Source organism: Candidatus Planktophila sp. (genome assembly GCF_044348745.1).
Taxonomy (GTDB): domain Bacteria; phylum Actinomycetota; class Actinomycetes; order Nanopelagicales; family Nanopelagicaceae; genus Planktophila.
The window spans coordinates 1-57671 of the sequence record NZ_JBIKSG010000005.1; the positions used below are offsets into that span (position 1 = coordinate 1).

Below are 57671 nucleotides of genomic sequence, written 5' to 3' on the forward strand. Positions count from 1 at the left end.
AAATAGTTTACGAGCGTATAGAGAAAGACCGATCGTCACTAGGACTGCAAGAAATAGCAAAAGAATCACAAAAAAGTTTGTTCCCCAACTACTGCTAGCCGGTGTTTGTGATTGAGTTGGTTCAGGGGTTGGGTTTGCTGTTGAAATTACACTTGGTGCTTGATACTTAAATGTGAAACTGCCCTCAAGCGGAACTTCTCCTTCAGAGAGCAGAAAATATGTAACTGTGTACATGCCGGTTTCTACAAGTGGTCGGATACCGACCGTTGCACTCACATCTGAGATCATGATTGTGCCATCGTCAACGCGAACACCATTTGGATCCGTTACCGTGATTGAGTTGGCATCAGGAGCATCTGCGATCAAGGTTACATTTCCAGTAACTGTCACATTTGTAGGAGAAATAGAAAGCGTTGAGCCACTAATCGGACTAGTGCTGACTAATGTATTTGCAGAGGCACCTGATACCCCTAGAAACATCAGTAGCAGTATCGCTGTGATGCGAAAGCGGCGCACGGTTGTCCTTCCATGAGGGCTTGGGAAGTCCCTCAATTCGCGCCTATCGTCTCACTTCTTTACACTTACTGCCTAGCCTATTTTCGGAGTGGAGAGTGTGATGCCTACATATCAATATGCATGCACCGCATGTGACCATGAATTTGAGGCCATCCAATCCTTTTCAGATGACTCCCTGACCGAATGCCCGGAATGCAAGGGTGAGATCCGCAAGGTCTACACCGCAGTGGGAGTTGTATTTAAAGGGTCAGGATTTTATAAAACAGATTCTGCCAAAAAATCTACTGTCGCTGACCCACCAAAAGCTGCGCCAGCACCAAGTACTGATTAGTCCTCGTGATGTGGTGGTTTGTCTGACTTAATTTCTGCTTCACGTCGAGCTTGCTCGATTGCGGCTTCAGGATCGATCTCGTCTGAAGTCACATTAGGAAAGAGGTCGCTCATGGAATTGATTCTACATCGTTAAAGGAAAAGGAAAAACATGTTTGAAAAACTCGGCCACTTCTTAGTTAAGCACCGTAAAGGAGCAGTCGTACTTTTTGTGGTGGGAATTCTCGTGGCAGGTGGATTCGGATCTTTGGCATTTAGCCGCCTAGATTCAGCTGGGTATTCAGATCCCAACAGCGATTCTTACAAGGTTTACCAGTACCTCAACGATGAATTGAAATTATCTGATCCTTCGGTAGTCGTCGTTGTTGATGCGGGTTCAACTGATGTCACCGACCCAACAATTGTCCAAAAAGGTTTAGCGCTCGAAAAAAAGATTGCTCAGGAAGCGGGAGTATCAAAGACGCTTTCTTATTGGACCAGCGGCGGTGAAGCAACTTTAAAGTCAAGCGACGGTAAAGCTGCATACATCCTTGTTTATGGGGACAACGATCCATTCTCAGCAGAGGGTCAAAAGCTTGGCAAGCTATTCCAGAAAAATTACGATGGTTCATATGACGGCCTCACTTTATATGCCGGTGGTGCTGCAGTGGTTGGCCATGCAATAACAGAAAAGATCTCTGACGATCTTAAGATTGCAGAACTAATCTCCATTCCTCTTACATTTATCTTGTTAACAATTGTTTTTGGAGCTTTAGCAGCATCAGCGATGCCATTAATTGTTGGCGTTGCCGCAATCTTGGGAGCTTTCTTTGTTCTCTATCTATTTACACTATTTACCGATGTCAGTATTTACGCCCTCAACCTGACTACAGGCATGGGCCTTGGGCTTGGAATTGATTACGCATTGCTGATGGTGAATAGATTCCGCGAAGAACTACATCGAGGAAAAAGTGTTGAAGATTCAATAGTTTCAACGATGGGCAGTGCCGGAAAGACAGTCTTTTACTCCGGCATGACTGTGCTTGTAACTTTATTGTCACTTACGTTCTTCCCGCTACCTTTCTTGAAATCATTTGGATATGCAGGTGTTTCAGTTGTCGCATTGGCTGTAGTTGGCGCAATTGTTGGTTTGCCGGCAATTCTCGCTCTGATGGGATCAAAAATAGATAAGGGCGTAATTCGTCGCTCTGCAATTACTCCAAAGGAAGATGGCCGTTGGGCACAAACAGCGCGCTTGGTAATGAAGCGCCCTGTGAGCGCAGTTGTTCTCTCTTTAGTAATTCTTGGAGTCATGGCAGCACCAATTACGAGCATTAAGTTTTCACAAGGTGATTCACGAATGTTGCCTGCAGATAACAAGGCCGCTATTGCAACAGCCCTGCAAGCAGAGCGCTTCCCTGGTCAAACAGGAAATCCAATTGAAATCGTCATCAGGGATGGTTCTGACAAGCTTGAAGAAATAAATGCATATGCAGCCAAGGTCGCTAAGGTTTCCGGGATTGTTGCAGTTCTGCCACCAGAAACTATCGGCAGCGATGTCCGAGTAATTGCTTACCAAGCGATGTTGCCACGAACACCTGATTCGCAGGCATTAATTCATAGCGTCCGAGATGTTCAAGCTCCAGTTGGAACATTGATTGGCGGAGTTGCTGCTGATTACACCGATTCGCAAGACGGTATTGCAAGGACTTTGCCGTGGGCGTTAGGTTGGATCATTCTTTCTGTTCTTGTATTAATTTTTATTTTCACTGGTTCGATTATTTTGCCAATCAAGGCAGTTCTACTTAACTTCCTCTCTCTCGGAGCAACTATGGGTGCTCTGACATGGGTCTTCATTGATGGCAATCTTCAATGGCTTGTCGGTTCATTCACGGTCACTGGCACACTCGACACATCAATTGTCATATTGATTGCTGTTGTGGTCTTTGGATTATCCATGGATTATGAGTTGTTCTTACTTTCTCGAATACGTGAAGAGCACCTATCAGGTAAATCAAATGTTGAATCTGTGGCAGTTGGTTTGCAAAGATCAGCTCGAATAATCACCGCTGCTGCGCTGTTACTTGCCGTGGTTTTTGCCTCATTTATTACAAGTGGTGTTACATCAATTAAAACTATGGGATTTGGAGTGGCACTTGCTGTAATCCTGGATGCAACCATTGTCCGAGGGCTATTAGTTCCAGCGCTCATGCGGTTATTTGGAGAGAACAATTGGTGGGCTCCAAAGTGGATGCAGCGATTTACGCTCCATCACTAATCTCGCGTACCCTACCGACATGGATCTAATCGCTTCCCTGCAATGTGCCGATCAGCCTGGCATCGTTCACGCGATGACCTCTGCTGTACTGGCCTGTGGTGGGAACATAATTGAAAATCAGCAGTTCACAGATCCCAGTACAAATGCTTTCGTTATGCGCACTCGTTTTGAAACATCACAGGGACTTGAAGGGGCAGAGAAAAGCCTGAATGAGGGCTTGTCTAAATTCAATCCTTCATTGAATATTCGTCCAACGGCAAAAAAGCCTCGCGCACTTGTCATGGTTACCACAGAGAGCCATTGCCTGCGCGATCTTTTGTATTTGGAAGAACTTGGCGAACTCAATATCGAAATCCCGCTTGTAATCTCTAACCGGGAAGACTTGCGCACGCTGGTTGAATCTCACGGAATTAAGTTTCTTTACCTACCTGTTACTGCCGAGAATAAGGTCGCTCAAGAAGCAGAGACTTTGAAGCAGATTGCAGAACTAAAGATTGATTTTGTAGTCCTTGCTCGATACATGCAGATTTTGACACCGGAATTCTGTAGCAAGCTGCCAGGAAAGATAATTAACATTCACCATTCATTTTTGCCAGGATTTAAAGGTGCAAAGCCATATCACCAGGCTCATGAACGTGGCGTTAAAATCATTGGTGCTTCAGCACACTTTGTGACCAGCGATCTTGATGAAGGACCAATCATTGAGCAAGATGTTGCACATGTCACACATATCGCCACACCTGAAGAATTAATTGCGATTGGACGCGATATCGAACGTAGAGTTTTAGCAAAGGCCGTGAAATTTTATGCAGATGACAAAGTGTTTATTGTTGGAAAGCGCACTGTAGTTTTCTCTTAACATTTATTCAGTGTCCCCGGCGGGAGTTGAACCTGCGACCTACCGCTTAGGAGGCGGTTGCTCTATCCACTGAGCTACGGGGACTTAGCACCTACGGTGCTTGGCAAAGGTTAGCGGTACGGATAGCCTTCCCTAGAATCCACAGTGGGTTCGAAAACGACCCGAAAGGCCAACCATGAGAGCGCTCGTTATCGGCGCAGGCGGAGTTGGCAGTGCAATCGCAAATATCGCATCCCGTAAGTCATTTATCACTGAGTTAGTTATCGCTGATTACGATGCTTCAAAAGCGCACGCTGTCACCCAGAAAATCCAAGACCCACGATTTACTTCAGTGGAGGTGGATGCCGGCGATCTGGTTGCGCTCGAAGGATTGATTCGAAAGGTCAATCCTGACGTTGTTGTTAACGCTGTAGATCCACGTTTTGTGATGCAGATCTTTACAGCTGCACAAAACACCGGCGTCAACTACATGGATATGGCAATGTCGCTTTCTAAGGCACATCCAACTGAACCTTTCACAAAAACTGGTGTCATGTTAGGTGATGAGCAATTTGCTCAGGCTCAAGCTTGGGAAAAGAATGGAAAATATGCACTGATTGGTATCGGAATCGAACCAGGAATGAGCGATATTTTTGCTCGCTATGCACAAGATTATTTGTTTAGTGAAATTGATTCAATAACAATCTTAGATGGCTCCAACTTAACTGTTGATGGATATGAGTTTGCTCCATCATTTTCAATCTGGACAACTATTGAAGAGTGTTTAAATGCACCTTTGCTTTGGGACAACGGCAAGTGGCATACATCTGAGCCGTTTTCTGGCGGGGTAGTTTTTGACTTTCCTGAAGGTATTGGTCCTGTTGAATGTGTAGATGTTGAACATGAAGAGGTTGTACTTATTCCAAAAAAGGTTAAGGCTAATCATGTTTCTTTCAAATACGGGCTTGGGGCAGATTTCATAAATACCTTAAAGACTATTCATATTCTCGGTTTATCTAAAAAGGAAAAGGTGAACTATCGAGGTATGGAAATTGCGCCTCGAGATTTCTTAGCATCACTGTTGCCTGACCCTGCAAAAATTGGCCCCCTTATGCACGGTAAAACTTGTGCCGGTGCACATGTGAAAGGTTTAGACAAAGAAGGAAAGCCTTATGCCTGCTACATCTACAACGTCGTCGACAATAAATGGTCTATGGACAATTACGGTGATCAGGCAGTTGTATGGCAGACCGCTATAAATCCAGTTATAGCAATGGAACTGATTGCTAATGGAACATGGAATCCTGTTGGCGTTGTTGGACCTGAATGGCTTGAACCAAAACCATTCTTGGATTTGATCGCCTCATATGGCAGTAGTTGGCATATTAGGGATGAGGATCCAGCAGGAATCGGGGCATAAATGGCATCGTGGGCATTGGTCACCGGAGCAACTGCTGGAATTGGTGAGAGCTTCACAAGATTACTGGCAGAAAACAATTACAACGTTGTGCTGGTTGCGCGTGATTTGCCTCGCTTGCAAGAGCGAGCCCAAGGACTAGAAACAAAGTACCAAGTTCAAACACATTGCATTCAAGCAGACCTCTCCACTGATGCGGGTTGCTCTGAGGTGGAGAGATATATCGCCAATAACCAAATTGATGTCTTAATCAATAATGCTGGGTTTGGTATCAATAAGGCATTTACAGTCTCTGAACTTGAAGAGGAACAGAAACTGTTAGATGTTTTGGTTCGCACCCCAATGCGCCTTATGCACGTGGCACTGCCTCTTATGAAGCAACGAGATAGAGGTGTAGTGATCAATGTTTCATCCGTTGCTGGTTTTATCGCTGGTGGCACGTACAGCGCATCAAAGTCTTATCTGACGGTGCTCACTGAATCAATGCACACTGAACTTGCCGGAACGAATGTAAAAATAAGTGCGCTTTGTCCAGGATTTACTCGAACTGAGTTTCACCAACGTGGTCGAATGTCCATGAAGGGTCTTCCCAGTTTTATGTGGCTTGATTCAGATGAATTAGTCGCTCAAGCCTGGAGAGATGCATTGAAAGGTGAGGCGATTTCGATTCCCGGATGGCAGTACCGATTACTGGTCTTTGTCATCCAAAGATTGCCTCGATCTATTGTTAGAAAAGTTGGCATGAGCATGCGGAGAAAACAGCGCAAATAAGGTTTATAACTGTGAACTCTCGGCGGTTTATCAGAGTTCTTTCAGCACTTGTTGGCTAGAATAGGGAACATCACAACGAAAGGTTCTTACATGTTTCGTAAAATCGCATCCTTCTCAGTCGCACTAGTTGTCGCAGGTGGCGTGATGGTGGCTCTTCCAGCAGAAGCAGCAACCAAGATCTCCAATGGTGTTGCATGTAAAAAATCTGGGCAAACGACTAAAACTAGCCTTGGAACATACCGGTGTGCAAAGAACCCTCTCGTATCAAGCACTAAGTTAACCTGGCTGTCGATTGACTGCATAAACAGTGCAAATGCTGCTGTAAAGGCACAAAAGGACGCTCTCGTAACAGCTGCAAAATTCAAGGCGCAGCTTCCGATAATTGAACTTGGAATTACGACAGAGATAGCAAACCGTGCGGAGATTCAAGTTAAATTAGATGATTCAAAGGCTCGCCTGCTCGCAGCTCAAGGAAAACTTGCTGCTGCGACCGCAGCTGCAGACAAGAAAGTTCTGACAACAGCCGTTGCTTCTTGGACCTCTGCAATACGTGCTTATGAAAGCAAGATTCGTAGTATTGACCTAACAATCAAGAAGCTTGAAGCGGCAAAGCTTGTCGCAGTCAACAAGCCTGCAGAACTAGCAAGCAATGTGGCAGGTACCCGTGAAAGCGCAAAGCTTATTTGCACTAAGGGTTTGTAAGACTCTAGATCTAAGTTAAAAACCCGCTGCCATCGAGGCAGCGGGTTTTTTCTTACCTATGGATCCCCCTATTTCATACTTGCTTTAATGTTCTTATCCTCAAAACATGCGAGTAGCCAGATTCTCAGGAGTATGCGCCTTGGCTATTTACCTTGTTCTTCATCTTCTCTATCCGACGATCATCTCTGAGATATTTCTTTATAACCTCATTCCTATTGCATCAATAATTGGAATATCTGTTGCACCACACATCAGTGACCGATTTGCAAAACCAGGCGTGGCAAGTGCGGTCGTATTTTGGGCAGTTGCCTCAACTGTTGGCAGTATCGCGATTTTCTATTCAACATCGACTACTTCAAGCTTTGTTTCAAATCTCTTTTATTTGCTCTTTTATCCTCTTGCAATCATAGGATTACCGCGGCTACTCGCTATCAACCGTAAAATCTCGGTAATTGAGCTTGTGGACTCTTCAATTTTTGGCTTAGGGCTCAGCACATTGGGCTCTGCGCTCATTGCTAAACCATTAGTGCCACATTTTGATGGGAATATCGGAAAAACTTTTTTTGCTGTTACGTTTCCTATCGCCGATTTAATTCTCGTGTGCGTAGTCATTGCTACTGTTTCCATGCAAGGCTTTTCAAGACGTGGCGCAGCCATGTCTATTGGTGTAATTGTCTTTGCTCTGACAGATTTTCTCTATTTATGGCAGAACGTCAATGGCGTCTACTTTATGGGTTCGGTGCTAGATGTTGGCTGGGTTATAGGCATTTTGTTTATTGCTGAAAGTTTTTGGCAACCCGGCATAGATAGTAAAGCTCGAGAAGGTATTAGCCCCATTCTGATTTCAATTTCGGTTTCCTTAAGTGCGACTCTATTGGCATTGATCGCGATGCGGCCAGAATATTTTCCACGTTTTGTTTTGATTCCGGCAATTGCAACTTTAATGCTTGCTTTTGCGAGAATGGCACTCGCACTTTCTCAGGCGAGAAATATTGGACAAGAACGTTTGTTGGCTAGAACAGATGAACTAACTGGATTACCCAACCGGCGACGGCTGGTTACTGAGATAGATGCTTTTGAACTAAAAGAGGGCGCTTTATTGCTCCTAGATCTGGATGGCTTCAAGCCTATTAATGATGCGTATGGGCATGAAACCGGAGACAGAGTTTTACAACAAGTGGCACTCCGCTTTGAAAGAGCCTTGCCTCATGGAACATTGTTGGCACGTCTTGGTGGTGACGAGTTTGGAGTTCTATACGAAGGTGGTCATGAGAGCGCAGTTGAACTTGCATTGGCCTTGCGCGCGACTTTGTCTTATCCATTTCACATTAACAATCAAGAGATAAAACTTGGTGTCAGCATTGGGGTAGCTAAAAATACTGGTGAAAAGGATCTGTTGGTGCGAGCAGATAATGCGATGTATAAAGCTAAGCGCGAGGGTCTAGGGGTTTATCGGCTTTAATCTCTTGTAATCGAGCAAGAGATTCAAGTCGTTCTGTTGCATGATCCACCACGCGCTCTGGATAGCCCTTGCTATAGCCATCTAAGAACAACCAAGGTTCATGTATTTCAGATGCAGAAAGATGTGCAAGTTCTGGCACATATCTTCGAATGTAATCCCCATTTTCATCAAAACGCTTGCCTTGTTCAATGGGATTAAAAATTCTGTAATAAGGGGATGCATCTGTGCCACATCCAGCTGTCCATTGCCAGCCATGTGCATTAGAGGCAACATCGTAATCCACTAAATGTTGTGCAAAGAAGCGCTCACCTATCTGCCACTCTAGATGCAGATCCTTCACTAAAAATGAAGCCACAACCATTCTCGTGCGGTTATGCATCCATCCCTCACTAATTAACTGCCGCATGGCCGCATCTACAAATGGGTACCCAGTTTTACCCTCACACCAAGCTTTAAACTGTTTGCCAGGCTTGTCATATCGCATCTCTGCAAACTTAGCTGCGTAGTAATCCACATCTGTCATGGGATTGTTGAATAGAACATCTGCATAAAACTCACGCCACGCTATCTCTTTGCGGAATGTGTCATGCGCCTTACTTTCTCCGAGATTCTCAAGCAAAGTACGGGGATGAATTTCTCCAAACTTTAAATATGTACTCATCTTTGAGGTGCCATCAATCGAGGCAAGGTTACGATTTTCATCGTAAGTATCTAATCCGTTTTTGGTAAAAGATTTAAACCGTGAAAGGGCTGCTTTTTCACCAGCTTCAATAATTTGCACACCTGCTGGAGTTGGAAAATCTGGAAAGTTGCGATACTTATCTGTTGGTTGAACGACATTAAATTTCTTAGGAGTAACAGCAGGGGCTCTGTAACCATGTGTGCGCCAGCCGCGGTAAAAAGGGGTATAGACCTTATAAGGAGTTGCATCGCTGGGTTTGAGTACTCGACCAGGTGTAACTGCATATGGGCTACCTGTACGAACTAATTTAATGCCCGCTGCTTCAACTCGACTATCACGTTCAGCACCGTAACGCTCATACTCAGCAGAAATATGTACCTCTTCAACCCCATGCAAGGCAATTAGTTCTTTAAGAATTTCGACCTGATCGCCTTCAATGATATGTAATCGATTACCAAGTGATTCATCAAGGGCTCTGAGAGATTGGCCCATATATGCCAAAAGTTTGTCGCCGGCTTCTGTAATTTGTTTCTTATCCAGAATAAACAGTGGAATCACTTGATCTGCCGACTCGATAGCCGCTAATAGAGCTGGATGATCATTGATTCGTAGATCGCGACGAAACCAGATGATTGATGTTTTCGTCATAGGCATGGGAGAATTCAATCATGATGCAAGAGATAAAGCGTTTCCAAGTTCGAGGAGTTCCAGGAGAGGTTGTGCGCCTGAAGTTTGGGGCTCGCACTGTTGATTACTGGAAGCCCCAAAAGGGATCAAATACGTTGTTAATTGCGCATGATGGGCAGAATGTATTTGACGGTAAGACTTCAACCCATCGAGGCCAAACATGGGAAATGGCTCAGTCCGCCATCCGAGTTAGTCGAGAGCTAGGTATCGCAACTCCATCGATAATTGGTGTTTGGCATAGCTCAACAAAGGAAAATCCTTGGGGGCGTGGAAAAGATCTTGTCCCAGAAAAGTACTTTCGCGAAGGACTTGAAGTGCACAATGATTTTGCCAAAGTTCTAGAGGATAAGTCTGTTTTGCAAAGCGATAGCTACTTCAAGGAAATCTTTGAAACAATTCTTCCTGCCCTAGAGCCGGACATTAACCCTGTAAATACCGCCATGATCGGTTCTTCAATGGGTGGATTGGCGACTTTGTATGCGATGGCTCAAATGCCTGAAAGGTTTTCGACCGCTTTAGCACTTTCGCCTCATTGGCCATTTGGAGGCAATGGCTTAGTAGAAGTATCAATAAATTCTTTACCACTTCCTGGCACACACAAAGTCTGGATGAGTCACGGAACAAAAGGTTTAGATTCGCAGTATGCACCATTTCAAGTGTATGCGGATAAATTGATGCACGAACGTGGGTACCGCACCCACGACTTCATCTCTCGTGTATATCCGCGCACCGGCCACAACGAAAGATCATGGGCTAAATACTTAGATCAACCACTTAACTTCTGGCTTGATTCTAAAACCCACACAGCCTGAGAAGGATTGCTCGTATTTATTGAAATTAATGATCCTTGAGCTTCAATTCCATACAAACTTTCTTTAACAACATAACCAAGTGTGCTTAAATCAATCTTTGTTTTTACTGCTTTTCTAGAGACAAAAGTTAGAATCGTCTCTTTCTTTGATTCACGCAAAAATGCTAGGCAGTCATCTTCGACTAATACCCAGCGTAATCCGCCATTTATTAAGGCATCATGTTTCTTTCGAATTGAAATCAACTTCTTGACCTCGCCAAGAAAATCTAGATCCCAACTACTTTGGTCTTCCCAATTAAATGTTCTGCGTGAATCCTCACCTGAAGAGCCCTCTAAGCCAATTTCATCCCCAGCAAAAATTGAAGGCACACCTGGGTATGTAAGAAGCAAGGTCATCGCTGTTAAATGGAGTTTCTTGTCACCAAGGACGACGGTTCGCATTCTGGCTGTGTCATGAGAGTCCAACAAAACCATGCTTGCAACAAGAGATCTCCAGGGTATTGAGCCATTAAAAGAGCTCATGCTTGCAACTAATTGTTCACCGTTTATCTTTGGCATTGAGAATGGGAGGCCCTGAAAACCTCCGCCTATTGTTGTATTTAAATTTACCCAGTTCCAGACTGGTCTCATGAACCCTTGATAATTCATTGCCCCATGCCAACCGAATCCATTTAAATCGCTCGCAACAAAATCTCCGTTTTCGGCCACAAGCCATGCATCTGGCTTTACTTCATCCATAGCCTTTCGTATTCCATGCATAACTTCATCATGTATGTCATCGGCTCCCAAGCGGCCTGTCATATTGCCAACATCAATTCGCCAACCGGCCATTCCATACTTTGGTGATAACCATTGCTTTACGATTGATTTCTTGCCTTCGTACATCTCTTTACGTAAAGCTTTCGAATGAAAATTTAACTTTGGTAGTGATGCCAAACCCCACCAACCAACATAACCGTGCTTTACCGATTTATCCCAATAAAAATAGCCTCGCTCTTTAGATTTCTTATCTTTCTGAGCCTTAGCAAGCCATGGATGTCCCGCTCCGCAGTGATTTGATGTGAGGTCTCCTAGCAAGCGAATCTTTCTCTTGTTAGCTGCAGCAACTAACTTGAACATGGCTTTATTTCCGCCTAAAACGGGATCAACCTCAGTGAAACTGCTTGCGTCGTAACGATGATTAGATCGAGCCGGGAAAAACGGGGTGAAGTAAATTCCATTTACACCAAGGTCAGTTACATAATCTAAATGCTCCGCAACTCCCTCTAGATCACCACCATATAACTCTGTTCCTGTTGCCTTACTTCCAATTGTTGGCAATTCACTCCACTCACGCGGTATCGCCCATTCTGGAGTTGGGCGCTTAGAAGCTGATTTAGCGAATCTGTCCGGAAATATCTGATAAAAAACTGAAGATCTAATCCAAGCAGGATAGGCAGGAATGGCAACGATTTGGAAGTCGTTATTGGAGTGCACATCATGATCATAGAATCCAGCTGCATTGAGCCATTCATACTTATCTATATCAACAAAAACAAATCTGTACTGGGTGGAGAGATTTTCAATTTTGACTTTTACCGACCACCAGCTCTCAGCGTCGCTACTTTTTTCTAGAGATAACTCAAAGCTACGTGGTTCTCCATCGTGATACAGACGAACAAAAGACTTTGCGAAGGTGTAACTCTTTGGCACACGTACTCGCAGCACAACTTTATCTCCAACTTTTGGAGCCATATCACTTACATAAAGTTCGCTACCGTCATGATGTGGAAATAGTAAGTTTGGTGATTGGTAAGACAAAGCTCTCTCCCTTCGAATTGCGTGCAACTGCCCTTAATTCAATCTTCTTCTTTGGGAAATCTAGTGGATCAAGATAAATCGAATACGGAGAACCCGTGTCCACTCCTTGTGAGATCCACTTAGAAGTTCCTGCATTTCTTGCAAAAAACTCTACTGATAAGAAGTCCTTTGACGTTAGTCCTGCTTTAACCTTGTAAAAGCCAGTGAGGTCATCAAAGGAGGTGCTCAATTTAGTAACTTTTGTGGCAAATTGGTCTATAGGGCTATTTGCCTTTAAGACTATTGTTGAGAGGGCAGGAACGGTAAAACTGACCTTGTTTTGATTGGTTGTCACAACAGTTTTGCCAAGGATCTGACTCCATCCACCAGTTGCCGTAGCGGTAGTCACTTCAACCACCTCATCGGTATCAGAGTTGTTAAAGGCAACCAAATACTCTTTGTTTTCCGCAACATCTTTCTTAGAAATTACATACAGAGCGTATTTTGAGTATCTCTCAAGCATTGGGCCATTTGCTAGCGCTGGATTATTCTTGCGGATCTCTGCTAATTCAACCAAATACTTCGCAATCGGGTTTTGTTTAGTTGCAGTAAAGGCATCACCATTTCCGATAGGTGATCCACCTATTCGGGTTTCTGTCTTCCAAATTTCGACCTCGGTTGGGAACATATCTTGACGAGCAAACTGATCCTTACCGGAATTAGTTCCAGTCATACCTACTTCATCTCCATAATAGACAGTAGGAATTCCTCGCGAAAAGTACATCAGAGCATTTGCTAAATTAGTTCTAGGTACCAGTTGGTCTGCCGGCTGGATGCGCTTGCTAGCAATAATGAAGCCAGCTCGCCCAACATCATGATTACCCAAAAATGTAACTAAATTACTAGCAGAAGACTGGGCGCTGGTGTAGTAATCATCGTTTTCAAAGAGAGCGGTCAATGTGGGGGCGTTGGAATATCCCGAGGCATACTCTGTTGCCTTAGCTTGAAATGGAAAATCTAAAACCGTTTGTATCTTATTTTGTCTCACATAGGTCATTAAGTTGAAAACACTGTAGTCAAATACTTCACCAAAGATTGTAAAGTCATTGATGTTTGATTTCTTGGCCGATGCTTGGATTAATGGTGACCAATTCTTAAAGAATTTATCATCAACGTGACGCGCGGTATCAACTCGAAAACCCGAGATTCCATAATTGGAAATCCAATTTCCATAAACTTCAGCCCAACCTTTGTAAACCACCGGTTTTTCAGTGGCTAGATCATCAAGCCCATAGAAATCACCCAGTTTGGTGCAATTTCCTACTCCCCAACAACTCCCCATGTCACCAACGTTGTGATAATTATTGATGTCATTGAGCCAGGCAGGGTTCTTTAACTTTTTTGATTCAGCAGGAATATATGGTTCATTTCCACGATACTTAATCACATCACCCGTGTGGTTTGTTACAACATCCAAAATTATTTTCAAGCCCAGCTTCTTGGCACACTTAGAAAACTCGAGCATGTCAGCGTTAGTCCCCAAATGTGGATCAACATTGAGAAAATCAACTCCCCAGTATCCGTGATAACCGGATCCGGCTCCAATGGCTTCTTGTTGGGTGACAACCGGCGTTAACCAAACTGCTGTGAAGCCCAAAGATTTAATTCGCGCTAATCCGTCATCGCCGGCTTCACATGTTCCAGTTAAACCCTTTAAATCTCCGCCATGATAAAACGCCGTTAGTGATGTATTGAAACCACCATTATCGTTGTTCTTCTTATCTCCATCTTTATATCTATCTGGCATCACAAAATAGATCAGATCTTGAGAAAGTCCGACCTTTGGTGAGATTACATTTGCGCCAAATGAAATCGTTGATAGTGATAGAAAGACAAATACAAGTAGAGCAAGTGTGATCTTGCGCTTCACCTTTATCCCTTTACAGATCCGGCAGTAAGACCATTCACAATATATTTTTGTAGAGACAAGAAAATGATGACGATTGGAATCGAAGCAAGGATTGAACCGGCAGCAAATGCACCCCAGTTACTTGCGTACTGTCCACCAATAAACTGTTGCAGACCAACAGCAACTGTTCGACCACTCATTTCCACCAAGAATAATCTTGCAACAATGAACTCATTGAATGTGCCAATAAAGCTCAGTAAACAGACAACTGCAAGCACTGGAGTTGCCAGAGGAATGAAAATCAACCAATAAGTCTGCATTGGGCTTGCCCCATCGATCTTTGCCGCCTCATCTAGCTCGGCAGGGATTGAATCCACGAAACCCTTGAGCAGCCAGATATTGACGCCCATGGATCCACCCAAATACACAAGAATCAAGCCTGCTTGGGTGCCTAGACCAATCTCAGGGGCAAATGAGTAAACACGCTCCATGATTACGTAGACCGCTGAAAGTGCCAAGATAGAAGGAAACATCTGAACAAGAAGCAGTAATTGAATACCGAATTTCTTGCCCTTGAACTTCAAGCGGCTAAATGCAAAGGCTGAAGCAGCGCCAATGACTACCGAGCTAACTGCAACAACAGATGAAATGATTAATGAGTTCTTCACCCATGACAAAAATGGAATTTTCGGTGAAGAAAAGAGCATCTTGTAGTTTTCAAAAGATATCTCACGTGGCACGAATGAAGTTAGGTTAAGGCTTCCAGTTGGGTTGAATGAAGAAAGCACAACTAGATAAAGTGGAAACAGAGCGAAAACACACATGATTATTGCGAATGTGTGACGCCATAAATTCTCTCTCAGCCATTTTGTCAATTGAAGCTCTCCATTACTTTTGATTTACGTAAGCCATAGAAGGAAATTGAAGCCACGATAAAGAAGATCAAGACCGAAATTGCACTAGCAAGACCAAAGTCAAGAATATTTCGACCGAAGGCAATTTGATATGTATAGCTGATCAAAATATCTGTCGCTCCTGCAATTTCACCATCTAAGGTGTTTCGCGGACCACCGCCTGTTAAGAGATAAATCAGGTTGAAGTTATTGAAATTAAATGCAAATGATGCGATGAGAAGTGGGGAGAGAATCTGCAAAAGCAATGGCAGAGTGATACTTCTAAAGACTTGTCGTGGGTTTGCGCCGTCAATTGCGGCAGCCTCTTGGAGCTCTGACGGAATCGCTTGCAAAGAACCAGAGCAGATCAAATAGAAATATGGGAAACCTAACCAAAGATTTACCAGCAGTACCGCAGCTCGGGAGAAGTTAGCGTCAGAAAACCATGCAATATCTGTATTAAACAGATTATTGATTGCACCGAATTCTGTGTTAAACATTCCTCCCCAAATCAAAATACTCATGATGCTTGGCATCGCATAGGGCAAAATCAAGACAGAGCGATAGATGCGCCGTCCGCGCATCTTTTTATTAAGCGCCAATGCCAGCAAAAGGCCGAAAGCAAAGGTGCTTAAAACTGTCAATGAAGCAAAGACAACGGTCCAAATAAAGACTTTAATGAGCGGGGTTCGAACGCGAGAGTCAGTTACCAACTTTGTATAGTTTTCAAACCAAACAGGAGCTCGCCATCCTGGCGTCAACATCTCTTCGGGTGAACCTTCTAGAACGTAATTACCTCTGTTGTTATCTATATAAATCTCACCGGTTTGAAGATTCTTCATGGTGTCAGATTTTTCATCATAGGCCAGTGCTTGTCTAAAGACAGCGCCTACTCCCTGACCTTCGATGACAATGTAGTAGTCATCTTGGTATTTGTATCTAACCTTGGTGTAGGCATCACTCTTTGCCAATTCATCCGCCGAGAGTTCAGTAAATCCTGGCGCTGTGACTGCAACTCCATACTCATTAATTGTTAGTTGGCCAGCATCCAAGAAAGTTATTTCGTCTTGGGTTGAGAGAAAGAACTTTTGATTTGCAATATCTGATACCAAGACAGCATCAGATCCGTTGCTTGCTTTTCCTGAGACAAGATCGAAAGTAGTTTGATTGGCATCAGGTTCCACGCCGCGAATTAAAACCTGTTCGATCGCAGCCTCTTTGGATATGTAGTTACCAGTTTGATAATTATAGGTAGACATTAAAATTGTAAAGAGAATTGGTCCGATAACAAAGGCAATGAATAAGAGAATTCCTGGTACAAAAAATTTAAGCGGGATTGATATCTTCGTGAAGTATGTAAAGTTAATAGCAAAGATAGAGATAATCAGGAAAATGCCGATGGCAATTTCTCCCGAAGCGACCGCGCTTTGAGCTAATAGGCTTAATATTGCTGTTACACCTGCAAGGACAATTATCTTGAGGATCAATGCAAACTTGCCTCGAAAAATACTGCTCACTTTGTTACCACTTTCTTAAAATTCATTTCTGCAGATTATGAAAGTACTAGCGTGGGCGGGATTTGATCCCGCCCACGCTATTGAACTTTTAGACTGTGAAAGTTCTAACTTCTAACTCTCACTCCCTAAGAGAAATCTCTTAGAGATCAGCCTTTCCTGCTGCGACGTTAGCCTTCCAAATTGCAGCAAGCTTCTTAGCTTCTACAAGTGGATCTTTTCCGTCAACCAAGACTGCAGTCCAGTAAGCTGGTGCTGAATCCCAGTAGTTCGCTCCGCCAGCATTAGTGTTCAAGAACGCACCAATCTGTGGGATTGAAGACTTGCCTGCTGCAGCTCCCATTGCCTTCTGTCCGCCAAGTACGAGCTGGCTCTTCTGAGCGCCCTTCTCGGCTGGTGGACGGCCTTCTTCTGCTTGGTAAGCAACTTGACCCTTTGTTGAAGCAAAGAAGTTAGTTAGAAGTGACTTAGCTGGAACAGCTACTCCGTGTGCTTCTGCATATGAAGTAAGGAATGCACCGCTAACAGATCCGAACATCTTTCCGTAAGTTCCTGCTTTTACGCCTGGAACAGGTTGAATGTTCATATCAAAGCCAGCTTCTGCAAATGTACGCCAGTGCCAGTTACCAATGATTGCAAATGGAACCTTGCCAGCTAGGTAGTTATCCTGGCAACCAGTGTCAGTTGCTGGGTAGAAACCGTTGCTCTTGCCATTCTTATCTAGCAAGTATGTCTTCACGTTCTTAGCAAATGCTGTTGCATCAAAGCTCTTTGTGTAGTTAACAGTTCCGTCAGCGTTCATCTGGTAAGGCTCTGCACCAAGTGCTGAGAATCCTGATAGACCGCCCCATGACATTCCGCCACCAGCAACGCAAAGTCCAGCCTTTAGGCCAAGCTTTGTCTTGTTAGCAAGGTAGAACTTAACCATGTCGCCGTAAGACTTTGGTGCTGTCTTTACTAGCTTTGTGTTGTAAACCATTCCAACGTTGTTCACATCAACTGGAACGCCGTAAAGCTTTCCACCGTATGAAAGGTCAAAGAATTGACCTGGGCTGAACTGTGCTCTTTGTGCTGCAGTTAGAACTACAGGAGCAAGCTTTCCGCTCTTAGCTAATGCTGGAACCCAGTCATTACCTGCAACGAAAATATCTGGACCTGTTGTGCCAGATGCCTTATCTAGTGCATCTTTCAATGCATCGTAGCTTGAGAAAGAAACAACCTTGATTGTGCTTCCTGGAACCCAGTCACTCTTCTTTGCAAATACTTTTGTTAGGTTTGGTCCGCGTGTTTCGTCAGCCCAAATAACAATTTCACTTGCAGCTTGTGCAGGAACAATTGTCACGCCAGCGGCAAATGACAATGTTGCAGCAAGAGCAAGACCCTTAAGTAGTCTGTTCTTCACTAATTGTTCTCCTTTAAGATCCGGAAGCCTCTTCTTGGGGGTGCAGGCTTCCTAGTGAGCCCATCCCACTCCTTTCACGCCTTAAATGCAACAAACTGCAACAAAATAGCGGAGTTTTAGAGGCGTTTTTATTGAATTGTTATAAAGAGGCAGGTTTGCATAGCCATTTACAGTTAGGCGGTTTTGAGGTGCATCGGAGGCCTTTCTGGGGTTCGATAGGGCAATGGCCGATGAGATTGTTACCAAAGAAGAGGTCCGGGCCATGCGTCGTTCCTATGGCGAGGCTGGATTAGAAACCCTGCCCGACAATCCATTTGAAGCTTTTGCTATCTGGTTAAAGCAAGCACATGAAAACACAATTATTGTTGAAGCAAATGCAATGGTTCTTTCAACACTAACTAATGATTCGCAGATTGAAACTCGAACTGTTTTACTCAAAGATATTTCTGAAGATGGATTCACATTCTTCACAAATTATGATTCTCGTAAAGCACATGCAATTAATTTAAATCCAAGTGTTTCTTTATTATTTCCTTGGTATGCCATGGAACGTCAGATTTCAATCAGCGGAATAGCTGAGAAAATTTCAGAAACAGAATCAGATGAATACTTTTCAACACGTCCATGGGGATCTCAGATCGGTGCATGGGCAAGTCAACAATCATCACCATTAGCAACTCGTGCCGAATTAGAACAACGATTTGAAGGCGCATCAAAGAAGTGGCCTGAAGGCACCGTGGTCCCACGGCCCCCACATTGGGGTGGATTTCGTGTAACACCATTACAAATTGAGTTCTGGCAAGGCCGATACTCACGTTTGCATGACAGGCTGCGCTATGAGCGGGCTAACACCACCGCCGATTGGGAACTCAATAGGTACTACCCGTAGTCTTACCCCATGAGCACAGAGATAAATATTCCTTTAGCAATCAAGCCAGTTGATGGTCGTTTTGGTTGCGGGCCCTCAAAGATTCGACCAGAGGCGCTTGCTGCATTGTCAGCTAGCGGCAATTCAATTCTAGGAACGTCACATCGACAAAAGCCTGTGAAGAATGTTGTAAAGCGTGTTCGTGAAGGCCTTACATCTTTGTTTAATCTTCCAGAAGGTTATGAAGTAGTTCTTGGTAACGGTGGCTCAACTGCGTTTTGGGATATCGCAACATTTGGTTTGATAGAAGAGCGCTCACAGCACTTGGTTTTTGGTGAGTTTTCATCCAAGTTTGCCTCAGCTGCAAAGGAAGCGCCATTTCTTGGAGAGCCAACTGTCATAAAGACTGAACCTGGATCACATCCTGTTTCTGTACTAGAGGCTGGCATCGATGTTTACGCAATGACTCACAACGAGACAAGCACCGGCGTTGCAATGCCCATCATCCGTCCAGCAGGCACCGATGGAGCTCTAGTTCTAGTTGATGCAACATCTGCCGCAGGCGGCTTATTAGTTGATGCTAAAGAGTTTGATACTTATTACTTTGCACCTCAGAAATCTTTCGCATCTGATGGCGGATTGTGGATTGCGATTATGTCTCCTGCCGCTATCGCACGGGCGGAAAAGATCAAGGCTAGCGGTCGTTGGGTTCCAGCATTCTTTGATCTCGGAATCGCGATTGAAAACTCACGCCTAGATCAGACATACAACACACCTGCCTTGGTCACTTTAATGTTGCTTGCAGAACAAATTGAGTGGATGAACTCAAATGGTGGCTTGTCATTTGCAGCAGGCCGAAGCGCCGCTTCATCTGAGATCTTGTATTCATGGGCTGAAAAGACTAGCTACACAACACCGTTTGTTACAGACCCTGCAATGCGTTCAAAGGTCGTTGGAACAATCAACCTTGATGATGCAATTGATGCAACAAAGATTTCTACAGCACTTCGCGCCAATGGGATTGTTGACACAGAGCCATATCGCAAGCTTGGCAAGAACCAGCTTCGTATCGGCATGTTCCCTGCTGTTGATCCAAGTGATGTTGAAGCACTCACAAAGTGCATCGATCACGTTGTAGCAGTCCTTTAATGCCCAAGAGTTTTCAACGCGACCGGTTCTTCTGGGTCGTAGCAGTTCAGACTGCAATAGTTAACTTCTATCTGGGTGGCTTTGGCCCTGCACAATCATTATTACGCGCAGATCAAGGCACTTCTCTGACTATCGCTGGCCTGCACGGAACTGCAATGGGTGTTGCATCAATTGCTGCGGGTTGGGCTAACCCTCGTATTGCTCATCGCTTTGGTCGCTCCAAAGCTAGTTGGATAGGCCTTGCAATATTCATTGCGGGTTTGACGCTATTCGTAGTTTCTCCCCCGGTGTATATAACAATTCCGGCAACTTTCATCACAGGCTTTGGTGTTTCTGTTGTAATCAATACGATGCTGACAAAGATGTCCTCACATTATGGAAAATCTGCAGAAGTTGCGATTCCACAAGCAAATGGAATTGCCTCGGTTGGATTTGTCACAGGCACCGCTTTGATTGGAACAATTGCAATTGCATATCCTCAGTTATGGAGATTAGGTCTTCTGCTAGCGCTGCCCGTTGCCTTAATTCTATTTTTCCTCGGACGCGAAAAAGATGAAGATGATCATGTTCCAGATGAAGAGGGACCGCAGGGCGGAAAACTCTCACGCAATTTTTGGATTGCATGGTTCGGTTTTGTTGCCTGTATTTCAAGTGAGTTTGCGACTTCGTTCTGGGCTGCTGCATTGCTTAAAGAGCGTGTTGGATCAACAGCAGCGATCTCGACTGTGGCAATTGTGGCACTCGGTACCGGTATGGGAATAGGCCGTTGGTATGGTGGCTTACTTCTGAAGAATTTTAAGTTGGATACTCAACTTCTCACAGTAATTGCAATGCAGTTCCTAGGCTTCCTGGGATTCTGGCTTTCCCACAACATGCTCATCTCCCTTGCCTGCTTATTAGTTGTTGGCCTAGGTATCTCAATGCAGTTCGCCTTGTCCTCTATTCGTTTGATTGGCTTAAGCGATGGCAGGCCTGATTTAGCTATTGGTCGAGCCTCATTGGCAGCTGGAACAGCCATCGCTGGAGCACCATTCTTGCTAGGTATTTTGGGCGACCAATACGGCATTTCACGTGCTTACATCATGGTTTTTGTATTAATCGCTATAGCTTTTGTGATTGTTAAAGCTATTCCTTCAAAGGTGCATGAGGCTGCGTAATGAGTTACAAAGTTCGACGATTAATCACACTAATTGCACTTATCGGCATACTGATAGTAATTGCAATTAGCGGTCTTTAAGAACTGCAGCAACTGAAATATCTGCTGGTAATGCGACTCGGTTCTTGTATTTGAACCAAATATATAAAGAAGCTGCCAATGAAATTCCGCCGCATGCAGCGATTGTTGGACGTATGCCAATGAGTTCGGTTGCAGAGCCAATCAACGGTGAGCCAAATGGTGTGCCACCCATAAAGATTAAAAGATAAAGACCCATTACCCGTCCACGAATTGCAGGATCTGTACTTGTTTGAACAATTGAATTGGCTGATACCAAAGTAGTTAATGCCGTCACGCCACATATCGGCAACCAAACAACATAAGAAATGTAGTTAGGCAAAACCGAAAGCACGATTATTGATGTGGAGAAGACGATACCGCCACGGATTACAAATTTTGTATTTCTAAATCGCTCAAGTCGAGCAGAGCCAATAGCGCCAGTAAGTGAACCAATTGCAATAAATGTTCCCATTAATCCAAAACTTGCTGGCCCTAAATCAAACTCCTGGGTGGCCATCAATGCATTAAAGATTTGGAAGTTAAGACCAAAAGTTGCCAAGAAGAAAACCATCAACATCACAACATAAATATCTGGGCGGGCCTTTGCATAAGCAAGTCCCTCACGGATATTGCCATCTGACTTTGCTCGATCTTGATGGAAAAAAGCTTTTTCATTCAGGTTTAAGAGCGCTCCGATTACGAAAAAGTAAGAAAGTCCATTCACAATAAAGGAAGGACCAGTTCCAAAAGCTGCAATTAAGCCTCCAGATATGGCTGGGCCAATTAGCCGCCCGGCGTTGAAATTTGCTGAGTTGAGGGAAACTGCGTTCGGAAGATCGGTTTGACCTACAACTTCTGCTGTAAAGGACTGTCGTACTGGGACATCAATTGCTGTTGATATTCCCAGAATGGCGGCGAGCACAAAGACGTGCCACAACTGAATCTGTTCAGTGATTACAAGTGCACCTAAGCCAAGGGAGGCAGCACCACCAGCAATGTTGGTCATGATTAAAACTTTACGTTTATTAAATCTGTCCGCTAGTTTTCCGCCGTGAAGAGAGAAGAACAAAACTGGGGCGAATTGAACTGCGGTTACTAAACCTAGATATGTTCCATTGTTATTTGTTAACTCTAGTACGAGCCAATCCTGAGCAATCCGTTGCGCCCAGCTGCCGATATTTGAAACTGCGTTGGCAGGAAAAAGAATTCGGTAATTACGGTGGCGAAATGAACGCCAATTACCATCCTCTTTTACTGCAAATCCCATTACTCTTCTCCCATGACTACTCGACTACGCAATGCCTTAACTCTAGTGGCAATTGGTACTACCTGCTGGGTAGTTGCTGGTGTAATTGCACTTGCTGTTAACGCAGAAGCCAAAGTGATCTGGACATGCGTGAGCGGTGCAGCACTTGGCTTAATTGGTGTTCGATACACAATTCGTCGCGAACGACGAAGTGGGATATAGATAAAGCTCTAAGCACCTAGTGCTGTTGCGATACCGCGCAGCACTCTTCCAAGACGATCAGCTTCTTGTGCATTTGGATGACGTCCATGGCGCAAACCATTTCCGACCTTATCCAGCATCTTGATTGTGTCTTCAATCATTGCTGCAAGATCATCACTATTAACACGTGAATTTTCAACTAATGATGGTGGTGCATCAATGATGTGCACTGATAGTGCTTGTGGGCCTTTGCGGCTGTCAGCAATAGAAAACTCCAGCTTTGTTCCAGGCTTTACTGTTGCAACACCTTCTGGGAGAGAAGTGGCAGCTAGATAAACATCTTCGCCTTCATCATTTGCAATGAAGCCAAAACCTTTTTCTAGTGAGAACCATTTAACGCGTCCTGTAGGCATGGGGGGCTCCTTGCTAGTTTTCTTTACTGGTATTAATCGTTATCGCGGGTGCGATAGCAGGGTCTTAGTTTAACACTGGCTCCGTGAAGGTCGCTTCCGAATGTGCTCCGCAGCCATGGTCCACGCTCACTACGCGTGCATCGTCAGGTGAAATCGCGTTAGCGCACACGCCAAATGTTGATCGTAATGAACCTGCGATAGGAATAAAGAATCCGCAGCTGTGGCACGGTTTTGGAGCTGACTGAGCAATAGGAGCGTTCGGCCCACGCTCTCCGTCATACCAGCGCTTTGCTGCTTGATCGCGACCTTCAATAGACATCACGCGCGCGCGACCTAAACCAAGTTCAATTGCCATTGCAGTATCTAAATCTTCATCTTGCGGTAACGCTTGTGCACCTGCCACTAAACGAGTGTCATCAAGTGAGCTTGGAACAATGTCACCGACTCCAACATCGCCAGGCAGAATTCTGTCGCGATATGGAATCCAATCTGGTGCACGTAGTGCATCAGGTCCAGGAATTACTACAACATCGCAAATTGTTGGCTCTGCATCGCTATCAACCTTTGCAATGGTGATGCACCAGCGCCAACCTTTATATCCTGCAAGTTTTGCTTCAAACAAATATGTCGCAACACGATTGTCATCATCAAAATCAACAGAAACAAATCCGCCAACCTGATCGCGTTGTTCTGCAACTTCAAGTGCCGCGTTTCGGGCAAGATCTTTCGCATCAAAAGCAACAGTTGTGCTTGTTGACGTCTTCTCCTGTGAAGGAGCTTTCTCCTTTTTGGAGATGAGAGATTTCTTTGCCATGGTCTAAGGGTAAAGCAGAACGCCGCCCTCGCGTTAATCGAGGACGGCATTACGCGTAATTACTGGTGCTTAGAAGTCCATATCTCCGCCGCCTTGTGGGGCAGCAGCAGCCTTTTCTGGCTTATCTGCAATAACTGCTTCTGTTGTAATAAATAGGGCAGCAATTGATGCAGCATTTTGAAGTGCAGAGCGTGTCACTTTCGCCGGATCAATAATTCCAGATTTGATCATGTCTACATATTCACCAGTTGCAGCGTTTAGACCTTGTCCTGCTGGAAGATGGCGAACCTTCTCAACAACTACTCCGCCTTCAAGCCCAGCATTAATTGCAATCTGCTTAATTGGAGCTTCGATTGCATATTCAACAATCTTTGCACCAGTTGCTTCATCGCCAGTTAAATCTGTTAGACGCTTGAACACTGCAGCGCCTGCTTGTAGAAGTGCAACGCCACCACCGGCAACGATTCCTTCTTCTACTGCAGCCTTTGCATTGCGAACTGCATCTTCAATGCGGTGCTTGCGCTCCTTGAGTTCAACCTCAGTTGCAGCACCTGCCTTGATAACAGCAACGCCGCCAGCAAGCTTTGCAAGACGCTCTTGCAACTTCTCGCGGTCATAATCTGAATCTGATGCCTCAATCTCATTGCGAATCTGCTGAACGCGGCCCTTAATCTGAGCGTCATCTCCAGCACCTTCAACAATTGTTGTCTCTTCCTTGCTGATAACAACCTTGCGAGCCTTACCTAAAAGTTCAAGCTCTGCTGCATCAAGACGAAGTCCAACTTCTTCAGAAATTACAGTTGCACCTGTCAGGATTGCAATATCTTGCAACATCGCCTTGCGGCGATCTCCAAAGCCTGGTGCCTTAACAGCTGCTGAACGGAAAGTTCCGCGGATCTTGTTCACAACTAGTGTTGCGAGCGCTTCGCCTTCAACATCTTCAGCGATGATCAATAGTGGCTTACCTGATTGCATAACCTTTTCAAGTACTGGCACTAGATCTTTGATGTTTGTAATCTTTGAGTTTGCAATCAAAACGTATGCGTCCTCTAGGACAACTTCCATGCGATCTTGATCAGTTACAAAGTATGGAGAGATGTAACCCTTATCAAAGCGCATACCTTCTGTGAGCTCTAGCTCCAAACCAAAAGTATTTGACTCTTCAACAGTGATGACGCCTTCTTTTCCAACCTTGTCCATGGCTTCAGCAATCATTTCGCCGATAGTTGCATCTGCTGCAGAGATAGATGCGGTCGCTGCGATTTGCTCCTTAGAGTCAACAGCCTTTGCCATTGAGAGAAGTTCAGCAACAATTTCAGCAACAGCCTTTTCGATTCCGCGCTTTAGCGCCATTGGATTTGATCCGGCAGCAACGTTACGCAGACCTTCGCGTACTAGTGCTTGAGCCAAAACAGTTGCAGTTGTTGTTCCGTCACCGGCAACATCATCAGTCTTCTTGGCAACTTCCTTAACTAGCTCTGCGCCAATCTTTTCCCATGGATCATCAAGTTCAATTTCCTTTGCAATGGAAACGCCATCATTAGTAATTGTTGGGGCGCCCCACTTCTTCTCGAGAACGACGTTACGTCCACGAGGTCCAAGGGTTACCTTGACCGCATCAGCCAAGATATTCATGCCGCGCTCTAAACCGCGACGTGCTTCTTCATTAAAGGCAATCTGCTTTGCCATGAGTTGTGCTCCTTGTGTTAGTACTTCGTTAGGCGGGGCGCTTTATCACTCGCACCCCGAGAGTGCTAACGCCAAATCTAGAGCCTTTATTTGGTAGGTGCAAAACGAGAGGTAAAAAGGGTTCTAGCGGGCCACGCGAGTAGCCATGCGGGCCTCGCGTAGGCGGCGCAGGCGCTTAACTAGCATGGGTGAAGCAGCTAGAGCGTCGTCGCGGTCAATCAGATCATTCAATAATTGGTAATAACGAGGAGCGCTCAGGTCGAAAAGATCCTTGATGGCTGCCTCTTTAGCCCCCGCATAGCGCCACCAGTTGCCCTCAAAATCAAGGATGCGAACTTCGAGGTCACTGAGCCCAGTGTTGATTGCAGACTCTTCTTGCGCAGACATGGGTGAAATCTTAGGTCAGGGGGCGCTAAAAGTGTGGGATTTACAGCCGTTCCAGAATGATTGAAATATCCGAAATCTTGGTCCAGGGATTGACGATTGCAAATCGCAAAATGGGTTGCCCGCGGTGTGATGACGGTGGAATAAACCCGACCTGATCTTCCAATAGTTGATCGCTCCACTTTTGATAGTCAGCTGCCACCCAACCTTTTCGAGTAAAGGCAACAATAGAAAGTTCTGGCTCGCATAACAGTTCAAGGTTTGGATGGTTACGAACTAAATCCGCTGCTTGTTGCGCAACTCTCAGTGTTTGTTCCATGGCTTCTGCATAAGCATCGGTTCCGTGCGCTGCGAGTGAAAACCAAAAAGGCAAGCCACGTGTGCGCCTAGTTAAATGAATTGCATAATCAGAAGGAGACCAGTTCTCATCTTTTAATGTATCTAAATATGAAGCGTGCTGTGAATGTGCTTGCTTTGCTAATTCAGGATTGCGATACACAAGTGCACAAGCATCATATGGAGCAAAAAGCCATTTGTGGGGATCGACAATAAATGAATCTGCCGCTTCGACACCATCGAACATCTGACGCACAGACGGTGCACATAATGCTGCTAACCCATACGCACCATCAACATGGAACCAAATGCCACGATCATGTGCGGCTTTCCCAACTCCTTTTAGGTCATCGATGATGCCAAGGTTTGTAGTGCCAGAAGTAGCAACAACTGCAAATACTCGCGCTTTTGTAGTCGCATGGAGGTGATCAATAGCCTCAGCAACTGCCGAACCTTGCAAACGTCCGTTCTTATCTACTGCAACCTTAAGTACATCCACGTCCATAACATTTGCCGCAGAAACAATTGATGAATGTGCCTCTTCGCTGCAGGCAATAACCCAACGCTCTGGATTACCCTGCTTCTTACGTGCTTCTGCGCGCGCAACCACAAGTGCCGAGAGATTTCCGATGGTCCCACCTTGCACAAAAACGCCGCCAGCAGATGCAGGTAATCCCGCTAAATCAATCAACCATTGAATAGCTTGATTTTCAGCAAAGACTGCTCCGGCACCTTCTTGCCATGATCCGCCATAGAGCGCACTTGCACCAACTACTAAATCAAAAAGGTTTGCATATTCAGTGGGAGCAGATGGGATAAATGCAAGGTTGCGTGGATGGTCGGTAGAAATACAAGCCTTAGCTAATACATTGGTAAATACTTCCAAAGCTTCATGTCCGCCTAGGCCTTTTGCGGTGATTGTGTTTCCTACTTCGTTAAACAAATCTTCAGCAGAGCGCGGACCATCTAAAGGTGGATCATCTTTCAATCGCTCAAGGCTGTACTTTAAAACTTCTGCAGCAAGTGCTTCAACTTCTGAGGTGAACTCATGCATTGATTTTGGCCTTTTTCACAATGTTTCTAATCATGGTTGGAAAAACAAACAAGTGAAAAGGTGAAACCAAATACCAATACAACTGCCCGCCTAATCCTCTCGGATTAAATGTCGCCTCTTGCACAATCTTGGTTTTTCCATTTTCACGTGTAACTGTAAATTCAAGCCAAGCCTTACCTGGCAAAACCATTTCTGCATATAACTTTAATCTGCGTCCAGGTTCCAACTCTTCTACTCGCCAAAAATCTAAACTTTCACCAACTCTTAGGAAATCTGGATCGCGACGACCGCGACGCAAACCGACACCACCGACTAGGAATCGATCTAAAACACCGCGAGCCCACCACAATAAGTCAGAACCAAACCAGCCATTCTCTCCGCCAATACGTTCAACTTGTCGCCAGACATCTTCTGCAGGAACATCAGTGATTTTTTCCCGACGATCACGCAACACCATTTCACCGGCCCAATCTGGATCTCCCTGGGCTTTTTGCCATGGCGCAGTCGGCATAGTTGCATCAGACCAGCGTGTTTCAACGTTATGGGTCGTAATTTTTGAAAGTGCTAAAGCAATAGCATTCTCAACATCTATAAGTCCTTCTGTCGGTTTTGGAATGAGTGCATCAATACTCTTTGCTGGATCTGCAACCACTTCGCTGATCAGTGAACCTACAAGTGGTCTTGCAAGTGCTGTTGGCACTGGAGTCACTAATCCAATCCACAAACTAGATAATCCCGGAGTTAATACTGGAACCCGAATAATCCAGCGCTTTTTTAGTCCTGATAACTTTGCGAACTTTTGCATCATGTCTGCATAGGACAGTACTTCGGGGCCACCAATATCAAATACTTTGTTAACTGGCTTATCTAATCGTGCAGCTGCCTTGAGGTAATACAAGACATCACGGATAGCAATTGGGTGGGTCTTATTCATGACCCATTTAGGTGTAGTCATAATCGGTAGTCGATGCGTTAAGTGACGCAGCATTTCAAAACTTGCAGAGCCAGAGCCAATAATGATTCCTGCGCGAAGTTCAAGAACTGCAACAGAAGTTGTCGCCAAAGACTTTCCTGTCATTTCCCGAGATGCAAGGTGCTTACTAATGTTTTCATCATTTGCAATTCCACCCAAGTAAATGATTTGTGAAACCCCGGATTCCTCTGCTGCCTTGGCAAAGTTGCGAGCCATCTCACTTTCAATTTCATCAAAATGGGGACCGAGATTAATTGAATGTAAAAGATAGAAAGCTGTATGAACGCCTTCCAGTGCACGCTTTAGGTCAGTGAAGTTTTCTGCACTTCCTTCACAAATCTCCACTTGAGTTGCCCATGGCTGACCCATAATCTTATTTTTGTCACGCACCAATATTCGGACATCTTCTTTTTCATCTATAAGTGAGCGAGCTAATCGACCACCGACATATCCAGATGCCCCTGTGACGAGGAACTTACGGTCCCCAATGTGCGAGTTCATGCTGGCAAGCCTAGACTTAACCCATGCAAAAGACACTCCAAAAACCTCGAGTAGTGATTTTGGGTGCCGGTTTCGGGGGCCTAACTGCAGCCCGCAAGATGGCTAAGTTTGCCGATGTCACAGTCGTTGATCGCCATAATTTCCAAACTTTTCTACCGCTTTTGTATCAGGTGTCCACAGCTGGCTTAGCCGCTGACCATGTTGCCCACCCTGTTCGCGGTGCGCTGCGCAAAACTGGAGTTCAATTTCGAATGGGAACTCCAATATCTGTAGACCACAAAAACAACAGTGTGAAATTAGATAGCAGTGAAGTTTTAGATTTTGACTATTTAATTGTCGCACTGGGATCTGCAACAGCTGATTTTGGAGTTCCGGGAGTAACTGAGCATGCCCTAGGTATGAAAAGTGTGCATGAAGCCTTAACTATTCGTGCCGAAGTTTTGAGACGTTTTGAAGATTTGTGCCGTTTTGAAGATGAAACTATTTTCTCTATTTCAGTTGTTGGTGGTGGCCCAACTGGAGTTGAAATGGCTGGTGCATTTGCAGAGCTCGTACGTGGTCCTTTAAAGAATGACCAACAGCATGCGGCGGCACATATCAAGATTAATTTGATCGAAGCGGGCTCAAGAATCTTGCCCATGTTTTCGGAAAAACTCTCAGAGCACGGCAAAAAAGATCTGGAAAAACTTGGCGTCACAGTCCACCTAAATACAGCTGTAAAAGAAATAAAGCCACGCATTATTGAAACCAGCACTGGAATTAAAATCCCATCAGAAGTAACCATCTGGGCTGCAGGCGTTAAAGGGGAACCCACGGCTGCTAAATTAAATCTGCCATTGATAAATACTCGTATCGATGTTGAAAACACCTTGCAGGTAAAGCACTACCCACACATCTTTGCCATTGGTGACATCGCAGGTTTTGTGGGAGAAAACGGGCGTATGTTGCCGATGGTTGCACCCGTTGCGTTGCAGCAAGGCCGACATGTTGCGCAGCAAATCAAGAGAATCGCAAGTGGGCAGGACCTAAAGCCATTTAAGTATCTTGATAAAGGTTCGATGGCAACTATTGGTCGTCACAAAGCAATTGTTGAAGTGAAAAACCTTCGAATGACTGGAATTCCAGCTTGGTATGCATGGTTGTGGCTGCACCTATTCTATTTGTTAGGTGGTCGCAATAAAATTGGAACCATGGCTGACTGGACCTACAACTATTTAACTTTTGATCGTGGCAACCGACATATTATGGATTCACAGTAATGCCAGAGTATTTAAATGTTGATGGACATGATCTCTACTGCTATGAATGGGAAAATGATGGCGAAGCTGTCGTTTTGCTTCATGGCGGGTTAAGCAAGACATCTAGTTGGGATTACTTACTCGTACCAGCATTAGAAGATGACTTTCATGTTTTTGCATATGACAGAACAGCACATGGTTTTACAGGTGATCGAGCCGGAAGTCTTCATTTTGAGTTTCAAGCCAAAGAAGCGATTGCTTACTTAGAGACAGTAGTTAAAGAACCTGCTCACTTAATTGGATATAGCGATGGGGGAATTATTGCCCTCATGGTTGCGATACAACGTCCAGAGTTAGTTAAATCCATTGTCGCAATTGGTGCGAATTATCATTACAGCGCACCTATGAGTGATTTCGAGGAAGTTTCAATTAGTGAGGATGATCAGGCAGAACACAATTTGATTAGCCCGGATGCACCACATACATTGTTGGAAAAGACTCTTCGCATGAATCAGATATGGAAAACTGAACCGGATATAAGTATTTCGGACATTGCTTCTATCCAATGTCCTGTATTGGTCATGGCAGGCGATGATGATGTGATTGCCCATGATCACACTATTTCCTTATATGAAGCTTTGCCTTTAGGGCAACTAGCGATCATTCCTGGAACTTCACATGGCTTAGTAAAGGAAAAGCCTGCGCTGATGCTGGCAAATATCATGCAATTCTTAGAAGACCTTACTTACCCAGTAACTCGACAAGCGATTAGACGACTTAACAATCGACCGGAGTGATTTTTCCTGTCGCAACGTCATAAATTGCTCCACCAACAACAACATCCTTATTCAGGAATGGGTACGCCCGAATACGATTTACGTCGATAGCTAATGCTGCCTCTTGGTCTGAAACTGTTCTAAATTCTAAGCTTCGTGTATCAACACCGTACTCCTTTTCGATGTATTCATGAATGTCTGCTTCTTCTGCCGAAGCCATTCGACAATTTGTGTGAGGCATAACCAGAATCTTTTTAACTCCTAGCAAGTAGGTAGCCAGCACCAAAGTACGCAATACGTCTTCAGTGACGCGTGCACCTGCATTACGCAAGATCTTGGCATCACCTGATTTCATTCCCATTACAGAAAGTGGATTGATTCGTGAATCCATGCAGGTGACAATTGCTAAACCCTTTTGAGCAACACCCGTTAACCCTGAGTACTTAAAGGTTTTGATGTATTCATCATTGGCAGCGATTTCTTCAGAGAAAAATTCATGCGGAAAGGAGTTTTCTGACATTTCAACTCCTCTCCGGAATATCCGGAGCCCCCCGTCAGGATTGAACTGACGACCTGCGCATTACAAGTGCGCTGCTCTACCACTGAGCTAGAGAGGCCTGCTCTTCAAGTTGCCTCGAATACAGCAGGGGCAATTATGGCAGCCGAAGGGCAAAACTTGAAATCGGGCTCTTGTTGCGCGCTCAGGGTAGGTTGTCCTTATGAGACTAGGCGTCCTTGATGTGGGATCAAACACCATCCACCTTCAAGTCATGGATGCCCATCCAGGAGCCCGCCCAACACCTGCAACTAATTACAAGGTTGAACTGCGCCTTACTGAATATCTAGATGTTTCCGGTGCGATCTCAGCTAGCGGAGTACAACTTCTTAATGACGCCATCCAAGAAGCGGTAGCACATGCGCGGCAAAATGAAACAGATGAAATTTTAGCTTTCGCAACTTCGGCAGTGCGCGATGCGAGCAACGGTGCCCAAATAATTGCCGATATCAATAAGAAGCATGAGATTGACCTGCAAGTTTTAAACGGTGATGACGAAGCTTCAATGACTTTCCTGGCAGTTCGTCGATGGCTCGGCTGGTCTGCCGGCAAATTATTAGTTTTAGATATTGGCGGCGGATCATTAGAAATTGCTAGCGGAGTAGATGAAAATCCAGATGCAACGATTTCTATGCCACTTGGAGCAGCTCGCTTAACGAGAGAATTCTTAAGTGGTGACCCGTATGGTTCTAAAGGAATCAAGAATTTAGAAAAGCATGCCGAAGAATTGATTAGAGATTCGATGCCAAATTCTTTAAAGTCACATGATGCGGATCATTTCGTCGCTACAAGCAAGACCTTTAGAACCTTGGCTCGTATTTGTGCGCAATGGTATGGAGATAATCCAAAGTTCATTGAGCGATCTTCGCTTAAATCTGCATTGCCACGACTTATAGAGATGACAAACAAGTCACGTGCAGAATTGCCTGGTGTTTCAGCTAGCCGTGCTCAACAGATTGTTGCTGGTGGCATTGTGGCACTTGCAGTAATGGACAGATTAGATGTTGATGAAGCTGAAATATGCCCATGGGCACTTCGTGAAGGCATTGTTTTACGCCGCCTAGACTGGTTAAGCGACTAAGCCTCCGGGGCTGACATCCAGTCAATAGCAATAATTTCACCTTCGCGGTGGTGCAAAATCCAAGCTTCTCCTGGCATTAATCCATGATCTAATTCTTTGAAGTTCTTTTTACCAATAAATTTCGCAACAATTCCAGGAATCACTGGGTTATGTCCACACACAATTGCATGAGCTTCGCTTTCAATAATGTCATTGACTACATTTATCGCAGCCTTCTTGTCCTTTTCATATGCATACTCGCTGAGTTCACTCCAATAAATCATGTCTAGTGATAATGAGCGAGCAATAGGAGCAACAGTCTCATAACAGCGCACTGCATCGGAAGTGTGGATTTCTGTTATTCCAAAAGGCAAGTACTTAGAAAGCATTCGCATTGATTGAATCTGGCCAAGCTGCGCCAAGGGACGATCTCCATCATCGCCCTCCCACTCTTCTCTAGCAATTGCTTTTCCATGGCGCAAAAGAACTAAGGGAACAGTATCTGTACCGAACTTTTCAAAATTCTTCAAAACTTCTTTGTCGCCTTCACGTGTAAGTTTATTTATTGCATCAGATGTAGTCACCCAAATTAACTGATCTACCTCTTCAGGATCCATGACACCTTTGGCATCACCAATAGCTTGGGCTGACCAATATCTAACAGTCTTGGTTGTTTCACCAACAGGATATTGAATTTTGCAAAGCTCAGGACCAAAGACAGTTTCGTATCCAGTTTCTTCAAACACCTCACGGAAAGCGCAACTTATTTCAGATTCTCCGGCTTCGACCTTCCCTTTTGGAAAAGACCAATCGTCGTAACGAGGACGGTGAATCAGGGCAACTTGAACTAAATCATCGCTTAATCGGCGCCACAGAACCGCCCCTGCTGCCTGAATTACTTGGCTTTCCACTTACCTATCCTTTGAATAGTGATCAATGAGTTCTGCATGAGCATCAATTAATCCCTTTTTGTTGGAGCGCTTCCAAGTAGTTTCATTGAGTTGCCAAGAAGAGGTCTCCTCTGAAAGTCCAAGATCTAGCAAGGCTTGGAGGCGAACCAAGTGCTCTTTTCTTTGGACCATAACAAGACTTTCAACACGTCGATCAAGGTTTCTACCCATTAGATCCGCGCTTCCAATCCAGTACTCGTCATCTCCACCATTAACAAAGTGATAGATACGTGAGTGCTCCAGGAATCGTCCCAAAATTGATTTAACAACAATGTTTTCAGAAACGCCTTTAATGCCAGGTTGCACGGCGCAAATTCCACGGATCAATAATTCAATCTTGACCCCAGCTTGTGATGCTTCATATAGCTTTGCAACAAACCCTTCATCTAAAATTGAATTAAGTTTGAATTGAATACCCGCTGGCTGCCCATTTTTGGCATGCTCAATTTCACGATCGATACGTTCAATTAAACCAGAGCGCAAGGTGCGAGGTGCTACTAATAAACGAGAGTAAGTTGACTGTGGTGCAAATCCCGACAGTTGGTTAAACAGTCGAGTGAGATCCTCGGTTAATTCAATGTCAGCGCTGAGCATTCCTAGATCTTCATACATGCGTGCAGTTTTTGGATTGTAGTTACCAGTTCCAATATGACAGTAACGACGAATGCCTTGTGGTTCATCTCGCACTACTAGTGACAATTTTGCATGCGTCTTTAAACCCATCAATCCATACACAACGTGGACACCCGCAGCTTCTAACTTGCGTGCCCAGCGCACATTGTTTTGTTCATCAAATCGGGCTCTGATTTCAATCACCGCAACAACCTGTTTGCCTGCTTCTGCAGCTTCAATTAATGCTTCAATGATTGGCGAGTCACCTGATGTGCGATACAAAGTCTGTTTAATCGCCAACACATGTGGATCTTTTGCAGCATTTTCTAAGAAGTGGACGACTGATGAAGTAAAGGATTCATAAGGGTGGTGCAGCAGAATTTCACCTTGTCGAATGGCCGAGAAAAATAGATCGCTATCTTCAGAATCCACCTCAGACAAGGCTTTGGCTGTACGGGACCTAAAAGGTGCAAACTTCAAATTTGAGAAATCAAGATCGGCAATCTTATGAAGTGAGGTCAGATTAAGCGGTGCACTCACATGGAAAATATTTTCAGCACCAATACCAAGTTCTGAGCCAAGTTTAGAAACGAGAGCTTCATCAACTCCTGCCTCAACCTCTAAACGTACTGGAGGTCCAAATCGACGACGCAATAGTTCTTGTTCAAGGGACAGCAGCAAATCCTCTGCTTCATCTTCATCTAGTTCAATATCCTGGTTACGTGTTACTCGAAATGTGTAGTGGTCTTCAATTGACATGCCAGGGAAAAGCTCTTGTAAGTGAATCGAAATCAAATCTTCAAGTGGCAGGTAGCGGGTTGAACCAAACTTTGCTGTTGCAATAAAGCGTGGCAAAATTTCTGGAACTTTAACGCGCGCAAAGAACTCTTCATGAGTTGCTGGATTCTTAACCATTACCGCAAGGTTGAGAGATAACCCGGAGATATACGGGAATGGATGCGTTGGATCGACAGCCAGTGGGGTTAGAACTGGAAAAATACGGTCCTGAAACAATTTCGCAACGTAGGCGCTTTCCGTTTCATCAAGTTGATCCCACTTAACGAATTCAATTCCGTGCTTCTTTAACTCCGGTAAAATTTCATCATGCAAGGTTTGTGATTGACGAGCAACCAACTCATTCACCTTTGTGCTAATTAATGCTAGTAACTCTTTTGGTTTATGTCCTGCAACATTTGCAGCAGTTACATCATTCTCGATCTTGCTCATCAAAGTCGCTACTCGCACCATAAAGAACTCGTCCAAGTTTGACGATGAGATTGCCAAAAAGCGCAGTCTTTCAAGAAGGGGAACAGATGAATCTTCAGCCAGTTCCAGCACCCTCTGGTCGAAAGAGAGCCAGCTGATCTCCCGATCGGTCAGATGGTCGATTTTCATGAGCAAATTCTCTCGCGATTGGGTGAACAACAGGTAATCGGTGGGCATCCCCCAGATAAACCAACCTCTCTTTTCACGCTTAGCGAAGGTGTGCTTCCCCTCTTTTCCTGAGAGACTTCCTTCCGTGATGAACAACTATTGGATGAGCCCAGAGACCACCTCGGTAAACCGTTTGCCGATGCTCAATATCGAGCACTTTGAGCAAATTTCATTGGACGGCACCTGGCGCTTTCAGTTGTTACATAGCCCGACAGAAAAGTTGGGCAAGAAATGGGCATCAATACCAGTTCCTGGCTTATGGACCATGCAAGAGCCATCTGAAGTTTTCTTTGACAAGCCAATTTATACAAACACGCAAATGCCTTTTGAAGAACTACCTCCATTTGTGCCTGCAGAAAACCCAACTGGTGTCTATGAGCGCGATTTTGAAATTCCTAAGAGTTGGAATGGCAAGCGAATAGTTTTGCACGTTGGTGGTTATGAATCTGTGGCACTTGTATACATCAATGGTGAAGAAGTTGGTCTTACCAAAGATTCACGCCTTGCCGCAGAGTTTGATGTAACACAATTTGTGCACAGCGGAAATAACGTAGTACGTATCGATGTAACTAAGTGGTCAGATGCAACATTTATTGAGGATCAAGATCAGTGGTGGCATGGTGGGATTACTCGTTCCATAAAATTGCATGCAACCAACAAAGTATTCATTGAAAGATTCAAAACAGTTGCAGGTTTAGAAAAAGATGGTTCAACTGGAACTTTGAGTATTGAAGCTGACTTAGGTTCGCTAGATAATCTCTCAACTGATGGATACACGCTACGTGCCTCAATCGCTGAATTACCTAAGGTCAAAAACGCCAATCTTTCGAAAACAATTAGAAACTTCACTCCACCAAAGTGGACTGAACGTGATGCTGACCTAAAAAAACGCAGCGATGATTATTTCCATGGAAAGTATTGGGATGGAAAACTGCCAGCAGATGCCAAAGCAGCAATCATGGAGAATGAGCCTTGGCCACATGGCAAGGTAGTGCTTCAAACCCGTATTCCAAAGGTAAATCCTTGGTCGGCAGAACTGCCAAATCTCTACACATTACACTTAGAACTCATCGATCCTGATGGTGCCGTAATCGAAGTTTCTCAGCAGCGAATTGGTTTTAGATCAATTCTTGTTAGTGGGCAAGATTTCCTAGTTAATGGTCAGCCAGTAATTTTCTATGGAATCAATCGACATGATTTCAACCGTTTCACAGGCCGTGCCTTAACTCGTGATGACATGAGACAAGATCTCCTTGAACTCAAGCGTTGGAACTTTAACGCTGTGCGCACATCCCACTATCCCAATGATGCAGCTTTCCTCGATTTGTGTGATGAACTAGGTTTCTATGTAGTTGGTGAAGCCAATATTGAATCACACGCTTTTATTTCTTCAATCTGTAATGACACCCGATACCTAACAGCCTTTGTGGATCGTGTTGGTCGGATGGTTCAGCGCGATGTTCATCATCCATCTGTTGTTATGTGGTCACTTGGCAATGAATCTGGCGCAGGCACCAATCATGAAGCTGCTGCTGCATATGCACGGAGCTTTGACCCATCACGTCCTTTGCATTACGAAGGTGGGATTCGTGGAAACTGGATGGGAAGTCATTCCTTAACAGATGTAATTGTTCCAATGTATCCAACAATTAATGCCATTAAAGAATATGCAAAGTCGCCTAAGGCTGATCGCCCATTAATTATGTGCGAGTACTCGCATGCAATGGGTAATAGCAATGGAACATTGGCAGAGTATTGGGAAGTCATTGAATCTACCCGTGGCTTGCAAGGGGGATTTATTTGGGAGATGTGGGATCACGGTCCCGTTCAAACAATGCCAGATGGCTCTAAGCGAAACGCATATGGTGGGGATTACGGCGAAACAAAACATGATGGCAATTTCTGCTGCGATGGAATGGTCTTTCCTGACCGCACAGCTAAGCCTGCAATGCATGAATTTAAGGCACTGGCCGCTCCTTTTGTTGTTAGTGCTGTTAATTCGGCAACAGGTCAGTTTAAAATCTTCAACAAGAATTTCTTTAAAGATTTAAGTGAGTACCAACTTCAATGGTCAATCACGTGTGATGGTGTTATCCAAGATGGTGGAACCGTAAAGCTACCTAAGGTAGGTCCACGAAAATCAGCTAACTTCAAGATCTCTTCTAAGAAGTTTGCAAAGGGTACTTCTCGTGGTGAGCGCTTCATTACATTCTCACTTGTTTGTGTTGCCAGCACTCCATGGGCGCTACCAATGTCAGAAATTGGTTGGAGCCAAATTGCATTGCCTTCCTCAGCCTTGGCCCCTGCTAAAAAGACACAAGAACTTGGCGATGTCGTTGATGAACATGGACAAATCATTTTGCCATACGGAATTGTTGCGCCCTCTGTTTCTTTATGGCGTGCACCAACCGATAACGACCGCATAGGACATATCGCAACTAAGTGGGAACAATATGGTGTCCGTGAGATCTCCAGAACAGATTGTGTTGTAAAGCAGTCTTCAACCTCTATCAAGATTTCAAATACTTGGGAAACAAGTACAGGTGTTTCTTTCAAGCACACACAATTGATTACTCCTGTTATCGGTGGTTTTAATGTTAAAGAATCGGTCACGATTCCAAAAGCATTCAATGACCTTGCGCGCGTAGGAACATTGTTTGAGTTGGATGGAATGTTGAGTGATCTTGTGTACTTCGGTACTGGCGCACATGAGTCATACCCTGATCGTAAGATTGGTCGTATCGCGCGTTATGTTTCAACAGTTGCTGCGCAATACATTCCATATGTTCGCCCACAAGAAAATGGCGGCCATGCCGCTGTGCGATGGTTTGAACTCACGAATTTAGCCGGAAATGGACTTCGATTCGCCATGGCCAAGCCAGCCCAAGTCTCTGTAACGCCTAACAGGGATGGAGATTTGGCTGATGCCACCCATGATGTTGAGGTCAAAGCCTGCGGTAATACCGTTGTTCATATTGATGCGGCACATCGCGGTGTTGGAACAGCTTCTTGTGGCCCAGATACTTTAGACAAGTACCTTGTTAAGACCGGTGTCCACACATGGGAATGGACTGTTACACAGATCTAATTAGCTTGGTTCTTAATCTAAATGAGATAGCGGCCAATTAATTGCAATTGGATATTTGCAGGTTCTTCCATCGCCAGATGATTTACCGCGCGCACGTCTCCACATCCATGGCAGTGCAAAGGTTGCAAACCAAGCAATAGTCACAGCTCCTTTTACAAACTGTGGAGTTGGCTCTTGTGGCGCTAAAGGTCTGCGCCATGATGGATCAAATGGAAGATCAATTGTTTCTAAGACTGCTTGTGCTACGCGATCATGTCCCATTGGGTTTAGATGCAAACGATCAAATGCTAAGAAGCGCGGATCTTTAAATGCTTCTTCTTCATTAGCATCACAAAGAATTGCCCCGACTTCTTCTGCCATTGCTCGCACATTGTCATTAAAGACTCTAAAACGTGCTTGCCAAGACTCAGCAAGGCGGCCACTGCTTCCACTATCTTCAAGAACTGTAAACAACATCACGGTTGCACCAGATGCTGCAACTTTGCGCACAGCCTCTGCATACATAGGCAAAGTTGCATTTGGGTTGAACTTAGGCCGAATAACGTCATTTGCACCAGCATGAAAGGAAACCAGTGTTGTTTTATCAATCACCTGGGCAATGGCTGGCTCTAGTTGCTCATCAATAACTTGCTTTAACAGCTTGCCCCGGATTGCCAGGTTTGCATATTGAAATCCAATTTGATTAGCAGCCATCACATCAGCTACACGATCAGCCCATCCACGATACTGACCATATTTTTTCTCATCACACATGCCTTCTGTAAATGAGTCTCCGATAGCAATAAAACGATTGTATTTCATGGCTTTTGCCTACTTTTCGCGGCGCTGCTGATCTACGTGGAACAGCGCGATTGAGGTTGCAACGCTTGCATTGAGTGATTCAGTTGAAGCGCTAATTGGAATCGAGACAACAAGGTCGCACTTTTCTTTTGTAAGACGTGCAAGACCTTTTCCTTCAGAGCCAACAATGATCATCAAGGGCTCTGTTGCAACCTTCATATTGCTAATGGTGTCATCTGATTCCCCATCAAGACCAACAACAAACATCCCAGCTTTCTTAGCTGCATCGATGGTTCGGGCAAGATTAGTAATTTGTGCAATTGGTAATCTGGCAGCCGCTCCTGCAGAAGATTTCCAAGCAGAGGCCGTCATGGTTGCTGCACGACGTTCAGTCATAATTACACCTGCAGCACCAAATGCAGCAGCAGAACGAATAATTGCACCAAGGTTACGTGGATCGGTTACGCCATCTAAGGCAACGATTAGCGATGGATACTTTGCTCGTTCCATAATCTCTTCAAAACTTGAGTATTGGAAAGGTTTAATGGCAAGGATGATTCCTTGGCTATTTGGAGAAATACCTTCTACTTCAGCACGATGTGCTTCACGAATCGGCAATCCGTAATGGAGTGCAAGTTTTAAACTTTCTGCAACACGATCATCGACATCAATACTTCGTGCGACTAACAATTCAGTTGATGGAACGTTCTCACGTAGGGCTTCGAGTACCGCGTTACGTCCTGCAACGATTTCACCGCGTGGGCGATCACCCTTTGGAACGCGAGGTGAGCGAGTCTCCTTCTTTTCAGCCGCCTTCTTGCGCTTTGCAGCTGCGTGATAAGGACGGTCTTCAGCCTTTGGAGTTGGACCTTTTCCTTCAAGACGTCGCTTGTTGTTTCCACCAGTGCCGGCAGATGGTCCCTTTTTTGATTGGCGAATAGCGCCTTTGCGGGATGAATTGCCAGCCATTGTTATTCTCGTTTCGTTTATGTTATTTGTTAAGAAATAGACCAGCGTGGCCCTTGAGCAGTATCCTCAATTGTAATTCCTAAAGCAGCAAGCCCATCACGGATTGCATCAGAGGCAGCAAAATCCTTGCGTTCACGGGCTGATGCACGCTCTGCGAGAGCTAGTTTGATGACACCATCTAGCGCTCCTGTGAGATCCGAACCACTAGATGAGGCAAAAGCAGGATCAAATGGATCACAACCCAGAACTTCAAGAGCTCCACGAATTTCATCAGCATTTTTAGAAATGGCGGCAGTGTCATTATCTGTAATTGCTTGATTTCCTAATCGCAGATTTTCACTAATTGTTGCAAGGGCAGCAGGCACAGCCAAGTCATCGTTCATCGCAGCAGTAAATTCTGCATTAATGCGCGGAGTTGGCTGAGCTCCAATGAGTTCAGTTGCACGATTTAAGAAGTTTTCGATCCGGCGGAAATTAGTTGCCGCCTCTTTCAGAGCCTCTGGTGAATACTCCAGCATTGAGCGGTAGTGCGCACCACCTAGATACCATCGTAATTCAATGCCGCGAACATCTTTCAAAATTTCATGAACCTGCAAAGTGTTTCCCAAAGATTTTGACATCTTCTCGCCAGATTGTGTAACCCAAGCATTGTGTAACCAGCGTTGTGCAAATCCATATCCTGCAGCTTCTGATTGTGCGATTTCATTTTCATGATGAGGGAAAACTAGATCTAATCCCCCGCCATGAATATCGAAAGTTTCACCGAGGTAGGCATGCGCCATTGCTGAACATTCTAAATGCCAGCCAGGACGTCCTGGGCCCCAAGGGGTTGGCCATGACGGTTCTCCTGGTTTAGCAGCTTTCCATAAAGCAAAGTCGCGTACATCTTTTTTATAGGTTTCATCGGCATCTGATGCGGGCTGCAAATCATCAATGTGTTGACGAGACAAGATTAAGTATCGCTTGAGCTTTCGAACTTCAAGATAAACATCACCATTACCTGGTGCATATGCAGCGCCTATTTCAATGAGTTGGTCCATCAACTCAATCATTTGCGTGATGTGGCCAGTTGCTCGCGGTTCATATGTTGGCGGCAAAACATTGAGCGATGCATATGCCTCGGAAAAAATTCTTTCGTACTTCATCGCCAACGCCCACCAAGGCATCTTTTCAACTAGGGCTTTCTGCAAAATCTTGTCATCGATGTCAGTGACATTTCGAATGAAGGTAACCGAATATCCACTCTTTGTCAGCCAACGTCTCAAAACATCAAAGTTAACGCCGCTTCTAACATGGCCAATGTGCGGTGCTGCTTGCACCGTTGCTCCACACACATAGATAGAAACCTGTCCTGCAACTAGTGGCTTGAACTCACTTACTTCGCGGGTTGCAGTGTCATAAAGATTCAAACTCATGGGGCTTGCACCAAAGCATTAGCAATTACGTAGATACCTTCGCCTCTGCCTGTAAAACCCATTTGATCTGAAGTTGTAGCGGCAACTGAAACAGGTGCTCCCAGTGCATCACTTAAAACCTTTTGTGCTTCATCCCTGCGCGCAGTGATTTTTGGTTGATTTCCAACGATCTGCAAAGAAACATTATTAATTACAAAACCTTTGGCAGTTACAAAATTACGGAGTTTTTCAATCATCGCTACCCCAGAGGCTCCAGCCATTTCAGGTGAATCAACACCAAAGAAACTCCCGACATCGCCTAGCTGGCATGCTGACAACACTGCATCACACAAAGCATGCACGGCAGCATCACCATCAGAATGTCCTAGTAAGCGAGGAGTTTCGGGCCATTGCAGTCCCGCCAGTGAACAAGGTCCGCTATCCCCAAATTTGTGGGCATCCACACCGACACCGGTGCGAAGTTTGGAGATGTTCATTGTCTAAGCGTATCGGCTTCTGTGGTGGTGTTTAATACGCATACAGGCTTTATTCATGGAAAAGAGTTGCTAGTGACCTACACATCTCGACTACGAGATCATGCACTGAAAATAGGGCGAGATACCCGTATCGCATTGGTGGGTGCCGGCCAGATGGGCCGTGGCTTTGGAAATCAGTTAGGCCGCAAAGAGGGAATATCTCTATCCATAATCATCGATACAGACTTAGAGCGGGTCAAGGTTGTTTACGCAGATTTAGGAATTACTGATGTTGTTTTCAGTGAGGATAAAGAAGTTTTATCAAAGGCAATTTTGGATGGAAAACACACAGGTAGTACCAACTCAAATCTAGTATCAGAGCTTCCGGTTGATTTAGTAGTAGAAGGCACTGGAGTTCCAGATATTGGTGCACAAATTACCTACTCCTGTCTTCTTGCAAAGAAGGATGTCGCTGTTCTAAATGTTGAAATGGACGTCACCATTGGGCCACTGCTCCATAAAGTTGCCACAGATAACGGTGTGATTTATGCCGTCTGCCATGGAGATGAGCCAATTGAAGCAAAGGTTTTAGTTGATTATGCGCGCGATCTGAACTTTGAAATTATTTGTGCAGGTAAAGGCAAGAACAATCCATTTGAACCCTTAAGCACTCCAGACACTGTCCGAGAGATTGCTATAAAAAAGAAGATGAATCCAAAGATGTTGTGTTCATTTACTGATGGCTCTAAAACTATGACAGAGATGGTTGCACTTGCCAATACAACTGGTTTGCAACTGTCTAAGCGAGGCATGTATGGGCCTGCCTCTTCTGTTAAGACTTTGCAAGATACTTTCGCTTTAGCTGTTGATGGTGGAGTTTTAGATCGTCCAGGTGTTGTCGATTACTGCACTGGTGATGTGGCTCCCGGCGTCTTCGTCATTGTTCGTCACAATGATCCATACATCGCACATGAGATGAGCTATCTTGCGATGGGGCCTGGTCCATACTTTGCTTTGTATCGTCCCTTCCATTTGGCATCGATTGAAGCGCCAATCACTGTTTATCGTGCGATATTGGATCGCGAATCTTCTTTATACGCACCACACCTCAATGCTGAAGTCGTAACAATGACAAAGAAAGAGCTGGCTGTTGGCGATGTTATTGACGGTATTGGTGGCTATACAGTGCGTGGTTATGCAGACAATGCATTAGATGCCAAGCGCGATAACTTAGTTCCTATTGGCTTAATCGCTGGGGCGAAGATCATCAAACCAATTGGCGTTGGGGAATTGCTTACCTATGATCATGTCGAACTCAATCAAGATTCATTTATTGTTGCGCTGCGCAAAAAGCAGGATGAATTAGGCCTCACATACGCACCAGACCAGAAGTAATCATGAGTTCACAGTCCAAGGTCGCTTCAATTGTTCTGGCCGCGGGCTCTGGAACTCGCTTTGGGCACGACATCAACAAGGTCTGGTTACCGCTCAATGGTCCTCACATAATTTCTAGATCACTCACAAATGCGGCTGCAAGCTTTAAAGATGGCCGGATTATCCTTGTAATCAATCCCGACGATGAAGATTTCGCACGTAAAGCACTAGAAGCTGATGAAATGCCCTCTAGTATCGAAATTGTTTATGGTGGCGCAAGCCGTCATGAGAGTGAATTCAATGCTTTGCAGCATTTAAAAGCTGCAATCGATGCAGGTGAAATTGAAATTGTTCTGATCCACGATGGCGCAAGACCATTAGCAACTCCAGAGTTATTTGCTGCAATTGCCGCAGGTGCGGTGCAGCACGGTGGAGCAATTCCCACAATTGCACTAGATCCACGAGAGATGGACACCGCTCGCGATGAAACAGTTGCACGTGTGCAAACACCACAAGGTTTTAGAGCACAGCCGCTACTGGCCGCTTACGAGAAAGCCTCCATCGAAGGTTTCGTAGGAACTGATACTTCTGCATGCATGGAAAGGTTTTTCCCGGAGCTCAAGATATGTGCAGTTCCTGGGGATGCTTTGAATTTCAAAATTACCTACCCGCAAGATTTAGCTATTGCAGAACTATTGGTTTCCATCCAATAGATGTTTCATCAGATTTATCTCTATTTCCGAGTTAATTCGTGCACTTTCAGAGTCAGCATCCACTTTGGTTGTTTTTGCATCAATTTTTAATGGAACAAACCAAGTTGATGCTCCACCAGTAAAGTCGATTGCACTACGTCGAATCAACTCCGGCGTAGAAATTCTCTTCATTGAGTTGCGATCAATAGTCCCATCGACATATTGCTCAGCACTTATTGATTTCAGCGTCTCCGTAAAGGGTGAAGCAGGGCGCACCGCATCAATATTCACCTTCAGGGCTTCTAGAACTCGCTGAAACTGGGCAACTTTGGTTAGCGCTCTTTGTGAGTCATGGATCATCAGCAATTCAAAAGGCTGGGCGTTTTTTAGTGATTTAGCCATTTCTTGCGCTGAGTTTGGATCGCATTGAATCTTTTCGCACTCTAGATCCACAACTTCAAGAAGTGCTTCTTCTGTGCCTGCAATTGCAAGATGCGCGCTGGCTCCATACTCTGAAATAAACTCAAAGCATGCATCAAGGCAGGTGCTTAGAACATTTTGATTCTTTAGTGGGTGGAATGCAATTGGCGATGTAATCGCCACAACAACCTTCAGAGAAGGTGTGCTCACCGAATTAAGAAGCTAGTACCTCGTCAAGGATCACTGCAGCCTTTTCTTCATCAGTGCGCTCAGCAAGTGCGAGCTCTGATACAAGGATCTGCTTCGCCTTGGCGAGCATGCGCTTTTCACCAGCTGAAAGTCCACGATCTAGATCGCGACGGTATAGATCGCGAACAACTTCAGCGACCTTAATAACATCACCTGAAGCAAGCTTTTCTAAATTAGCCTTATAGCGGCGTGACCAGTTAGTTGGCTCTTCTGTGTATGGCTGGCGCAATACGCTAAATACGCGATCTAGGCCGGCTGAATCAACAACATCACGAACTCCGACTAGATCTACGTTATCTGCAGGAACGCGGACAGTTAGATCGCCTTGAGCAACTTTTAACACTAGGTAGGTCTTTTCTTCACCCTTGATCACACGAGTTTCAATAGCTTCAATTAATGCTGCCCCGTGGTGAGGATAAACAACGGTTTCGCCGACCTTAAATGTCATGTGATGCCCTTCGCTAGAGGGTCAATTCTACCAGCATTATTTAGTTCACAAAACCCCAAATAAGCAGCGTTATTTACTGCTTATTCAATGTGAGACAATTGCACTTATGCGTCGCATTATTTCAGCAATTTCTATTGCCGTATTGGCCGTCTCACTAAGTGGATGCGGTGCTGGCAATAACGCTTCAACCCGCGTGATAAATCAAGTCACTGATGGCGTCGAGGCAACAGTTACAGAAGATGGCAATAACATCAGAATTGTTAACCTCCTTGTAGTTGCAGCACCTGGCGGAAACGCTGTTTTGGTGGGCACAATAGTTAACAACGGTGATATTGAAGATGCTCTTCTAGGCGTTGCAATCAATGGGACAAGCGCGACTTACACAGGCAACAATGTTTTGCCTAAAAACACACCAATCATTTTTGAAGGCGAGCGCGCGAACGCAAAGGTTGTCCTTGGCGGATTCGGAGCACCTGCTGGATCACGTGTGCAAGTTGGACTGTTCTTCGGAAATGCTGGAGTTGTTACTCTAGATGCAATCGTTCGCGAAGCTCGTGATGAGTACACAGGCATAACTGCTGGAGAAACTTTACCTGCACCTACGCCTTCACCAACTGCTACTAAATAAGTTTTCTAAGTACCTTACTTCTTACCCTGATTTGCAACAGCTGCAATCGCATCTTTAGCCGCTTCTGGGTCTAAGTACTCCCCGCCCTTAACTGTTGGCTTAAAGTTTTCATCCAGTTTGTAATACAACGGAATCCCTGTTGGAATATTTAATCCTGCAATATCTGCATCACTAATTCCATCTAGGTGCTTTACCAATGCACGCAATGAGTTTCCATGTGCTGTGACAAGAACTCGCTTACCCGCCTTGAGGTCAGGCACAATCGCCTCATCCCAGTAAGGAAGCATGCGTGTAATGACATCTTTCAAGCACTCAGTCTTTGGGGCCAAAGGACCAAGATCTGCATAGCGTGGGTCCTTAGCCTGGCTGAATTCATCGTTGTCATCGATTGCAGGAGGTGGCACATCAAAACTGCGGCGCCATAACTGGAATTGCTCTTCCCCGTACTGTGCCAAAGTTTGCGCCTTGTCTTTGCCCTGCAAAGCACCGTAGTGGCGTTCATTCAAGCGCCATGAGCGTTGCACGGGAATCCAGTGGCGATCACAAGCATCTAGGGCTAATTGCGATGTGTTGATTGCACGACGTAGCAACGATGTGTGAACCACATCTGGCAACAACCCTCGCTCAGCCAACATGTCTCCGCCTCGACGAGCTTCTGCTTCACCTTTATCTGAAAGTCGAACATCGACCCAGCCGGTGAAAAGGTTTTTGGCGTTCCATTCAGATTCACCATGGCGTAGCAATACAAGTTCGAAGTTAGTCATAGCGACAGTCTAAACCAAATGCTTGAAAGCATCTAAATTGGCCAAAGATTCACCACGTGAGACACGCCAAGCCCACTCTCTGCGGATCGCATTTGCAAATCCAAGTTCTAGCAGTGGGTTAAATGAGCTGTCGCTGTACTGCAAAACAGAACCCACCAATCGATCTAGCTCTCGATCTGTGACTGCAAACAAAGGTAAGCGCCCAACTAAGAAGATGTCACCGAGTTCATTAGTGGCAAAGGCAATTCCATACATACCAGCATTTTTTAACATGCAATATGCATGAACACCCGCTTCATTGTCATCTGGTTTGCGGATCACAAAGGCGTTAATGCTCAAGGAATGGTCGCCAACAATGAGAGCACAATGGGTTTGTAACTTTTTTTCACCAGGTAGTGAGACTAAAAATGTGTTCTGGTCTTTGCGTTCATACTCCAAGTCATGTGAATCTAAGAATTCTTCAATAGTAATGCGTGGGTCGATCGAAGCCATTTATGCTTCCAGGGCTTTGCGAGACTGTGTAATTACTTGATCGTAGATATCTAACGTTCCGCGAGCAGTTGCATCCCAACCAAAGTGGGATGCATGTTCAATTGCGCCCATAGACAGCAGCACGCGACGCTGTGGCTCTTGCAGCAAGCGAGCAATAACTGATGACCAAGCCTTTGGATCATGTCCATCAACCAAAACACCAGAAATACCGTCAGCAACTGCTGTGCGAAGCCCACCGACTGCTGTTGCAACAACTGGTGTTCCACATGCCTGTGCTTCAAGGGCAACTAAGCCAAAACTTTCGCTGTAGCTCGGAACAATTACCAAATCTGCTGCTCGATACCAGTCGGCTAATTCTGCACGCGGGGCAGGTGGTGCAAAGCGAATAACATCATCGATGCCCAGCCATGTTGCAAGTTCCTTTAAGCGATCTACCTCTTCAGTATTGGCACCCGATGCACCGCCAATGATGTTGACAATCAATTTATTGCGCAGCAAAGGTGAATGTTTGACTAACTCACTAGTTGCACGAATCAAAACTTCTGGACCCTTGTGTGGCTGGATTCGTCCAACAAAGGAGACAACTAATGAATCCTGGGGCAGATTAACAATGGTGCGTGCAGCACTGCGACCTTTGCTAGGAGTGAATGTGTAAAGATCAACACCTGGAGCAACCACATGGACAATGTCAGGACAAGCATCATAAAGCGAAACAAGGCTTGCTGCTTCAGCATCAGTGTTAGCAACTAGTGCTTGGGCTGCAGCAACAACTTGCGTTTCTCCCTGCACACGAATCATTGGTTCAGGAGTTTCTCCTTCAGCTAAGTTCAAATTCTTAACGCGTGCCATGGTATGCATGGTGTGCACCAATGGAATTCCGAGTTCTTTTGCAGCAAGCATCGCAACTTTTCCAGAAATCCAATAATGCGAGTGAATCGCATCGTAATTTTCATTTTTCAAAATGCGCAGAAACTCTTTAGATAGTCCGGCAATATGTGCAGGAAGTTGTTCCTTTGTAAGTGATCCATGCCCGCAATCAAAGTAGCGAACACGAACACCCGCAGAAATCTCAACAACATCTACCTCGCTTGGATTAGTTCTACGAGTAAAGATGTCGACTGAGACGCCCATAGCAGCCATGCGCTGTGCGGATTCAACGACATAGATATTCATGCCGCCAGCATCGCCAATTCCCGGTTGTTCCAGGGGCGATGTGTGCACCATTAGTACTGCAATACGCCCACTCATGGTGTTAAGGGTACGCGCACCTAGAAGGTTGCGCGAATGACGCCCACTGGCAGGCCTGCACCCAATGTGTTTACGGGTACTTCGTGCGCATCAATATCAAATTTCGCAAGGGCAGCCGCGGTTATTGCTGGCATAGCACGTGCATTGCCATCGCTAATTTTGATGGCCAACGTGCGGCCATCATGAAGTGATGCAACATTAACTGCCTCCGCGCCATCCTTCATAAACAAGCCAGGGATGTTCTGCATCATCCTTGTTGCAAGACGACCAGGACCAGAAACCATTTCAGGGTAATCGCGGCAAGCTTGTGCTACTTCTTGATGCACCGGATCTGTACTGATCGTTAAATTGCGAATAGCGCGAGCAAGACCAAGAAGTGAAAATAGAAACAGTGGAGCACCGCATCCATCAACACTGACACCTGCGACTTTTTCACCACTCATTTGTTCCACTTCACCCTTTATCGCAAGCTGCAATGGATGTTCTGGATCTAAATATGAATCTGTTGGCCAGCCATTGACTACGCATGTGGCAAGCATTCCTGCATGCTTTCCGCTGCAGTTCATAGCAAGGCGAGTTGGTTCAGCGGTGCGACGTAATTCTTCATCAAGTGGACGATCTAAGACACACTTGAGGGAATGCTCATCAAGGCCCGCCTTTGCCAAGATTGCAAGCGCACCTTGTTGATGCATTGGCATACCGGCATGGGATGCGCAGGTTAGAGCCAATAAACGAGTTTCGATGTCTAAACCAGCACGCACCATTGCTGAGGCTTGAATTGATTTAAGAGATGAGCGTGAGTAAATATTTAGCGTTGGGTCACCTTTTTGAAAAAGTATTGAGCCATCAGCGTTAAGCAACACCAAGTGACCTGCGTGAACAGATTCAACAACTCCGCCACGTGTTACTTCTGCTAAGACCTCGCCCAGCATTACTTGTTCCACACTTATTCTGATTGACGCTCTAGTGAAGACCAAACGTGAGCTTGTAGTTCTTGGCCTTCAGCAGCCATGTCATAGGCATAAAACAATTCACCTGCAACAAGTCCGTACAAACGCACACCTGCTGTAACAATCTTTGCAGATGGTGCTGAATACCCTTGATCCATTACCAATTGAATCTTTGGACCATCAAAGGTTCCAACCCAGCCTTCGGTAATGCCAGTGCTGTGTGAAATCAAAACTTCTAGAACATTGTTGGGCTTTACACGCCAAAAACCGACCTCAGATGCGGCCGGGCGAACAATTTCGCCCTCGGCATCAATGATCCAAGAACGTGAAAAGTAGTTAAGAAAGTTACGTCCATCGTGGTTAAAGACAACCTCTGATGCAAATTCAAAGCCGGGGATTGTTGGGTACTCACCGCGACCCTTCCCGCGCCATGTGCCAACCATCCATGCAAGTGGATTCAAATCTGGATGCAAACCTTCAGGGATTGTGAAAACCATTAGGAACGTTGCCTCCAGTTACTTGTCCGTCGCGCCTGTGATTGGCGACCCTTAAATGCAAAAATAATGAGAACCACACCTAATGCGATCGCAACAAGGCCGAGGATTATCGATGTGATCAACTCCATGGCCTAAGAATAGCGGTTAAACAATTACTTGTTGTGCTGCAGGAACTCCATCAACGCTTAGCGTTGCATCAATTGGCGTATTTCTCTTCACGATCGCCAATGCAATTGTTCCTAATTCATGGTGGCGGGCAACTGTCCCAATAAATCCAACAACTACACCCTCATTTTCAATCTTTGTACCAACAGCCGGAAAGCCAACATCGCTGCCATCAAGATGCAACATCACTAATCGCCTTGGTGGATTACCCAAGTTATATATCTTGGCGACAGTTTCTTGTCCTCGGTAGCAACCCTTTTTCATATGAACAGCGCCATTTAACACGCCAATTTCATTAGGAATTGATTTGTGGTCAGTCTCAAAACCAATACGAGGGCGGTGCGCAGCAACTCTTTCCGCATCCAGTGCCCATGTGCCAACCTGAGTTGCAACACCACCAAAAGTTTTCTTCATCGATTCCAATTCATCGCGAGGCACTAAAGCAAATGGCCCACCAATCGGTGTGAGCGCTCCAGGTGCTCGCAAGACTGCGTATTCATTGCTTACATCTTTAACATCAACTCGAAGCATGAACTTCATCTTTGTTAAGTACTCAATGAGTTGTTCTGAATAACCTGGATCTAGAACTAGAAAGGTTGCGGTTCCGTCATCAACTAGATTGAATTGATATTCAATGTGGCCACGGGCATCCAGAATCATGTTCGGCATCCAAACACCTGGCTGGAGATCACTCACAAATTGTGTTGTTAAGTCATGCAGCCACTTCAAACGATCTGCACCACTAACAGCAACAATATTGTGATGGGATAAGTCTGCCCAGGCAGTTCCAGCTTCTAGCGCGCGTTGTTCTTTTACTGGTTCTCCAAAATGCCAAACAGCCCCTTTATCGGGACCAGCTTCAACCAGCACGGCGCTCATGCGCTAAGAGTAGTCCTATGGTTTAACGCATGCAGCACAGGTGCCATACACAGCAAAGTGTGTGACATCTGTTTTAAAGCCGTAATCATCGGCCAATGCATTTACAAAGTTTGCTGCTACTTCAATTGGAGCATCGCCCACAGATCCACATGTTCCACACACTAAGTGCAAGTGAGTTAACTCTTCAGCAGCGTGATAGGTAGCTCCACCATGACCAAGGTGGGTGTGCTGGACAAGTCCAACATTTTCAAGGGTTTCAAGATTTCGATACACAGTTGAAAGGTTGATTCCAGGATGAGTTTGGCGAACCTTTTCCGCAACCTCTTCAGGCGTTGCGTGCCCTAGTGAGCGCACAGCACCTAGTACTAACTCGCGCTGTGGTGTTAAGCGCAAACCTTTTTCATGGAGCTCATGTTTTCCGGCCATGCCTAAACCCTACCCTTACTTGCTACGGGCGCGAAGTAGGAGAAGGTAGATCTCGCAGCCTAAGCAGAAGTTAAAGGCAGCATTTAAGAACGCCGCCGCTAATGCGAAGGCCACTGCCACGATAAAGATGGTGTTTATGCCGGTGGTTATTCCAACAATGGCTGTCAATGCAAAGAGCAATCCAACGCTTTGTGCAAACTGTGGTGGGCGAATATCCTCAGTTGGTGTTTCACCCTTGAGTCGTGGCTTCACAATTTTCTTGTAGATAAATGCATACGGGGTGAACTGTGGTCCCTTAATTGCACCGATTGCAAAAACAAAAGCTTGCGCAGCAATCACCCAAAGATTATTTGTTGCTAATGCTGTTGCCAAAACCACTGTTGTAATAACGGCACCAAATCGCGGGCCACGTGCATCTATAGTTGTTGTCTTCTTTTTCGAATCTAAATTTTGTGTCATTTCTTTTCCTTGTCGTTGGTGGGTTAATTGTTAAATGAAGAAACAATTAGCCAATACACAAGGAAGCAGTCATACGGCCGTAATCAATTACGCGGCGCTTAGTAGCTGCTAACAACATGTAGTAAGAGTAAAGTGCTTGCAGCATTAATGCGAGTTGCAACTTATTTGCATTAACGAATAGCTGAAATTGCCCCTAAAACCTGATCCCGCTTAGGTGCACCCATGGCCCGGCCTACTTCGTGGCCGTTACGGTCCAGGAATAATGTTGTTGGAGTACTGCGGATATCTAGTTGGCGCACCAGTTCAAGATTAGCTTCAGCATCGATATCAACGTGGACCACATCAGCCATATCGGCCGTTACATCTTCTAGTAATGCTCTAGTTGCCCGGCACGGACTACAGAAGGCAGATGAGAACTGCACCAAGGTGGCTCGTGCGCCCAACTCCACCCCGATCATGCTTTGAGTGATTAAGCCCTTATCTGACCTAACGACAACCTTGCCGCGAGAACGCTGATACCAAAGCCCGTATGCAGTTGCTAGGGCCAGGACGATCACGATTGGAAGGAGAGATTTCACAGGGGTAGTCTGTACCAATGGCGAGAGTTCTTCTACTTACGAACACTCTTGGTGCCAGCGCAGAAGTGCTTCCAGCACTTGGTTTGCTGCAGCATCAAGTTCGCATCTTGCCTGCCGAAGTAAGCGTCTTGGTCGATGCCCCTGATATTGATGTCTTATTGATTGATGCTCGTCGCGACCTGCCAACTGTTAAGTCCTTAACAAAGCTAATCTATGCAACAGGTGTTGGATGCCCCGTTATTGCAATCACAACTGAAGGTGGATTAACGGCAGTTAACGCTGACTGGGGAATTGATGATGTCATTCTTGATTCTGCAGGACCTGCCGAAGTAGATGCCCGCATTCGCATCGCACTTGGCAAGCATGCGATTGAAATGGTCGCAGCAGATCCTCACAGTGGAGAAATTAGAAGTGGTGAAGTAGTAATTGACGAGTCCACTTACACAGCTCGCCTTAAGGGAAGTGTTTTGGATTTAACCTTTAAAGAGTTTGAACTACTGAAATATCTAGCACAGCATCCTGGGCGCGTCTTTACGCGTGCTCAGTTGTTGCAAGAAATTTGGGGATATGACTACTTCGGTGGAACTCGCACAGTAGATGTTCACATCCGCCGCCTGCGCTCAAAGCTAGGTCCTGAGTTTGAAGCGATTATTGGAACAGTTCGAAATGTTGGTTATCGCTTTACTGTTGATGCATAAAAATGCGTCACATACTTAAGCTACATCGCGACCTCAACGCTGATTCCCTGCCACAAGCAGAGCACGACTACACAATTGAAACCTTTAATCCAGCTATTCATAAAGAACAGTGGTTAGAACTCAACAATCACATCTTTGCCCACCATGCAGATCAAGGTAACTGGGCCATGCAAGATCTTGATAATCGCATCGCCGAACCCTGGTTTGATGCCAACGGATTCTTTCTTGCGACAGAAAATGGAGCCATCGAGGGATTTGTCTGGACCAAGATCCATCAGGACCTAATCAATCAAGATCCTGTTGGTGAGCTTTATGTGGTTGGAACTCACCCGGATCACGCGGGAAAAGGTATTGCCCGGGCCTTATCTGTCGAGGCGATTAATTACCTTGTAAGTAAAGGGCTCAAGCACGCAATCTTGTATGTTGATGCCGATAATGAAAAGGGCTTAAAGCTATATGGATCATTAGGGTTTAATTAATTTTTTGTAATTTTGATTTGGTTATTTCCTTGCGGTGAAATAGTTACTCCCTGAAATTCAATCCCTTTTGTAATCGTAATCTTGCCGTTTTCGCGAATATATCTCCAAAAGTTTTTCTCTTCCGAATTTTGATCCATGTCATTTCTGTAACTTTCCATGTTTACATTTACATAGTAAGCAGTAAAACCATTAAGGTTTCGAAATTCCCTGGAATTACTAAAATTGGAGAATTTGCCATTGGTTCGTTTTTCAATAATTAAAAGCTCATCGGCACTTAATTTGACCATGACAGATTGAGGTTCTTTCCCATAATCATCAAGTGAACTCATAGTGACATAAACCGGTTCCTTGATTGCATTCTTATCAATGCAAACAACCTCATCTTTACCAAACCAGCCCACAAGGAAAGATTCCCAAGAGGTTACTGCCTTTGATGCACCCCATTGTTGTGTCATGATATTTAAGTCAGAGCCATTAATTGGTCCATGCCCAATAAAGCCTTGGTAATGAAGAATTTCATGAATCAAGTGATCCCAAATTTTCGTTCGATCTGTTGGGAATGCACCTCCTCCCATTTCACCATATGTAGAAAAGATTTGGCGGCCGACCTTTGTTGTGAAAGTTCCGCCTCTTAAAATTAGCGATGTTCCATACTTTGACTCGGCCTCTGTAGGGAAAACAAAGTAGATGAACTGGACGCCAGTAAAGTCATATTTCCCATCAACCAAATTGATAATCTCTTGTGCGCCAGCTGTTTGAGACTGCTTCTCTGAGGTAGCTCCCTTTCGACATTCAACACAGGCATACCATTCAGCCCCACGAGGTGCCCGCACCCAATCTGGGGAAACAAGGTCAACCTCATACTGCATTTTCCCGCGGCCAAAATAATCTGCCCAGTCCTTTATTAGAACAAGGTCATCTGCAAACATCTCTCCTGGATTGCCCACACCTGATGCGTTGGCAAAGTCAACTGGAATAATCGCAATTTTCATTTTCCCTAAAGGCGAGAGAGTGCTGCGCAAAGGAAAGCCTTTACTGCCCGCACCAGTCAAATTTCTATTCTCATTCAACTTACATTCAGAAACATCAGAAGCAACCTGAACGAAGTTATCGGCAATGGTTGGGGTTGGGGTTGGGGTAGCAGTCGGCGATGGCGTTGATGTTGGAGTTGGGGTAGCAGTCGGCGATGGCGTTGATGTTGGTGAAGGAGTAGCCGTTGGTGATGGGGTAGCCGTTGGAGTTGGCTTTGGAAGAGTTACACCTTTATTCCAAACAAGTTTCTTACCGCTTTTTATACAGGTGTATTTCTTGCCACCCGCGATCGCTGTTGACCCAACCTTTTTACAAACAGCACCAGATTTAACTGCAGTGTGGCCAGGTGGTGAGGATAAGAGTGAGACAAGAAATGCCCCAATCACAATGCGGATTACGAAATTCTTTCCCATAACTATTTGCGAGTCAAAAAGATCTGAGAGACTGTTTTAGCAAGAATTGGTGAAGCATCTTTCCAGCTAATTCCATACACCTTTAGAAATGCTTCTTCGAAAGTTAGTCCGTTTGAGACCTCAACAATTAGCTGCGTAGGTGAGTCAATGCCCTTAAGGGCGACCAAACACTCCATCGTGATATATCCAATTGTGTAGACATAGCCAAACATCTCATTGTTGTATTTGCCCGGCATTAGAGCAGCGTAAAAACGCTCTATATCGACCGGTTCAAAGCTCTTGATTTCTTCGTTAGGGCTGGTGCGTAACCAATCAGCACGAAACTTGGTGTACTCCTCAATGCTTTTTGCCGCACCTGTATTTCCGGCTATGTGCGCATGACCCTCAATAAACCACCGTGGTAAATAATTGAAGTTCTGGTCATCTTTTGGCTTTCCAATGAACTGCATTGCTTGAGCAATGTGGGTGTACTCATGTATTTCAAGGCCACCTTCTAGATGGTAAGTGTCTGTTTGACCGCCTGGTTCAGTAACTCCGTATTGGGAAAACCCAACGGTGCCGGAGACTTTTCCTGCACTTGCACCGTTGCACCGTTGAAGCGAACCACAAGATCCATCGATTTGTCCTGCAAGATAAGACATATTCAATTCGCCAAATTTCGCTTTAGCCCAATCTTTATCTTGAAAACGATAATAAATTGCATAAAAGCTTTGTGGTTGTGCAAAGCCAGCGAAGATCCTGGTTGCATTTTCAAAAATTGCCTTTACATTTGCATTAGGAATAGTTGTATTTGGTCCAACAAAAATGTCTTGCCTTACTGCCACGGCTTCTGACTTCTTGATCTTTTCATTTGTTGAAGTCCACGCTGCAAGTGCAATGCCTTCTGGATTCCCGTATAACTCGTCAAATGTTTTAGGGATAACTATTGGGGGCACCGTTGGAGTTGGCGTTGGTGTTGGCGTTGGTGTTGGCGTTGGTGTTGGCGTTGGAGTTGGTGTTGGAGTTGGTGTTGGAGTTGGTGTTGGCGTTGGGGAAGGCGTTGGAGTTGGTGTTGGCGTTGGTTTAACCACTGCAACACCTTTGTTCCACACAAGTTTTTTGCCGCTTTTTATACAGGTATATTTAATGCCCTTGACAGTTGAAATTGCCCCAGCTTTGCTGCATTTTGCACCAGGCTTTACCGTTGCGGCCGTTGTTGTTTGAAGTGAAGTAAAGGTGAGAGCCAGAATCGCTATAGTGGCAAGTGCTTTGCGCATTCTAGAAATGTACAGGAAAAAGGGAGAAAAGGCCCTAAACGCCTGTAATTAGCCCTTTACGTAGATGTTGTTGAAGTAAGTATTCGAGGTGGCAGGAACGATCTCAAAGTTAATGTCTTTAACACCTGATTTTTCGCTAATGAACTTCTTAATTGCCGCGATACGTGCAGCCGCCAAGGCTTCAGTCTTCTTGGTTGTAGTTATCTTAGAAATAACGATTGTTTTAAAACCTTGAGATTTAACAAGGGGAATCACCTTATACAAGGCTGTTGTATCGACTGAACTTAAAACAGCCTTAGTTTTAGTTGCGCTCACAACACGAGTGACCAAGAGTGGACCATTCAACTTGAAATCTGCATCTACTCTTTGGCTAACAGTGCTATCTCCGCCGTTAGAAACAACTTCGATAACAGCATTAGGTCCCAATACTCTTGCAACAGAACAGCTTGTTGTTGGAGTTGAACAAACTTTTTTGCCACTCAAATAGACCGTATAGGCAGTGGCATTTGGTGATGCAACCCAGCGAATTGTTGACTTACTTGATGAAACCGGAGTCAGAACTGGCTTAGTTACGTTTTCAGGCAGCACCGTGAGTGGAATCTGAATAATTCGATCAATTCCGTTTTCGGTAATAGTGGCAGTAACAATCTTCTTGCCACTAAAGCCTGTGACTGGAGTCAAAACAAGTTTGCCTTCGATGACCTTAACTTCGGCAATAAATTCCTTGCTATTCTCATCAATCTTGACACCAAGCGGCCTTAGGTCTGATGCGCTTATCGGAGTAAAGACTCCAGCAGTTGAAATCTTCACTTCTTTAGCGCCAGTGACGGTGACGGGTGCGATAACGGTGGTGGTGTTAACGACAATGGAAACTACAGGCGTCCACTTTGCGTACAAAGTAATTGGAGTTACAACTCCTGGTGCATAAGGGAAGCTAATCGCACTTCCACCGTCAGTTGCTGACCAACCTGCAAAGGTGAATCCACTTCTGGTCGGTGTTACAGGAGCTGCCAATGTTCCACCACTTGCAAATACTGTATTTGTGACTGATGAACCACCCTTGGAGTCAAAGGTAACTGCGTTATCAAGGGCAGCCCAGCGCGCAAATAGTGTGATGTTACTCGTGACTCCGGGTGCATAAGGGAAGGTGATCACACTTCCACCGTCAGTTGCTGACCAACCGACAAATGTGTAACCAGATCTGGTTGGAGCCGTTGGTTCATTTACTGATGATGCTGTTAAGAAACTTCCGCTTGAAACAGAAGTACCACCCCTTGAATTGAATGCTACTGAATAAACTGCAGCGGTCGTTGCGGATGCAGAAGAAGATGCAACTGAAGTCCCCACGCTGTTTGCGGCAGTTACTGTAAATGTGTA

General features: G+C 45.1%; 56 protein-coding genes and 2 tRNA genes (1 of these 58 running past the window's edge). 21 read left to right on the forward strand and 37 right to left on the reverse strand.

Annotation, left to right across the window (positions count from 1 at the left end; all coding sequences use genetic code 11):
- Positions 1-516: copper resistance CopC family protein (locus tag AC9UH7_RS01730; protein WP_509594245.1), on the reverse strand; the 516-nt coding region annotated here is incomplete at its 3' end.
- Between the two features lie 100 nt (positions 517-616).
- Here AC9UH7_RS01730 and AC9UH7_RS01735 point away from each other — a divergent pair.
- From AC9UH7_RS01735 to purU, 3 genes are all read left to right on the forward strand, one after another.
- Positions 617-847: an FmdB family zinc ribbon protein gene (locus AC9UH7_RS01735; RefSeq protein ID WP_509594248.1), complete on the forward strand. Its 231-nt coding sequence runs from the start codon at positions 617-619 to the stop codon at positions 845-847.
- A 150-nt stretch (positions 848-997) separates the two neighbouring features.
- Positions 998-3103: an MMPL family transporter gene (locus AC9UH7_RS01740; RefSeq protein ID WP_509594251.1), complete on the forward strand. Its 2106-nt coding sequence runs from the start codon at positions 998-1000 to the stop codon at positions 3101-3103.
- 19 nt (positions 3104-3122) lie between these two features.
- On the forward strand, positions 3123-3962 hold the full coding sequence (gene purU, locus AC9UH7_RS01745; RefSeq protein ID WP_509594253.1) for a formyltetrahydrofolate deformylase: 840 nt from the start codon (positions 3123-3125) through the stop codon (positions 3960-3962).
- 11 nt (positions 3963-3973) lie between these two features.
- Here purU and AC9UH7_RS01750 read toward each other — a convergent pair.
- Positions 3974-4046, reverse strand: a tRNA-Arg gene (locus AC9UH7_RS01750).
- Positions 4047-4137: 91 nt separating this feature from the next.
- Between AC9UH7_RS01750 and AC9UH7_RS01755 the strand changes: the two genes are divergently transcribed.
- The 4 genes from AC9UH7_RS01755 (at position 4138) to AC9UH7_RS01770 (ending at position 8293) form a co-directional block, all read left to right on the forward strand.
- Positions 4138-5361 (forward strand): saccharopine dehydrogenase family protein, encoded by a 1224-nt coding sequence (locus AC9UH7_RS01755; protein ID WP_509594255.1) that lies wholly within the window; start codon positions 4138-4140, stop codon positions 5359-5361.
- Entirely contained in the window at positions 5362-6129 is a 768-nt protein-coding gene (locus AC9UH7_RS01760) for an SDR family NAD(P)-dependent oxidoreductase (RefSeq protein ID WP_509594258.1), read from the forward strand.
- Positions 6130-6219: 90 nt separating this feature from the next.
- Positions 6220-6831 carry a hypothetical protein gene (locus AC9UH7_RS01765; protein ID WP_509594261.1) on the forward strand — a complete coding sequence of 204 codons (612 nt, stop codon included), beginning with the start codon at positions 6220-6222 and terminating at the stop codon, positions 6829-6831.
- 106 nt (positions 6832-6937) lie between these two features.
- Positions 6938-8293: a GGDEF domain-containing protein gene (locus tag AC9UH7_RS01770; protein ID WP_509594264.1), complete on the forward strand. Its 1356-nt coding sequence runs from the start codon at positions 6938-6940 to the stop codon at positions 8291-8293.
- Here AC9UH7_RS01770 and AC9UH7_RS01775 read toward each other — a convergent pair.
- Positions 8259-9623, reverse strand: a complete 1365-nt coding sequence (locus AC9UH7_RS01775) for a cryptochrome/photolyase family protein (RefSeq protein ID WP_509594375.1) — start codon at positions 9621-9623, stop codon at positions 8259-8261. The genes AC9UH7_RS01770 and AC9UH7_RS01775 overlap by 35 nt on opposite strands.
- Before the next feature lie 20 nt (positions 9624-9643).
- On the opposite strand from AC9UH7_RS01775, the gene AC9UH7_RS01780 reads away from it, so the two are divergent.
- Positions 9644-10474 carry an alpha/beta hydrolase-fold protein gene (locus tag AC9UH7_RS01780; RefSeq protein ID WP_509594267.1) on the forward strand — a complete coding sequence of 277 codons (831 nt, stop codon included), beginning with the start codon at positions 9644-9646 and terminating at the stop codon, positions 10472-10474.
- Here the strand turns inward: AC9UH7_RS01780 and AC9UH7_RS01785 are convergent.
- The 5 genes from AC9UH7_RS01785 to AC9UH7_RS01805 all read right to left on the reverse strand — a co-directional run bounded on the left by AC9UH7_RS01785 (position 10429) and on the right by AC9UH7_RS01805 (position 17970).
- The gene (locus AC9UH7_RS01785; protein ID WP_509594270.1) at positions 10429-12273 is read right to left on the reverse strand and encodes a glycoside hydrolase family 13 protein; all 1845 of its coding nucleotides are present in this window, start codon (positions 12271-12273) and stop codon (positions 10429-10431) included. The two genes, AC9UH7_RS01780 and AC9UH7_RS01785, sit on opposite strands and share 46 nt — an antisense overlap.
- A complete protein-coding gene (locus AC9UH7_RS01790) occupies positions 12233-14182 on the reverse strand; it encodes an alpha-amylase family glycosyl hydrolase (RefSeq protein ID WP_509594272.1) in 1950 nt (649 codons plus the stop codon). The genes AC9UH7_RS01785 and AC9UH7_RS01790 overlap by 41 nt, the downstream gene beginning before the upstream one ends.
- Positions 14183-14184: 2 nt before the next feature.
- Complete coding sequence (locus AC9UH7_RS01795; protein ID WP_509594275.1) at positions 14185-15036, reverse strand: sugar ABC transporter permease; 852 nt, start codon at positions 15034-15036, stop codon at positions 14185-14187.
- Positions 15033-16571 carry an ABC transporter permease subunit gene (locus AC9UH7_RS01800; protein ID WP_509594278.1) on the reverse strand — a complete coding sequence of 513 codons (1539 nt, stop codon included), beginning with the start codon at positions 16569-16571 and terminating at the stop codon, positions 15033-15035. Before AC9UH7_RS01800 ends, AC9UH7_RS01795 begins: the two co-directional genes overlap by 4 nt.
- A gap of 139 nt (positions 16572-16710) precedes the next feature.
- Positions 16711-17970 (reverse strand): sugar ABC transporter substrate-binding protein, encoded by a 1260-nt coding sequence (locus AC9UH7_RS01805; RefSeq protein ID WP_509594281.1) that lies wholly within the window; start codon positions 17968-17970, stop codon positions 16711-16713.
- A 223-nt stretch (positions 17971-18193) separates the two neighbouring features.
- Here AC9UH7_RS01805 and pdxH point away from each other — a divergent pair, with 223 nt between their 5' ends.
- Genes pdxH through AC9UH7_RS01820 form a run of 3 tightly spaced genes read left to right on the forward strand, consistent with a single transcriptional unit; the run spans position 18194 to position 21144 of the window.
- Positions 18194-18859, forward strand: coding sequence for a pyridoxamine 5'-phosphate oxidase (gene pdxH, locus AC9UH7_RS01810; protein WP_509594284.1), 666 nt, complete (start codon positions 18194-18196; stop codon positions 18857-18859).
- Between the two features lie 9 nt (positions 18860-18868).
- On the forward strand, positions 18869-19987 hold the full coding sequence (gene serC, locus AC9UH7_RS01815; RefSeq protein ID WP_509594287.1) for a phosphoserine transaminase: 1119 nt from the start codon (positions 18869-18871) through the stop codon (positions 19985-19987).
- A complete protein-coding gene (locus AC9UH7_RS01820; RefSeq protein ID WP_509594289.1) occupies positions 19987-21144 on the forward strand; it encodes an MFS transporter in 1158 nt (385 codons plus the stop codon). Before serC ends, AC9UH7_RS01820 begins: the two co-directional genes overlap by 1 nt.
- Positions 21145-21210: 66 nt before the next feature.
- Here AC9UH7_RS01820 and AC9UH7_RS01825 read toward each other — a convergent pair whose 3' ends face one another.
- Entirely contained in the window at positions 21211-22470 is a 1260-nt protein-coding gene (locus tag AC9UH7_RS01825; protein WP_509594292.1) for an MFS transporter, read from the reverse strand.
- Between the two features lie 12 nt (positions 22471-22482).
- Between AC9UH7_RS01825 and AC9UH7_RS01830 the strand changes: the two genes are divergently transcribed.
- A complete protein-coding gene (locus tag AC9UH7_RS01830; RefSeq protein ID WP_509594295.1) occupies positions 22483-22671 on the forward strand; it encodes a DUF2530 domain-containing protein in 189 nt (62 codons plus the stop codon).
- A gap of 8 nt (positions 22672-22679) precedes the next feature.
- Here the strand turns inward: AC9UH7_RS01830 and AC9UH7_RS01835 are convergent, their stop codons facing one another.
- The 6 genes from AC9UH7_RS01835 to AC9UH7_RS01860 form a co-directional block, all read right to left on the reverse strand.
- A complete protein-coding gene (locus AC9UH7_RS01835; RefSeq protein ID WP_509523851.1) occupies positions 22680-23063 on the reverse strand; it encodes a cold-shock protein in 384 nt (127 codons plus the stop codon).
- 64 nt (positions 23064-23127) lie between these two features.
- Complete coding sequence (locus AC9UH7_RS01840; protein WP_509594298.1) at positions 23128-23877, reverse strand: DUF3027 domain-containing protein; 750 nt, start codon at positions 23875-23877, stop codon at positions 23128-23130.
- Positions 23878-23946: 69 nt separating this feature from the next.
- Positions 23947-25566, reverse strand: a complete 1620-nt coding sequence (groL, locus tag AC9UH7_RS01845; protein ID WP_509594300.1) for a chaperonin GroEL — start codon at positions 25564-25566, stop codon at positions 23947-23949.
- Between the two features lie 123 nt (positions 25567-25689).
- Positions 25690-25953 carry a DUF3263 domain-containing protein gene (locus AC9UH7_RS01850; RefSeq protein ID WP_509594303.1) on the reverse strand — a complete coding sequence of 88 codons (264 nt, stop codon included), beginning with the start codon at positions 25951-25953 and terminating at the stop codon, positions 25690-25692.
- 40 nt (positions 25954-25993) lie between these two features.
- A complete protein-coding gene (locus AC9UH7_RS01855) occupies positions 25994-27340 on the reverse strand; it encodes a pyridoxal phosphate-dependent decarboxylase family protein (RefSeq protein ID WP_509594305.1) in 1347 nt (448 codons plus the stop codon).
- Entirely contained in the window at positions 27333-28814 is a 1482-nt protein-coding gene (locus tag AC9UH7_RS01860) for an SDR family oxidoreductase (RefSeq protein WP_509594307.1), read from the reverse strand. Before AC9UH7_RS01860 ends, AC9UH7_RS01855 begins: the two co-directional genes overlap by 8 nt.
- Positions 28815-28837: 23 nt before the next feature.
- Here AC9UH7_RS01860 and AC9UH7_RS01865 point away from each other — a divergent pair, with 23 nt between their 5' ends.
- A complete protein-coding gene (locus tag AC9UH7_RS01865) occupies positions 28838-30073 on the forward strand; it encodes an NAD(P)/FAD-dependent oxidoreductase (RefSeq protein ID WP_509594310.1) in 1236 nt (411 codons plus the stop codon).
- On the forward strand, positions 30073-30849 hold the full coding sequence (locus AC9UH7_RS01870; protein WP_509594312.1) for an alpha/beta fold hydrolase: 777 nt from the start codon (positions 30073-30075) through the stop codon (positions 30847-30849). Before AC9UH7_RS01865 ends, AC9UH7_RS01870 begins: the two co-directional genes overlap by 1 nt.
- On the opposite strand, the gene AC9UH7_RS01875 is transcribed toward AC9UH7_RS01870, so the two are convergent.
- A complete protein-coding gene (locus tag AC9UH7_RS01875) occupies positions 30830-31348 on the reverse strand; it encodes a beta-class carbonic anhydrase (RefSeq protein ID WP_509594314.1) in 519 nt (172 codons plus the stop codon). The two genes, AC9UH7_RS01870 and AC9UH7_RS01875, sit on opposite strands and share 20 nt — an antisense overlap.
- A gap of 25 nt (positions 31349-31373) precedes the next feature.
- Positions 31374-31445: transfer RNA gene (locus tag AC9UH7_RS01880), tRNA-Thr, on the reverse strand.
- Between the two features lie 102 nt (positions 31446-31547).
- Between AC9UH7_RS01880 and AC9UH7_RS01885 the strand changes: the two genes are divergently transcribed.
- Complete coding sequence (locus tag AC9UH7_RS01885; RefSeq protein ID WP_509594317.1) at positions 31548-32465, forward strand: Ppx/GppA family phosphatase; 918 nt, start codon at positions 31548-31550, stop codon at positions 32463-32465.
- Here AC9UH7_RS01885 and AC9UH7_RS01890 read toward each other — a convergent pair.
- Positions 32462-33355, reverse strand: coding sequence for an NUDIX hydrolase (locus AC9UH7_RS01890; protein WP_509594320.1), 894 nt, complete (start codon positions 33353-33355; stop codon positions 32462-32464). The genes AC9UH7_RS01885 and AC9UH7_RS01890 overlap by 4 nt on opposite strands.
- Entirely contained in the window at positions 33356-35449 is a 2094-nt protein-coding gene (locus tag AC9UH7_RS01895) for an RNA degradosome polyphosphate kinase (RefSeq protein WP_509594322.1), read from the reverse strand.
- A 79-nt stretch (positions 35450-35528) separates the two neighbouring features.
- On the opposite strand from AC9UH7_RS01895, the gene AC9UH7_RS01900 reads away from it, so the two are divergent.
- Positions 35529-38528, forward strand: coding sequence for a glycoside hydrolase family 2 TIM barrel-domain containing protein (locus AC9UH7_RS01900; RefSeq protein ID WP_509594377.1), 3000 nt, complete (start codon positions 35529-35531; stop codon positions 38526-38528).
- 12 nt (positions 38529-38540) lie between these two features.
- Here AC9UH7_RS01900 and AC9UH7_RS01905 read toward each other — a convergent pair whose 3' ends face one another.
- Genes AC9UH7_RS01905 through ispF form a run of 4 tightly spaced genes read right to left on the reverse strand, consistent with a single transcriptional unit; the run spans position 38541 to position 42168 of the window.
- Positions 38541-39329 carry an SGNH/GDSL hydrolase family protein gene (locus AC9UH7_RS01905; RefSeq protein WP_509594325.1) on the reverse strand — a complete coding sequence of 263 codons (789 nt, stop codon included), beginning with the start codon at positions 39327-39329 and terminating at the stop codon, positions 38541-38543.
- 9 nt (positions 39330-39338) lie between these two features.
- Positions 39339-40277, reverse strand: coding sequence for a 23S rRNA (guanosine(2251)-2'-O)-methyltransferase RlmB (gene rlmB / locus AC9UH7_RS01910; protein ID WP_509594327.1), 939 nt, complete (start codon positions 40275-40277; stop codon positions 39339-39341).
- A gap of 29 nt (positions 40278-40306) precedes the next feature.
- Entirely contained in the window at positions 40307-41692 is a 1386-nt protein-coding gene (gene cysS / locus AC9UH7_RS01915; RefSeq protein ID WP_509594329.1) for a cysteine--tRNA ligase, read from the reverse strand.
- Complete coding sequence (ispF, locus tag AC9UH7_RS01920) at positions 41689-42168, reverse strand: 2-C-methyl-D-erythritol 2,4-cyclodiphosphate synthase (RefSeq protein WP_509594332.1); 480 nt, start codon at positions 42166-42168, stop codon at positions 41689-41691. The genes cysS and ispF overlap by 4 nt, the downstream gene beginning before the upstream one ends.
- Positions 42169-42189: 21 nt before the next feature.
- On the opposite strand from ispF, the gene AC9UH7_RS01925 reads away from it, so the two are divergent.
- Together AC9UH7_RS01925 and AC9UH7_RS01930 are read left to right on the forward strand one after the other, a co-directional pair.
- A complete protein-coding gene (locus tag AC9UH7_RS01925; protein ID WP_509594334.1) occupies positions 42190-43542 on the forward strand; it encodes an NAD(P)H-dependent oxidoreductase in 1353 nt (450 codons plus the stop codon).
- Between the two features lie 2 nt (positions 43543-43544).
- Entirely contained in the window at positions 43545-44234 is a 690-nt protein-coding gene (locus AC9UH7_RS01930; RefSeq protein ID WP_509594336.1) for an IspD/TarI family cytidylyltransferase, read from the forward strand.
- Here AC9UH7_RS01930 and AC9UH7_RS01935 read toward each other — a convergent pair.
- Both AC9UH7_RS01935 and AC9UH7_RS01940 read right to left on the reverse strand, forming a co-directional pair.
- On the reverse strand, positions 44214-44843 hold the full coding sequence (locus AC9UH7_RS01935) for a 2-C-methyl-D-erythritol 4-phosphate cytidylyltransferase (protein WP_509594338.1): 630 nt from the start codon (positions 44841-44843) through the stop codon (positions 44214-44216). The two genes, AC9UH7_RS01930 and AC9UH7_RS01935, sit on opposite strands and share 21 nt — an antisense overlap.
- A 4-nt stretch (positions 44844-44847) precedes the next feature.
- A complete protein-coding gene (locus AC9UH7_RS01940) occupies positions 44848-45330 on the reverse strand; it encodes a CarD family transcriptional regulator (protein WP_445821849.1) in 483 nt (160 codons plus the stop codon).
- Between the two features lie 106 nt (positions 45331-45436).
- Here AC9UH7_RS01940 and AC9UH7_RS01945 point away from each other — a divergent pair, with 106 nt between their 5' ends.
- Positions 45437-45958 carry an LptM family lipoprotein gene (locus AC9UH7_RS01945; RefSeq protein WP_509594339.1) on the forward strand — a complete coding sequence of 174 codons (522 nt, stop codon included), beginning with the start codon at positions 45437-45439 and terminating at the stop codon, positions 45956-45958.
- A 14-nt stretch (positions 45959-45972) separates the two neighbouring features.
- Here the strand turns inward: AC9UH7_RS01945 and AC9UH7_RS01950 are convergent, their stop codons facing one another.
- The 9 genes from AC9UH7_RS01950 to AC9UH7_RS01990 all read right to left on the reverse strand — a co-directional run bounded on the left by AC9UH7_RS01950 (position 45973) and on the right by AC9UH7_RS01990 (position 52416).
- The gene (locus AC9UH7_RS01950) at positions 45973-46722 is read right to left on the reverse strand and encodes a phosphoglyceromutase (RefSeq protein ID WP_509594341.1); all 750 of its coding nucleotides are present in this window, start codon (positions 46720-46722) and stop codon (positions 45973-45975) included.
- A gap of 9 nt (positions 46723-46731) precedes the next feature.
- Entirely contained in the window at positions 46732-47214 is a 483-nt protein-coding gene (locus tag AC9UH7_RS01955; protein WP_509594343.1) for a type III secretion system chaperone family protein, read from the reverse strand.
- On the reverse strand, positions 47215-48462 hold the full coding sequence (mshA, locus tag AC9UH7_RS01960) for a D-inositol-3-phosphate glycosyltransferase (RefSeq protein WP_509594346.1): 1248 nt from the start codon (positions 48460-48462) through the stop codon (positions 47215-47217).
- A gap of 20 nt (positions 48463-48482) precedes the next feature.
- Positions 48483-49394 carry an asparaginase gene (locus tag AC9UH7_RS01965; RefSeq protein WP_509594349.1) on the reverse strand — a complete coding sequence of 304 codons (912 nt, stop codon included), beginning with the start codon at positions 49392-49394 and terminating at the stop codon, positions 48483-48485.
- 14 nt (positions 49395-49408) lie between these two features.
- Entirely contained in the window at positions 49409-49909 is a 501-nt protein-coding gene (locus AC9UH7_RS01970) for a heme-binding beta-barrel domain-containing protein (RefSeq protein ID WP_509569228.1), read from the reverse strand.
- Between the two features lie 144 nt (positions 49910-50053).
- On the reverse strand, positions 50054-50953 hold the full coding sequence (gene ygfZ / locus AC9UH7_RS01975; protein ID WP_509594351.1) for a CAF17-like 4Fe-4S cluster assembly/insertion protein YgfZ: 900 nt from the start codon (positions 50951-50953) through the stop codon (positions 50054-50056).
- 15 nt (positions 50954-50968) lie between these two features.
- Positions 50969-51379 (reverse strand): Fur family transcriptional regulator, encoded by a 411-nt coding sequence (locus tag AC9UH7_RS01980; RefSeq protein WP_509594353.1) that lies wholly within the window; start codon positions 51377-51379, stop codon positions 50969-50971.
- Between the two features lie 15 nt (positions 51380-51394).
- A complete protein-coding gene (locus AC9UH7_RS01985; protein ID WP_509594356.1) occupies positions 51395-51838 on the reverse strand; it encodes a DUF4395 domain-containing protein in 444 nt (147 codons plus the stop codon).
- Positions 51839-52008: 170 nt separating this feature from the next.
- Positions 52009-52416: a thioredoxin family protein gene (locus AC9UH7_RS01990; protein WP_509594358.1), complete on the reverse strand. Its 408-nt coding sequence runs from the start codon at positions 52414-52416 to the stop codon at positions 52009-52011.
- 17 nt (positions 52417-52433) lie between these two features.
- On the opposite strand from AC9UH7_RS01990, the gene AC9UH7_RS01995 reads away from it, so the two are divergent.
- Positions 52434-53114, forward strand: coding sequence for a winged helix-turn-helix transcriptional regulator (locus AC9UH7_RS01995; RefSeq protein ID WP_509594361.1), 681 nt, complete (start codon positions 52434-52436; stop codon positions 53112-53114).
- Between the two features lie 2 nt (positions 53115-53116).
- Entirely contained in the window at positions 53117-53593 is a 477-nt protein-coding gene (locus AC9UH7_RS02000; RefSeq protein ID WP_509594364.1) for a GNAT family N-acetyltransferase, read from the forward strand.
- On the opposite strand, the gene AC9UH7_RS02005 is transcribed toward AC9UH7_RS02000, so the two are convergent.
- The 3 genes from AC9UH7_RS02005 to AC9UH7_RS02015 all read right to left on the reverse strand — a co-directional run.
- Positions 53590-55038 (reverse strand): hypothetical protein, encoded by a 1449-nt coding sequence (locus tag AC9UH7_RS02005; protein ID WP_509594366.1) that lies wholly within the window; start codon positions 55036-55038, stop codon positions 53590-53592. The genes AC9UH7_RS02000 and AC9UH7_RS02005 overlap by 4 nt on opposite strands.
- A gap of 2 nt (positions 55039-55040) precedes the next feature.
- The gene (locus AC9UH7_RS02010; RefSeq protein ID WP_509594369.1) at positions 55041-56294 is read right to left on the reverse strand and encodes a hypothetical protein; all 1254 of its coding nucleotides are present in this window, start codon (positions 56292-56294) and stop codon (positions 55041-55043) included.
- A 48-nt stretch (positions 56295-56342) separates the two neighbouring features.
- Positions 56343-57671 carry part of the coding region annotated (locus AC9UH7_RS02015; protein ID WP_509594372.1) for a beta strand repeat-containing protein on the reverse strand (this coding region is incomplete at its 5' end). Its footprint extends 3534 nt past the window's final position, so 1329 of the 4863 annotated nt are shown.

Coding starts and splice junctions, on each gene's coding strand:
- ispF (WP_509594332.1), bottom strand. CDS start 42,168: ATGAACATCTCCAAACTTCGCACCGGTGTCGGTGTGGATGCCCACAAA.
- pdxH (WP_509594284.1), top strand. CDS start 18,194: ATGGCCGATGAGATTGTTACCAAAGAAGAGGTCCGGGCCATGCGTCGT.
- AC9UH7_RS01820 (WP_509594289.1), top strand. CDS start 19,987: ATGCCCAAGAGTTTTCAACGCGACCGGTTCTTCTGGGTCGTAGCAGTT.
- purU (WP_509594253.1), top strand. CDS start 3,123: ATGGATCTAATCGCTTCCCTGCAATGTGCCGATCAGCCTGGCATCGTT.
- AC9UH7_RS01965 (WP_509594349.1), bottom strand. CDS start 49,394: ATGCTGGGCGAGGTCTTAGCAGAAGTAACACGTGGCGGAGTTGTTGAA.
- ygfZ (WP_509594351.1), bottom strand. CDS start 50,953: ATGAGCGCCGTGCTGGTTGAAGCTGGTCCCGATAAAGGGGCTGTTTGG.
- AC9UH7_RS01740 (WP_509594251.1), top strand. CDS start 998: ATGTTTGAAAAACTCGGCCACTTCTTAGTTAAGCACCGTAAAGGAGCA.
- AC9UH7_RS01945 (WP_509594339.1), top strand. CDS start 45,437: ATGCGTCGCATTATTTCAGCAATTTCTATTGCCGTATTGGCCGTCTCA.
- AC9UH7_RS01940 (WP_445821849.1), bottom strand. CDS start 45,330: ATGACATTTAAGGTCGGCGAAACCGTTGTTTATCCTCACCACGGGGCA.
- AC9UH7_RS01780 (WP_509594267.1), top strand. CDS start 9,644: ATGATGCAAGAGATAAAGCGTTTCCAAGTTCGAGGAGTTCCAGGAGAG.
- AC9UH7_RS01755 (WP_509594255.1), top strand. CDS start 4,138: ATGAGAGCGCTCGTTATCGGCGCAGGCGGAGTTGGCAGTGCAATCGCA.
- AC9UH7_RS01930 (WP_509594336.1), top strand. CDS start 43,545: ATGAGTTCACAGTCCAAGGTCGCTTCAATTGTTCTGGCCGCGGGCTCT.
- groL (WP_509594300.1), bottom strand. CDS start 25,566: ATGGCAAAGCAGATTGCCTTTAATGAAGAAGCACGTCGCGGTTTAGAG.
- AC9UH7_RS02010 (WP_509594369.1), bottom strand. CDS start 56,294: ATGCGCAAAGCACTTGCCACTATAGCGATTCTGGCTCTCACCTTTACT.
- AC9UH7_RS01825 (WP_509594292.1), bottom strand. CDS start 22,470: ATGGGATTTGCAGTAAAAGAGGATGGTAATTGGCGTTCATTTCGCCAC.
- AC9UH7_RS01865 (WP_509594310.1), top strand. CDS start 28,838: ATGCAAAAGACACTCCAAAAACCTCGAGTAGTGATTTTGGGTGCCGGT.
- AC9UH7_RS01870 (WP_509594312.1), top strand. CDS start 30,073: ATGCCAGAGTATTTAAATGTTGATGGACATGATCTCTACTGCTATGAA.
- cysS (WP_509594329.1), bottom strand. CDS start 41,692: ATGAGTTTGAATCTTTATGACACTGCAACCCGCGAAGTAAGTGAGTTC.
- AC9UH7_RS02005 (WP_509594366.1), bottom strand. CDS start 55,038: ATGGGAAAGAATTTCGTAATCCGCATTGTGATTGGGGCATTTCTTGTC.
- AC9UH7_RS01980 (WP_509594353.1), bottom strand. CDS start 51,379: ATGGCCGGAAAACATGAGCTCCATGAAAAAGGTTTGCGCTTAACACCA.
- AC9UH7_RS01775 (WP_509594375.1), bottom strand. CDS start 9,623: ATGACGAAAACATCAATCATCTGGTTTCGTCGCGATCTACGAATCAAT.
- AC9UH7_RS01995 (WP_509594361.1), top strand. CDS start 52,434: ATGGCGAGAGTTCTTCTACTTACGAACACTCTTGGTGCCAGCGCAGAA.
- AC9UH7_RS01905 (WP_509594325.1), bottom strand. CDS start 39,329: ATGAAATACAATCGTTTTATTGCTATCGGAGACTCATTTACAGAAGGC.
- AC9UH7_RS01770 (WP_509594264.1), top strand. CDS start 6,938: ATGCGAGTAGCCAGATTCTCAGGAGTATGCGCCTTGGCTATTTACCTT.
- AC9UH7_RS01760 (WP_509594258.1), top strand. CDS start 5,362: ATGGCATCGTGGGCATTGGTCACCGGAGCAACTGCTGGAATTGGTGAG.
- AC9UH7_RS01900 (WP_509594377.1), top strand. CDS start 35,529: ATGAACAACTATTGGATGAGCCCAGAGACCACCTCGGTAAACCGTTTG.
- AC9UH7_RS01735 (WP_509594248.1), top strand. CDS start 617: ATGCCTACATATCAATATGCATGCACCGCATGTGACCATGAATTTGAG.
- rlmB (WP_509594327.1), bottom strand. CDS start 40,277: ATGGCTGGCAATTCATCCCGCAAAGGCGCTATTCGCCAATCAAAAAAG.
- AC9UH7_RS01875 (WP_509594314.1), bottom strand. CDS start 31,348: ATGTCAGAAAACTCCTTTCCGCATGAATTTTTCTCTGAAGAAATCGCT.
- AC9UH7_RS01850 (WP_509594303.1), bottom strand. CDS start 25,953: ATGTCTGCGCAAGAAGAGTCTGCAATCAACACTGGGCTCAGTGACCTC.
- AC9UH7_RS01970 (WP_509569228.1), bottom strand. CDS start 49,909: ATGGTTTTCACAATCCCTGAAGGTTTGCATCCAGATTTGAATCCACTT.
- AC9UH7_RS02000 (WP_509594364.1), top strand. CDS start 53,117: ATGCGTCACATACTTAAGCTACATCGCGACCTCAACGCTGATTCCCTG.
- AC9UH7_RS01830 (WP_509594295.1), top strand. CDS start 22,483: ATGACTACTCGACTACGCAATGCCTTAACTCTAGTGGCAATTGGTACT.
- AC9UH7_RS01895 (WP_509594322.1), bottom strand. CDS start 35,449: ATGCCCACCGATTACCTGTTGTTCACCCAATCGCGAGAGAATTTGCTC.
- AC9UH7_RS01855 (WP_509594305.1), bottom strand. CDS start 27,340: ATGCATGAGTTCACCTCAGAAGTTGAAGCACTTGCTGCAGAAGTTTTA.
- AC9UH7_RS01840 (WP_509594298.1), bottom strand. CDS start 23,877: ATGGCAAAGAAATCTCTCATCTCCAAAAAGGAGAAAGCTCCTTCACAG.
- serC (WP_509594287.1), top strand. CDS start 18,869: ATGAGCACAGAGATAAATATTCCTTTAGCAATCAAGCCAGTTGATGGT.
- AC9UH7_RS01885 (WP_509594317.1), top strand. CDS start 31,548: ATGAGACTAGGCGTCCTTGATGTGGGATCAAACACCATCCACCTTCAA.
- AC9UH7_RS01955 (WP_509594343.1), bottom strand. CDS start 47,214: ATGGCTTCGATCGACCCACGCATTACTATTGAAGAATTCTTAGATTCA.
- AC9UH7_RS01860 (WP_509594307.1), bottom strand. CDS start 28,814: ATGAACTCGCACATTGGGGACCGTAAGTTCCTCGTCACAGGGGCATCT.
- AC9UH7_RS01765 (WP_509594261.1), top strand. CDS start 6,220: ATGTTTCGTAAAATCGCATCCTTCTCAGTCGCACTAGTTGTCGCAGGT.
- mshA (WP_509594346.1), bottom strand. CDS start 48,462: ATGAGTGGGCGTATTGCAGTACTAATGGTGCACACATCGCCCCTGGAA.
- AC9UH7_RS01985 (WP_509594356.1), bottom strand. CDS start 51,838: ATGACACAAAATTTAGATTCGAAAAAGAAGACAACAACTATAGATGCA.
- AC9UH7_RS01950 (WP_509594341.1), bottom strand. CDS start 46,722: ATGACTAACTTCGAACTTGTATTGCTACGCCATGGTGAATCTGAATGG.
- AC9UH7_RS01835 (WP_509523851.1), bottom strand. CDS start 23,063: ATGCCTACAGGACGCGTTAAATGGTTCTCACTAGAAAAAGGTTTTGGC.